We start from the raw sequence: 57,671 nt of genomic DNA, 5'->3' as shown, positions 1-57,671 counted from the left end.
AGATACAATGGAAGGCATATTTGAAACCATAAAGAATGCTGCACTTATACATAAAAGCGGTGGAGGCACCGGTTTTAGTTTTTCGCGCTTAAGACCCAAAGGCGCTTCGGTAAACTCCACAGGAGGGGTTGCCAGCGGACCTGTGAGCTTTATGAAGGTGTTTAATGCCGCTACAGAGGCTGTAAAGCAGGGAGGAACCAGAAGAGGTGCCAATATGGGCATACTTCGTGTAGATCATCCTGACATTATGGACTTTATTACATGCAAAAAGAACAATGCCGATATTACGAACTTTAATATCAGTGTGGGCATAACAGAAGAGTTTATGAATGCTGTGGAAAAAAATGAAGATTACAACCTTGTTGAGCCCAATACAGGCAATATAGTTGGTAAACATAATGCAAAAGAGATGTTTGATTTAATTGTCGATATGGCATGGAATAACGGCGAGCCCGGGATAATCTTTTTGGATAGATTAAACAGGGACAATGTGACTCCCGAAATAGGACAAATCGAAAGTACAAATCCTTGTGGAGAGCAGCCTTTGTTGCCTTATGAGGCATGCAATCTGGGGTCGATCAATTTAAGCAATATGTTGAAGGACATTGGCGGAAAAACGGAAGTTGATTTTGATAAGCTTAGAAATACGGTAAGGAAGGCAGTCCACTTCCTTGACAATGTAATAGATGTAAATAAGTATCCTTTGCCTGAAATTGATGAGATGACAAGGGGAACAAGAAAAATAGGTCTTGGTGTTATGGGATGGGCAGACATGCTTTGTAAATTGAATATTCCATATAATTCCCAAATTTCCATAGACCTTGCAGAAAAGATAATGTATTTTATACAGGATGAGTCCAAGAAGGCTTCAATCGAGCTGGCGGAAAGGAAGGGTGTATTCCCTTATTATGACAAAAGTATTTACAAGGATCTGGGGGTAAAGGTGAGAAATGCCACTACCACAACTATAGCACCTACAGGTACATTGAGTATTATTGCGGGTGTATCCAGCGGAATCGAGCCCCTATTTGCGATCTCATATATAAGAAATGTAATGGATAATGACGAGCTGATAGAGGTTAATCCGGTCTTCAAGCAGATAGCCAATACAGAGGGATTTTATTCTGACGAATTGATGCGAAGGATAGCCAAGAGAGGTACAATAAAGGGATTTGGTGAAATACCGGAGAATATTCAGAATGTGTTTGTTACATCCCATGACATTTCTCCTGACTGGCATGTAAGAATGCAGGCTGCTTTTCAGAAGTATACCGATAATGCCGTATCAAAAACTGTAAATTTGAAAAATGAAGCAACTCATAAAGATGTTTCCGATGCTTTTTGGCTTGCATATAAGACGAATTGCAAAGGGGTAACAATATACAGAGACGGTAGCAGAGACCTGCAGGTACTTAATATCGGAAAGGTAAAAGGTAAAGAAGAAAGTGCCTCCGAGAACAAAGGTCAAACTAATCAGGTATCGGGCATAGCTCCGAGACCGAGGTCTGAAATTGCAACCGGTTTTACTGAAAAGGTAAAAATAGGATGCGGTAATTTATATGTAACGGTAAATTATGACGAGCATGGCATTTGTGAGGTGTTTACAAATACCGGGCGAGCAGGGGGATGCCCTTCTCAGTCGGAAGCAACGGCTAGGCTTGTGTCTATTGCTCTTCGTTCTGGAGTTGACCACAAGTACATTGTTGAGCAGTTGAAAGGGATAAGGTGTCCGTCCACAATAAGGCAGAAAGGGTTAAAGGTTCTGTCTTGTCCCGACGCTATCGGCAGACTTATAGAAAAGGTTGCGAAAATGCAGAATGGACAAAAGGATGCCACAAGTGAAATTTGTATCACAGAGGAGCAGAAATTTCAGCGACCTACGGCAAATACCTATCATAAAGGCGAAGATACGCTAGAAGATGAGGCGGATTTTAAGGTTGCCGAGCTGGAAGATGGTGTGGAAGGCAGCGATACTGCGGTTTGCCCCGAGTGCGGTAAGAAGGTAGAGCATGAGGGTGGTTGTGTAGTGTGTAGGAATTGCGGATATTCAAAATGCGGATGATTTTTTGAGGTTCAGATATAATAAGGGGTGCTGCAAACTTAATTGGTTTTGTGGCACCCCTTTTCACGGCAGTATTTTAGGGAAAAGTAAAATGAACAAGATTTTCAGGTTGACTTCTGTGTGCCGAAAACATAACATTGTGAGTAGAGAAATATTATTTATGGGGGTTAAAATTTCTTATGAAGAATCATTACAGAAGACTTATCTGCATCTCATTGATATTAGTAACGATAGTTTGTACTTTTGCGGTCAGTGTCGCAAAGACAGAGCCTTGGAGTGCATACCAAAAGTTTATACCTGAGGATACTCCAGTTGTAAAAAGGCATCTCAGGGGAGCATGGATTAGTACAGTTGTAAATCTTGACTGGCCTTCTGCCGATACGAGAAAGATTGAAAATCCTGCGGAACGAATAAGCAAAAGCAAGGAAGAACTTGTGGATATTTTAGATAGCGCAGTAGATATGAATCTAAATGCCGTATTCTTTCAGGTAAGCCCTGAGGGAGATGCATTCTATAAATCGGATATTGTGCCTTGGTCGCGCTATCTTACAGGGACCTTTGGAAAGGATCCTGGCTTTGACCCATTGGAATTTGCGGTTGAAGAAGCTCATAAGCGTAATCTGGAGATTCACGCATGGTTTAATCCTTACAGGGTATCAATGAATACAACGGATTCAACCATTTCATCTCTAAAAATTGAAAAGAGTGTATACAAGGAGCATCCCGGATGGATTAAGACAGCTACGAACAGGTTTGTTGTTGACCCGGGAATACCAGAAGCAAGGCAATGGGTGATTAATCGTGTTATGGAAGTAGTAGAAAACTATGATGTGGATGGAGTGCATTTTGATGACTATTTCTACTACGAGCAATATGAAGGCGAATTAAAGGATCAGGATACCTATAACAAGTATAATAAAGGGCAGTTTTCCAATATAGGCGATTTTAGAAGGAATAATACGTATTTGTTGGTGAAGGAGCTTTCGCAAAAGATAAGAGGGACAAAATCATGGGTTAAATTTGGCATCAGCCCATCCGGCATATGGGGAAATAAAAGTGATGGGCATAGTGATGGTTCCAACACCAACTCAGGCTTTACAAATTACGATAAATGCTTTGCTGATACAAAAAAATGGGTTGAAGAGGAGCTTATTGATTATATTGCTCCCCAGGTTTATTTTACTTTTGCAAACATCAGAGCACCTTACGGGGAGATTGGCTCGTGGTGGGCGGATGTATGCAGGGGAAAGAATGTGCATCTTTATATAGGTCAGGCGTTTTATAAGATAAACGATGACAGTGATCAGTATTTTAAAGGTGAAAATGCTGTGCCAGAGTTGACAAGGCAATTGAAATTCAATGCTGTAAAACCTGAGATAATGGGTACTGTTATGTTCCGCTTTATGAACTTTAGAGATTCGGGCAAGCAACAGGCCGTAAAAGCTATAAAGAATGACCTCTGGTCGCAGAAAGCCCTGATTCCTGTAATGCCATGGAAGGGTGGCAGCGCTCCCAATACACCCACACTGGGGAAATTAGATACCCTTTCCAAGGGAGTGGAAATTTCATGGACGGATAATGACCCGGATACTGCGTATTATGCAATTTACCGCTTTAATACCGGAGAGAAGGCAGACACTACCTCTGATAACAGTGCATACAAGCTTATTGCGACTGTCAGGAAAAACAGCCAGGGCGAGCAAAAATTCGTAGATTATGAGGTTGAAAATGCTGACAGTGTATATTATGTTGTTACCGCCTTGGACAGGTTGCATAATGAGAGTGAAGGACTTGCCATCAGCACCAATCAGTCCAAACATTTTCCGGATGTTGGTATGAAATACTCCTGGGCCGTGGATGCAATTGACATGCTTTATAAGGAAGGTGTTGTCAAGGGCGATGAAAATGGGATGTTCAACCCGGGAGTGAACACAAAAAGAGCGGATTTTACCATCATGATTATCAGGGCGCTGAACTTAGAGGCTGATTTTGAAGACAATTTTGACGATGTTAAACAAGATGCGTATTATTATGAGGCGGTGGGCATTGCCAAGGCACTGGGGATTGTGAAGGGAGACGGAAGAAATTTTAATCCCAATTCCAATATAACCCGGGAGGACATGATGGTTATTGTGGTGAATGCTCTTAGAATAGCTGGTGCAAAGATTGACAAAGCCGATGAACAATTTCTTGAAAATTACAGCGATGCAAAAAGTATAAGCAGCTATGCAAGAGAAGGGGTAGCTATTCTTACAAAGGAAGGGGTTGTCAATGGATTTGATGGCAAGATAAATCCAAAAAACCTAGCTACAAGGGCTGAGATTGCAGTAGTAATTGCAAAGCTTTTGACAAATATTGAGTATGTATAGAGATTAGCTGACAATATAAGATTGATTTTAAAATGGAATTTTTAACATATAAGGGATTTTTGTTAGAAATCTGCCTCCACTAATTGGAAAATATAACACATATGCATCGATAATTAATATATTTCAAAATCAATACAAGAAAAACACAATAATTATTTTATGCAGTATGGTTATACTAGTTTTGAAGGAGGTGGCAAAGTGAAATTCCATAAAATGATCATTGCAACTGCTCTGATAACTGCTTTGTCTACTGTTTCTGTTTTTGCATCGCCGGCAGTTACAGAGTCACCGAAAACCAATACTACTCAGCAAAAGAACGATATTAGCCCAAAAGGCAAAAGTGAAATAAAGGAACACAGGGTCAAGGATAAGGGTTCTGAAGCTGAAATTGACCCTATAGAGAAGCTAAAGAATAAGAAGCAGAAGGTTAGAGAGCTATTAGATGCAGGAAAGATTACAAAGGAAGAAGCAGATGATCTCAATGCAAAAATAGATGCAAAGATTAAAGAAATTGAGGAATTTAATAAACTAACCGTAGAGCAAAAGCGAGAGAAACTTACAAAAAGGTTTAAAGAAAAAGTTGACAGAAAAGTAAAGGAAGGTAAACTACCCCGGAAAAAGGCTGACCAGATCATTAAGGAGTTTAATAAGAAAATTGAGGAATGGGATGGAAGCGGTTATCCTAGCTTTATGCGTAAATCCTATCTAAAAAAACACAAATGTAAATAAGTTTTTAACTTAATCGCCATAAATAATGAAGGAATTCGACCTATAGCAGGTTGAATTCCTTTATTATTTATTATATTTAGTTTTCTAAAATGCTTTTTATTTACTAATCAATAAAATTCTATATACTAAAACTTTTTTTATGATATAATATTTCTATAGTTCTAAAAAATGCATAATAAACACAAATATTCTAAGATATTGACTGCTTTATTTGTTTTGGGGGGCATGATAAAAAAAGAAGGGCATTTTTCTGTACTTTTATTCATTTTCATCAAATATATAATATATTACATATTGCGTTGTTTTTATATAACCCTTTGCAAACTATAGAGTTGAAATTAATGCCGGGTATTGAGGCTTTATGATAAATCAACTGTTGGTGAGGGGGTTGTTTTGATATTTGCCTAATTCCTATAGCGAAAGGGTGTGTTGCATATTGTCGGGATTTAATTAAACCTATGATAACAAGACCTACTAAAGTAAAACAACAATATGGGGGGTAATATATGAGGAAAAACCTTAAGGTCTTTATTTCTATTCTATTGTGTTTTATGATGCTTTTTGGGGAGATGGTACCTGCCGGGGTGTCGTCTGCGGTAGCTTTGGCAGAGAATTATGACATTCTTGAAGTTCAGAATCCACCTGACATCGAAGAAGCCGATAATTCCACACCTGAAAAGACCGTAACTGAAAATGTTTATGCCCAAGAAGAACTGTTTCAAAACCCGGATGAAGAAATGCTCGGGCTAAAAGCTGCTTCTTTAACTGTAGGCACGTCAAGTGTATTTACAATATCCGGTAGAGTTCTCTTACCGGAGGGTAAAGTGGCTCCTGCGGGAGGATTGGCGTTAAAGGTATATGCCAAAAGCAGCTCAAAAACTACTAGTGTAAGTGTTGCCATTCCAGAAGGAAAAAGCAGTGCTGATTACACTGTAATTGTTCCGCAAGAAGCAGTGTATACCTTGTATTATCAGACATCAAATGCCGATTATGTAGGCACTGGTTATTACTGTGAAGGCGACACTGTCAGAAGTTCTTCTGCAGCTGAACAGATAATCTTGACAGCAGATGAACCTTTGCAGTCGGATATAAATCTGACTCTCATAGCCAAAAGGGATATTTCAGGGGCTGTAACCCTTCCCGATGACGGGGTTGCTCCTGCTGGTGGAGTATCTGTAACCATAACAGCAGCAAGCGGATCTGATAAGGCAACAGTTGCTGTAATCATTCCTGAAGGGCACAATTCTGCAGATTATATGCTGAAGGTTCCGCCCAGTACATCGGATAAAGGATATCTTGTAAGCTATCAGACTTCAAATGGGATGTACTTACAGACTGCGTATTACAGCGTGTCTGGTTCTGTAAGATATAACACTCTTGCTACCCTTATTGATGTTAGCGCTGAAGATAAGGGAAATATTAACTTGAATCTTATTGCAAAGAAGAGAATAACTGGTACCATATCTTTGCCTGAAGGTACGGCACCTAAAGATGGTGTAAAAGTTACTGTATGGGCAACCTATGGCTCGGATAAAGATTCTCAAACCGTAGTAATCCCTGAGGGAGCTTCATCCATTGAATATGTTTTATATGTTCCCGACGGTTCGGGTTATACACTATACTATGAAACAAGCGATATAGCATACTTAAATAAAGGCTATTATAACGAAAACGGCACGGTAAAGGACAGTAAAGCGGCTACACCGATAGACACTGTTTTGGGAGATGCCGTAGATAAAAATATTATACTTATTGCCAAACGTATTGTTTCGGGAAAGGTATCCTTGCCAAAGGATGTTGCTCCAGAAGGTGGCATAAGTGTAGAAGTAATTGTAGCATTGAATAAAACCAAAGTTGAAAGCAAATCAATTACAATACCGGAGGGAAAGTCAGAAGCCACCTACTCCATGTATGTTCCCACAGGTTCAGGCTATAATGTTTCCTATAAGACATCCAATAACTTGTATGTTGAACAGGGGTATTATAAAAAGGGTTCAACAGTCAGATATCTAAGTTCTGCAACTTTGATTACCGTTGATAATGAGGACTTAAACAATATAGACCTTGAACTTATTGAAAAAAGGTTCATTAGTGGAGTTTTATCCATGCCATCCGGTACAGCTCCTTATGGAGGAATAAGCTTCGAAATTACAGCTTACAACGGCTCTGAAGAAGCAAAAGTTACCGTTACAATTCCGGAAGGCGAAAGCTCGGTGCCATATTCAATAAATGTTCCGGCGGATGAAGGATACATAATCAAAAGCAAGTTGTTGACACTTCAGTCAATATATATGAATGAACAGTATTACAGCAGTGGAGGTACTGTATACAATGTCGCTTCAGCCTCGAAGGTTAGCACTATAGCCGGTAATCAGCCGAATATAAACATAATGCTTCTTGAAAAAAGGACTGTAAGCGGTACATTATCTCTTCCTGAAGGATATTATGCACCTCCTGGTGGGATGATTTTTACCCATGAGACCGATGGAAGAACAACTTTTATTGTTATTCCAGCCGGAGAAAGGTCCGGGTCTTTTACAATTTACTACAATCCCGGAGTGTACAAACTTTTCTATCAATGTCCTGAAGATGATATATTTGTTTCACCGGGGTATTACAGCAAGGGTGGTACAGTTGTAGACAAAAACAGTGCCGACGATATTGACGTTAGAGAAGGAAATCAGGTAGGTATAAATCTGGTTCTGCTCCTTAAGAAAACCATATCGGGAAAAGTGGTTCTTTCCAATGGGGTTGCACCGAAAGGAGGCTATACGGTAAAAGTAAAGGCCTCCGGAAGCAAGGGGAGCGCAGAGCAGACCGTTATGATTGAAGAAGGAGAAAAGTCTGCGGATTATATTCTGTTTGTCAACCCGGGAGAGAAATACAAAGTATGGTATGAATCTTCGAAGGAATACACTTTTGTAAGTCCTATGTATTATAATTCGGACGGAATGGTAAGAGACAGTAGTAGAGCATCTTTATTGGATTTAAGCAAGGAAAACAAGACTGATATAGATTTAACTCTTACCGAGATGCGCGCTGTCAGCGGTAATATTGTTGTTCCTTCCGGTGTCGCACCGTCGGGAGGTATTTCAGTAGATGTTGTAGTGTCCAATGGAAAGGACAGCACAAAAGCATCTGTAACAATTCCGGCAGGAGCGGGATTTGTAAGCTATACTGCATATGTTCCTGCAGGAAAGGGCTATAAGGTTAAATATGAAGTTAATTCAAAAAGCGATTATGCTACCGACGGCTACTATGGGGTAAGCGGTACCACTCTAAATGCAAGTTCTGCTGCATCCCTCGACCTTACTTCGGAAAACAAGGCTGAAGTAAATATGACTTTAATACCCAAAAGGTCGATAAGCGGTACAGTATCTCTGCCTTCGGGAATGACACTTAGTAGTGATACAAAGGTGACTGTTTACGCAGGTGACAGCTATAATGCAACTGTTACAATACCTAAAAACGAGTCTTCGGTAGAATACACTATTAAGGTCCCACCAAATAATGCAGGATCGGGTTACAAGGTATATTACAAGCTTAGCTCCAGTAGTACGATGTTTATTACACCGGGATACTATAGCAGTAGCGGGATGACAGTTTCAGAGATTGGAGCAGAACTTGTAGATGTAAGCAGTACAGATGCCAAGGCTGATCTTGTCTTGATACCAAAAAGCAGCATCAATGGAAGTGTAAAGCTTCCGGAAGGTGTTACTGCAAAAAGCGATTTGAAAGTAACTGTTACAGCTTCAAATAATAAGAATAAAGGGTCTGTTACCGTTACAATACCAGAGGGAAAGAACTCTGCAGAATATTCCGTTTATGTTCCATCGGGAACCGGGTATCTTGTGGAGTACTCAGTGACTGCTGAAGAATACCTTAAAAAAGGTTATTACAGCACATCAGGAACGGTTAAAGATTCGAGTGCTGCGACCTTAATCAATCTGGATGGAGAGAGCAAGCAAAATGTAAATCTTCAACTGCTTAGAAATAATAAAATAACAGGTAGTGTCACTCTTCCAAAGGGAGTAGCTCCTTCTGGGGGATTGAAGGTTACAATCTGTGCTTCCAACTCGGCAGATACTGTAAAAACTACAGTAACAATACCTCAGGGCTACAATACCATAAACTATACTCTTTATGTACCGGAAGGCAAGAACTATACCGTATGGTATGAAGCTACGGACAGGAGAGTTATGCCAACAGGGTATTACAGCGACGGAGGCACAACGGTTGATAAATCTAAAGCGAAGCCTATTGATGCAACTATCAATGTTTCATCAATCAATATTAATTTGATTCCAAAGATGGAAGTAAGCGGAAATGTAAAACTTTTATCGGCACCTGCACCTGCAGGAGGAATCAGTGTAAAATTAACCATAGACAACAAGGTTTCCAACGATACGGTGGATGTGGTCATTCCTGAAGGGTTTATGTCGGCTTCTTATGTACTTTATGTTCCGGCAGGCGAGAAATATGTTCTTAAGTATACCACATCAAGTGCAGGCTTTGTAAGCCCTGGATTTTATTCGGAGTCCGGATCGAAAGAAACTGAAAAAGAAGCTTCATTGCTCAATATATTAGGTGACAGGGCAGGCATTGATATATCGCTTATCACAAAGAGAACTATTCGCGGGACAATATTGCTTCCTGAAGGATATGCTCCGGCAGGCGGTGTTAATGTAAAAGTAACTGCACAGAGTTCATCCGATAAAATAACAGCAAGCTTTATCATTCCTGAAGGAGAAAGCTCAGTGCCATACACATTGTACGTTTCCTCCGGTAAGGAATATATCGTAAAGTATGAGACTACTGATGAAAAATATATAAGTACTGGTTATTACAGTATTTCAAAAACCACAAGGCAAGAATCGGAAGCAGATAAATTAGACACAACCGAAGGAGACCAGGTGGGTATCAACCTTAAGCTTATAAGCAATAGATATATAAGCGGTAGTGTCTCTATTCCTACAGGGATAGCACCTTTTGCTGGCATAAAGGTAAGGCTCAAAGCCACAAACGGTAATGACACAAAAACGCTTGATGTTGTTATACCCGAAGTGAGCAGTTCAACAACCTACAAGCTTTATGTTCCTGAAGGAAAAGATTATGAGCTTAGTTATTCAATAATCAATCCTGACGGAAAATATTTCCCTGCGGGCTACTATAATGGGGTTACGGCAACTAGGGAAAAAGAGGAATGTGTGCTTCTTGACCTTTCGAAAGAAAGCAAGGAAGGAATAAATATGACATTGATACCAAACAGACTGGTTACAGGAAGCCTTGTTCTGCCTTCGGGAGTAGCTCCGTCGGGAGGTTTGAGGATTACGGTCACAGCTTCAAACAGCAGGGATTCGGTAGCAACAACAGTCAATATGCCTCAGGGAAGTAGCTCCATAGTATATAGAATGTATTTGCCTGAAGGTAACGATTATACTATTGGATACACTATAAGCCATGAGGATTATTTGAACGGTTACTATAACATTAATGAAACAGTTCTCACTAAGGATGAGGCAACGACTTTTAATGTTGAAAAGAATGACATCTTAGGGTTAAACATTGTTCTTATAGCAAAAAGAACTATTAGCGGTATCGTAAGTCTTCCTAATGGAAAGACTGCACCGGCAGGAGGGATTGATGTTACTATATCTGCCGGAAGCTACAGCACTAAAGTGACAATTCCTCAGAACAAGAGCAATGTGACGTACACATTGAAGCTGTCACCAAATGCAATTGGTTCTGGATATACCGTAAAATACACAATTACTTCTGCTACTGATTTCGTCCAGACCGGTTTCTATGGTAAGGATAAAACCGTACCAAGGGCTCAAACAGCGAATTTGGTTGATGTTAGCTTTGAAAACAAAGTAGGTATTAACCTGAATATATTGGAAAAACGCATCATAGGCGGTGTGTTTAGGCTCGGATCCGGGGTTGCGCCGTCAGGAGGAATGAATGTCACAATATCTGCAATAGGTAAGACAGCAGAAGGAAAAAGCATGACCTATCAGCAGGTAATTAATATACCTTTTGGTCAAAACCAGGCAGACTTTGGACTGAAGGTGGATCCAAGCTATTATGGTTCGGGTTACAAGCTTATGTATACTATGGCTTCTGAGCATGGCTATGCTGAAAACGGCTACTATAATGAAGAGCGAACGGTTCAAAATGAAAAAGAAGCAACACTAATCTATGTGGATGAAGAGGACCAATTAGGTAAAGAGATAACTGCCATCGGCAAAAATCATATAAGCGGTAATGTTTCTCTTCCTGATGGAGTCAAAGCACCAAAAGGTGGAATAAAGTTAAGTATTCACGCTGAGAACTCAAAAGACAGCGGTTCCGTAAATGTTACTATTCCGGAAGGAGAATCAAGCGCAAACTATATGCTGATCGTTCCTCCTGGAACACAATACAAGCTGTATTACAGTATGGCACCAAATGATAAGTATGTAACAAACGGATACCTAAGTTCTGAAGGGACTGTGGTAGACTCTAAAAACGCAGAGCTTTTTGATGTAAAAGAGAATATAGATAAAAAGAATATTGTCCTTATATCAAAAAGAAAAGTATCCGGTGAGGTGAGGTTGCCAATAGGGGTATTTGCACCTAAAGGCGGTCTTAAAGTGGAAGTAACTGTTCAAAACACTCAAAACAGTGATTCGGTGACGGTTACCATACCGCAAAACGGTCAGTCACAAAGCTTTGAATTGTATCTGCCGCCGCAGAACGGATATAAAATGTACTACACTTTATCTTCCGGAACCGATTATGTAAGTAAGGGATATTACGCAGGAAGCGGTACTGTTCCGGATGAGAAGCTGGCATTGGAGATAGATTTGAGAGATAAGGATCTGAATGATGCAAAGCTTTCGCTCATAGAAAACAGCATTATTAAAGGAAGTGTAGTTCTACCTTATGGTCAGGCTCCTGAAGGAGGCATTGAAGTTAGAATTACAGCTGACAACGGTAAATTCAAGAATATTGCGGATGTAACAATCCCTGAAAACGGCAATAGGATTGATTATGTGTTGCCTGTTCCTCCGGCATCGGGCTATACGGTGTCTTATCAGGTCTCAACCGGGCTTGATTTCAGACCTAAAGGCTACTATAGCAATAAGGGAACGACCACTTCTGTCAGCGAGGCATCAAAGCTTGATTTGACAGCGGGAGGAAAAGAAGGGATCAATCTTTCTCTTATTTACTACAACTCCATAAGCGGAACGATATCCTTGCCTGAAGGAATTGCACCGAAAGAAGGGGTAACGTTTAGTGTATTTGCAGCTAATTCTAAAAACAAGAGGGAGATAGCAGTTACGATTCCGAGTGGAAAAAGTTCTGCAAATTATACTATTTATATTCCTGACGGTTATGGATATAAAATATATTATGTTATGGCACCGGATAGTAAATATGTTGACAAGGGATTCTATGCAGGAACCGAGACGGTTATAGATGAAAAAGACGCAGCTAATGTAGATGTCAACGGGGATTCGGTAACTGATATAAGTTTTGCTATTATTGCAAAAAGAACAATAAGCGGAACTATATCTCTAAAAGATGGTGAAAAAGCTCCGCAGGAAGGTCTTGCTGTGAGGGTAACAGCCCTTGATGGCGATGAACAAACAGTTGTAATTCCTTATGGCAAAAGTTCGGCTACATACTCCTTGAATGTAGTTCCTAATGCAGCAGGAAAAGGCTACAAGGTAAGATTTGAAACCATGAAAAACTATGGATATGTACGTTATGGATATTATGCCCAGGACGGCTCAGTAAGAAGCGAAGCTAAGGCTGAGCTTGTGGATGTAAGCAGAGGAAACAAAGACAATGTAAACTATGAATTAACACGTCCACGTACTATAAAGGGTACACTTAGACTTCCTGAAAGCGCTACAGCAAGCAGGGATATAACTGTAAATATTGTAGCCTCCAACAGTATTGACAGCGCAGACACGGTTGTCTATATACCGAAAGGCTCAAAAGAGGCTGCTTATACCCTCGCTGTTCCGCCTAATGATGACACTGATGATTACAAGGTAAGATATGAGAATTGGTATGACAATAGTTTTGCTTCTACCGGATACTACGGTTCATCGGAAACTGTCAGAAATGCCGATTTGGCAAAGGGAGTCAATGTAAGAAAAGAAAATGCCAGCGGTATTAACATTACTCTTATTGCTAAAAAGACTGTTTCAGGAAAAGTTTCACTTCCTTTCGGAACAGCACCAAAGGGTGGACTTACTGTGACAGTTTATGCTGAGAATAATACCGATAAGATTATTTCATATGTAACTATACCTGAAGGCCAGAGCAGCATGGACTACTCATTAAGTGTTCCTGTAGGTAAAGGATACAGAATAGGCTATGAAATGTCTATAAAGAATGACTTTGTTCCATGGGGATATTACGGGATATATGGTACTGCCTATATGCCGGCAAATGCACATCTTATGAACGTAAGCAACGATATTAGTGGCATTGACTTGTCACTGATAGCCAAGAAGTCCATTAGCGGTACAGTATCTCTTCCGGAAGGAACAGCTCCTAAGGGAGGAATCAAGGTGGAAATCTATGCTGAAGATGCAGGAGATACTTGGGTTACAATCCCTGAGGGAAAAAGCTCGGCTGAGTATACAATGAAGGTTCTGCCAAATCTGCAGGGTAGCGGCTACAAAATTAAATATGTAGTTTCATCGGATTATGACCTTGTGGGATACGGCTATTACAACAAAAACGGTACGGTCAGAAACAGTAAGCTGGCTCAATCGGTTGATGCCAACAATAAAGATGTTGAGAATATAGACATTGAATTAATGAAGCCGAGAAGGATAAGCGGAAAGGTTTCTTTGCCTGAGGGAGTAGCACCTTTAGGGGGTGTTTCATTAAATATTGCGATATTTAATGAAACAGATGGAAATTCTCAGATTATCACGATACCGGAAGGAAAGTCATCGGCAAGTTATTCTATAAGTCTACCTCCGAACGATCCAGGCTATGAGTATATAGTCAGGTATGAAAACTGGTCAAATAAGGTTTATACAACATACGGATACTATAACAGCAAAGAAACGACTAATAATATGTCTCATGCAGGACCGGTGAATGTGAATGAGAAGGATGCCTCGAACATTGATATGGTGCTTCTCAGAAAGGCTATGGTCAGTGGAATCATTGAAGTACCGGAAAATGCTATCATTCCGGAAGAAGGACTCAATGTAAGGATATATGTATCCAATGATGTGGAGACCTATTCGACGAATGTAAGGATACCTTACGGAGCGGTGTCAGTACCGTATTCAGTACACGTGGAAGCGGGCTCGGGCTATAGACTCTTCTATGTATTGGACAGCAACGAGAGCTTTATGGAATATGGATATTATGATGAGAAGGGAGTTTATACGGACAAAAAGAAAGCTAAAGTATTTAGCGTATACGATGAAAACATCAGCGGCCATAAGCTGAAGCTTTTGGAAAAGAGAACAATATCAGGTAAATTGATTCTTCCGACCGGCGTCTTTGGAGATGAAAGCTATTTTGAGGTTACCATTAGTGCCACAAATGGATACGACATCGGTGAAGCCAAGATCCTTGTTCCTTATGGAAAAACACAGGTGAATTATACACTGAGTATACCTGCAGGAAGCGGATATACACTTCTGTATGAGATTCCTCAGAGGAAGGGTTATGCATCCTTGGGATACTACAGTGTGGAAGGTACTGTAAGAAATAAGGGAGAAGCAGAAGCCCTGGATTTAAGAGAAAATGATATGACAGACATAGATATTTCTCTGATTCAGGATATGACGATAAGCGGTACAATCAGGCTTCCTCAAGGAACAGCTCCGGAAGGAGGCATCCAGGTTGTTGTAACAGCAACTGATGAATCCGGAAATGAATCATCAGAAACTGTAACTATTTTGGAGGGCGAAAGCTTGGTGGACTATTACTTGAATGTGCCGCCAAACGCCCACAATTCAGGATACAAGGTAAGGTACAGTGTGTCATCTAATGAATATGCAACCCTTGGTTATTACAGTGAAAGCGGTACTAAAGTATTAGCAGATGAAGCAACCTTGGTGGATGTAAGCAGCGGAAATGCAGAAGACATAAACCTTATGCTTATTGAGAAGAAGATAGTAAGTGGTATTGTATCCATTCCGGAAGGAGTTGTCGGAGTGGGCGGGTTATCCGTAACCATAAATGCAACAAGTAAATTGTTTAGCGTGGATGATACGGTGACAGTGATAATACCGGAAGGTAGCAGCATGGTTCCGTACATCTTAAGGGTATCGCCGAATGTGGAAGGAGCGGATTATATTCTTTCCTATCAGGTGAGTGGTGATGCTTATATAAACAACGGATATTATAATGAAGCAGCTACAGTAGTAGATATTAATATGGCAACTCCTGTGGATGTCAGCAGCGGAGATTACACCAATGCTAATATTTCGCTGATAAGAAGCAGGAAGATATCAGGGAAAATATCACTTCCTGAAGGAGCAACTGCTCCTAAAGGCGGTCTGCCAGTGACAGTTTTTGCAGAAAAAACAGATTATACTGGCTATAGGATAACAAAGAGCGTAACAATACCTGAGAAGCAGAGTTCTGTAGACTATATCCTGTATGTTCCTGAAAGTACATCAAGGGTAGTAGGTCTTAAGCTTCAAGCTTCAACCGGAAACGGAACCGAAGACAAAGCGGATGATTATGTTTTGAATACGGAAGTCTTTGTACCGGTAATTGGTGGAAGCCCAAATTCCGTATACAAGGTGGGTTATTCGTATACGGTGGACGATCAGTACTATAGGAGCGGATTCTATTCTAATAAGGGAACAGTGCCTGCAATAGGTATGGCTGGTACAGTAGATGTGGCGAAAAAGGATATTCAGAATGTAGATTTTGCTCTGCTAAAAAAGAATAGAACAATAAAGGGAACAATTAAGCTTCCAGAGGGTAAGACAGCTTCCGGAAATGTTGAGGTAGAAATAACAGCTGAAAACGATGTATTGGATTTCACTCCTCAAAAAACCGTAATAATAAGCAAGGGTAAATCAGCTGTTGAATATGAGATTACAGTTCCTTCAATTGACAACTACCGCATAAAATATACGATCAAGTCAACAAGTGAAGGCTGTGTAACCAGCGGTTATTATGCAAAAACGGGAACTGTGGGCAAACCTGAACTTTCAACGCTTATCAGCACCATATCCGGAAATGTGGAAGGAATTAACTTAAATCTGATACCGGGTATAGAAATAAGAGGAAGGGTTTCTCTTCCAACAGGTCAGAAGGTAAACCGCAATGACTTTTGGATGTGGGTTTCGGCCTCAAATGAGAATTATGAATCTTCTGCGTATGTGACAATATCTAAGGGAGGTTCATCAGCAAATTATTCTCTATATGTGCCCGAAGGTTCCGAATATGTTGTGAGCTACTCAATTTTGCCTCTCTTTGGAGAGTATGTGGAAAAGGGTTATCACAATAAGAGTGTAACCACAGCCAATAAGGACAGTGCTACAAAGTACAATGTGACAAAGAACATAAGCGGTATTAACCTGACACTATTGCCTTTGGACAGAGCGATATCAGGTGTTATTTCCCTTCCTGACGGTACAGCGTCGGTGGGATACACAATTAATGTTCCTGCCAACAACAGAGACAACGGTTACCAAGTGGAGTATTCGGTTGTTTCAGGTAATAACGATGGTTCATACAATGAGAGAGGATACTTCAGCCAGTCTGGAACTTCCTCCGACAAAGCTCGGACATCAATTATTGATGTAAGTTCAAGAAACAGCACAGGTAATGACATGACATTGCTGACTAATGCTATGGTACCTATCAATGCAATTATGCTGGATAAGTATCAGGTGACCGTTCAGAGCGGCAAGACAGTAAACCTCAAGGTGAAATATTTGCCGGAGAATGCAACAAACAAAGCAATTAAGTGGACTACCAGCAACACAAATGTTGCAGAGGTTTCATCAGAGGGAGTTGTTAAGGCAAAAGCAACGGGAACTGCAGTTATAACTGCTAGAACTTACAACTCGGTAATGACCTCATTTACCGTTAAGGTTATTCCAGCTGACGGGGAGGGCTTAAGCATTGATAAGCTGTCTATCAGCATAAACCCCGGGGAAAAAGAACAGCTTGAGGCAATATTCACTCCTAGAAGCGAAGACGAAAAAGTAATATGGAAGTCTGACAACACTGAGGTGGCAGTAGTATCGGAGAAAGGTTTGGTAACAGCCAAAAAATCCGGTACAGCAGTAATTACCGCTGTAAGTTCAAAAGATCCTTCGATATATGCAACTAGCAGTGTGATCGTTATAACTCCTGTTACCAGCGTGGAAATTGACAAGAGCAAGCTGGAAATTAAAGCAGGATATACGGATAAACTTACAGCTAAGGTTCTGCCGGAAACTGCAAGTTATAAGGGAATTACTTGGACATCAAGCGATGAGAGTATTGTCAGGATATCCCAATCCGGAGAGGTGACAGCTGTGAATATCGGAACAGCGGTTGTAACTGCCAGCAGCATATATAATCCTTCTATTAAGGCTGTATGCAATGTAAAAGTAATACCGGTTCCGGTGGAGAGAATAAGCCTTGATAAGGAAACCGTTACATTGTATCCGGATGAGTACATTCTGATAAATGCAGAGGTTCTTCCTTCGAATGCTTCAGATAAGAGGGTTGCATGGAAATCAGATAACACAAGTGTTGCAACTGTGACAGCTGAAGGTCTTGTAAAGGCAGTAAATATTGGAGAAACAAAGATAGTTGCAACCAGCTTGTACGATTCGTCGAAAAAGGCAGTGTGTGTGATAAAGGTGGTTGAAAGACCAGTTACAAAAGTGACATTTAAGAATGTACCGGAGTCCATACTGGTTGGCCAAAGCAAATCGCTAGAAGTGACTGTGTCTCCGGCTAATGCCACTAACAAAACGCTGATTTGGTCATCTAGCGACAAGAATATCGCAACAGTAACTGAGGATGGTCTGGTGACAGGAAAAGGCGTCGGAACAGTTACAATAACCGCATCGTGGAAGAATGACCCGAGTGTAAAGGCAGTATGCACATTGAAAGTTGAACCGGTGAAGGTATTAGGAATCAAATTGAAACAGACCAACGTATCCCTAGGTATAGGAGACGAGATAAAGCTTGTTGCAGATGTTATACCGGAGAATGCTACCAATAAAGACATCGTATGGTCAACAAGCGACAGGAATATTGCAACGGTAACGTCCGATGGAACTGTTAGAGCTATTTCTTTAGGAAAAGCTACAATAACTGCTACCAGCAAAGAATCCTCAAGTATTAAAGCTACATGCACCATAACGGTGACAGGGCTTGCAGTAAGTCAGGTAAAACTTAATAGCAAACCGTCAACACTCACAGTAGGTAGCACCCATAAATTGACAGTAACTATAAATCCGGCAAATGCTGCGGACAAAACATTGGAATGGAGTTCCAGCGATACTTCTGTAGCAACGGTAAGTTCTTCTGGAGTTGTAACGGCAAAACGGGTCGGAACTGTAACAATTACAGTAAATAGTAAGTCAAAACCGTCCTGCAAGGATTCATGTACAATAAAAATCGTGGAGGCGGCAACACCATCACCGACACCTACAGCAGTTGTTGATGAACCTATTGTAATTCCGGGCGGAGCCGGTGGAGGCGGTGGAGCTCCTATTGTCTCCATTGATGGAACACCAACACCTTCAGCAACGCCGATAGTAACAGCAACACCAACAGCTGGGAATACTCCACCAGTGAACCCAAGCACAAAACCAACGCAGGCCCCAACCGATTCCAATAGCTTGGACTTCTTTACAGATATAAAGGGGCATTGGGCGGCAGACTTCTTTGCTGATTTGCTGAAAAAAGAAATTGTCAGCGGATATCCGGACAGAACCTTAAGGCCAAATGCTCAGATAACTAGAGCCGAGGCAACGGTAATGGTAATGAAGGCGGCAGGATTTGAGGTATCCGATAGCATAGAACTTACATGCTCCGACAAAGATTCGGTGCCGGCATGGGCAAAAGCATATATTGCGACAGCAATGCATAAGGGAGTAATAAAGGGCTATGAAGATGGATCCTTCCGACCGTCGAATCGGTTGACTCGTCAGGAGACAGTGGTCTTGGTACTGAGGGCCTTCGGAATAGAAGAAGCACAGGATAAGACCCTTACCTTCGCTGACTCGGAGAAGATACCGGCATGGTCGAGAGGCTATGTAAAGAAAGCGGTAGAATTGGGAATAATCAAAGGTTATAACGATAATACCTTTGGACCTCAAAAGGAGATTACCCGTGCTGAGGTTGCTACCATAATTTCAAAGTGTATGCAGCTTAAGGGTAAGTAGAATCATAAAAAGCTGAGAGGCCAAAATAAAAGCTCGGGGCATCGAGCCCCTTCGCTTTTGCCTCTTTCATTTGATTCCAAGAGGCCAAAATAAAAAAAACGGAGTTGGGATAAATATAATCCCACTCCGTTTTTTGTGTCATAACATAGCTGACAGAGGGCTCCCTTCTCTTATGATGTCTTGTATCTCATACACGGATATAGGGAACATAGGTAATCCAAAAGCATAAGGAGTTATCTCATATAGCTGGAAATATATTACCAATGCTTTGTCGGCTATATAGTAATCCTGATCCGGCCTAATCCCCTTGAATTCACCGAGGATTGGAATTTCACGTTCCTTTATTTGCTGTTCAATTATTTTTGACAGTACCCCAACATAATCGCTTCCCGGCTTAAAGAGTTCCTCAAGCTTATATTCTTTGCCTGTGTTTATATCAAAGGTTAGTGATTTTATTATAGTCAATCCATGGGCAGCAGGATATGCAATGGTATAGTTTCCTATCGAAAGGCTTAATACACCGCGCTCGTTTGTCTTTATTTCATACCAGCCTTGGATGGTCATATTAGGGGCTTTATATCCCTGCTCCAATAGTTTGCTTGTTTGCTCATAGATGAGCTCGTTTACTGTTTGTATTATCCTAGAGTTTACTATGTTCTGAATAGCTAGAGTTTTAAAACCTGTTATAAAGGGATAATCAATAACTAGGTCTTGGCAGGGAGATACAATCCTTCTTGTAAATATGTAAACAGGATTTTGCATGTTGCTCATTTTATACTCACTTCTTTTAGGTTTTACTGATATAATAATATTCATAAGAATTAAATTTGTTACTCGTTGAAGCAAAAAACGACCGGATGTAATTAATATTTTATAGTAGTGGTGGACCAAAGATATTTCATGGGATGTGGCAAGAGCAAATACTAATCGGTAGTATACACAAAAGAAGCAGGTTTGTACGAAGTAATATACTGAAGGGAGAATGATCTAGTTGAAGGTCCGGAAAATCAATAATGATAATAAAGAAAAAAACCTGGATGAGACAGTTTATGATGGCTTTATTTCTACCCTGAAACAGATAAAAGAAGGTAATCAGCAACTAAGAGATGAGTTCATATCCGAATATAGACCATTCATCTTGAAAGTTACGTCAAATGCGCTGGGAAAATATATTGATACCCGCAACAATGACGAGTTTAGCATTGCTATGTCTGCATTTAATGAAGCAATTGACAAGTTCGATACCAGTAAAGGTTATAACTTCTTTCTTTTTTCGGAACAGGTAATTAAAAGACGGTTGATTGATTATTCTAGAAGTAATAGGTACAATAAGGAATACCCTTTTTCTTTTTTTGATGATGAATATGTCTATCATGATGAAAAATTTATGTCCAGATCCTATATTGGATTTGAAGATATTGAGGCCCGGGAAGATATTGAAGAATTTAAAAATAAGCTGAAGGAATTTGGCATAACCTTTCTTGATTTGGTATTGAATGTTCCAAAGCATAAGGATTCGAGGCAATTATGCATAAAGTTGGCCAGTATACTGGCTGAGGATGAGCATATGTATAAGGCATTGATGAAGAATAAAAGCATACCCAGAAATGAATTAAAGAAGAAAGCAAGAGTCCATGGAAGGACCATAGGTAATAATAGGAAGTATATTATAGCTCTTTGTTTGATTTTAAAAAGCAATCTTAACCTTTCAAAGAGATATCTAGAATATACTATGGAGGGGGGAAAGTAAGATAATATGAATAAGATAGGGATAATTTATGAAATTCAGGGTAAGAAAGAAATAATCTTAACACCGGAAAGTGAATTTATAATCATTAACAGACGTAAGGATATGTGTGTTGGACAGCAGGTGAGTTTTGGGAATGACGATATATACGATGCTAAAAGAAGGAGATTTTTATATACTGCCACTGCTGTTTCAAGCGTTGCAGCAGTCCTGGTTGTAATGTTTTTATATTTTCAATCTGCCTTTTTGAGAAGCACTAATAATATTTATGGATATATAGATATTGATATAAATCCAAGCGTTGAATTGGCAATTGATGAAAATTATCGGGTTTTAGAAGTTAAACAGCTAAATAGAGATGGGGAGCAATTGACTTCGGGATTGGATTATAAGGACAAAAATATTGAGAGTGTTATTCCTGAGCTTGTTAGAAAGTGTATAGATATTGGTTTTATCAAAGATGAGGATGAAAGAAAAATTGTTCTCATAAGTGGTGCCCTTAATGACAAACAGAGTGAATACAAATTGAGTAGGGAAGAGTCGGAGAATAGACTTACTAGATTGCTTAACGATATCAAAACTGAGATAGACAGAATAGATAATATTGAGGGGTATACCATAATGGTAACTCCCAAGGAAAGAAAAAATGCATCAGAATACGGACTTTCCATGGGAAGATACTGTTTGTATCTTGAAGCGGAGGAATTGGACAGCAGCATCACTATTGAAGAAGTGAATGATATGAGCGTTACAGATATGATAGTAAAATTGGAGCGAATGAAGCTGGCATCAACAGATATGCCAAGTCCAAAACCCCAGGGTACGCCAGCACCTGCAGACGAGACTCTGCAAATGTCATCGGCACCTATACAACAGCCGAATCCATCCGGGTTGCCGGAAATATCCCAATATCCGGAGGAGACAAACACACCGAGACCGACAGAGGATCCAACTATAACTCAAGAAAAGACACCACAGCCTTCGCCACTGATTGAAAGCCCAAAAAATACTGAAGCGGGGACAAAGGGCCTTAGAATACAGCATTTTAGCAAGAAGCCCTATGATTCTCAGGGGGTTGACTTCAGTTTTAGGATGTATAACACCGGAAACGATATAATTGACCTTAAAGATGTAAAAGTAAGGTATTATTTCAAGGAAGAACTTTCGGTTGATGAAATGAACTGGGCAGTATATTTTTATAGTTTGGGAGCAGAGGAGGATGTTCAGTGCAAATTTTATGATTTGCCTGGAAAGACAGAAGCAAACAAGTACATTGAAATTACATTTGAGACAGGTACTCTTCATCCAAAGGATGTAATGTATATTACAGGAGAATTCTATCAGAATAATTGGGGTAGGTTCGAGCAACGGGACGACTATTCCTACAATTCGGCGGATTCCTATGCGGATTGGAAGAAGATGACTGCATACATTTCGGGGAAACTTGTATGGGGAATTGAACCAAAGTGATTATAATGTGAAATATATTAGTTTTTGAGGTTATATTTTGACATAATATTGTGTTATAATATGAAAGAGTTAATAGTCATAATAAGTAAAGGAGAGATATAGTACATATGAGTCTTTTTAACGAGTGGCAGGAGCTTTGTGAAAAAGAGAGGCCTCAAGAAGAGGATACTAAATTCTGGAATCAATACCTTGAAAAAGAGGCGAAAATATATGAGTCAATTCTGGAAAGCCATGAGGAAGTTATAGAGGGAAAACTCGTAGAGCTTGCAGAAAAGTTTGATATGGAGCCTGTTGTTTTTGCAGGATTTATGGATGGTATTAACACTAGTCTTGAAAAGGCTGTAAACCTTGAGGAGCTGAGTGAAGATTCGAACATCAGTCTAAAAGTTGATTTTGAAAAACTCTATTATAATATGCTGGATGCAAAAGCACATTGGCTTTATAATCTTCCCCAGTGGGATAATGTATTGACCCGGGAAAGAAGAAAGGAAATATTGAAGGAATACAACAAGGCTCATATTGCGGTAAGCAATAAGGTTGGAAGGAATGAACCTTGTATTTGTGGTAGTGGTAAAAAATACAAGAAATGCTGCGGCGCCTGAAGATGTGCCTAGGACAAGATATTTGATGAATTGATGAAATTAAGATGGAGGAAATAGTGGATGGCAGAGTGTATCTGCAGCGACTGCAGAAATTTAAAGAGATTAATTGATGACGAGGGAAAAGAAACATATGAATGCAGGTTTGGCCTTCCCTCTGATAAATGTGAGCAATGTGAAGAAGAGGGATGCGATATAGTCTGCAATAATTACGAAGAAGAAAGTGATGAAGCAGACTATATACTGGTAAGCTGCAAAGACTGCGGCAGGGAGCTCAAGAAAATGTATAATGATAACGATGACCCTGAAGGGGAGATATTCTGCGTTGATTGCTACCTAAAAAGACAGCTTTAGGACAAGCTATGAATTACAAGCCGATATCTGATATTCAAGGCTTTTGTTTACCCGCACACCGATTATACTGGCAATACACACTTTTATAACGTCTCCTGGAATAAAAGCCAGATTTGATACTGCCAGAGACCAGGAAAACAAACTTGCGGTCTTTTTAAAGCAGAGCCATGGAATGCCTATGGCATATACTACGAGGATGCCGCCAACAATACATGCAAGCCCTATTCTGAAACCATTTTTTCCATTGCCTTTAAGAAGGGAAATCACTATAGCGCCTGCTAGGAAACCTATAATGAATCCACCGGTGGGGCCGGTTAAATATGCTAATCCTGCTCCGCCTTTTTGAAATACAGGGAGACCGACGGCTCCTAAGGCAATATAGGTTGCCATGCTGAGTCCTGCCTGCCTGGGGGTAAGAATAGCACCAGCCAGCATTACACCTATGGTTTGTCCGGTGATAGGGGCAGGAAGGATGGGAAGTGTGATGCTTATCCAGCCAAGCACTGCCATTAAACCTGTAAAAATAGCGGCATACATCATGTCTCTAAGATACTTGTTTCCTGTCATAATACTCCTCCTATAATTTAACATATAATGTACATCAATGAAGATATTATTACATTATTGCATGATTGTCAACACTTTTTTTATTCAAGGTTAACAATTGGATTGAAGTAATGGTGTAAACCATTGCCTAGTATTAATAAAGGAGGCCCGTCAGGCCTCCTTAAATTAAATACTAAAACTAATTATTTCTCAAAACCGTGTTTGAAAGCATCTTTGGTTATAATGATATCCGATACACTGAGTTCATTTATGTATGAAGTAATCTTATCGCTGTATAGCTTCAGGTCCAACGGTTTTCCGTCAGTGAAATCATATATTTCTCGTAAGTCATTAAAATATATAAAATCCTTTGTTATTACCGAACCGTCTCTTAGGATGACATAACCTTTATCGTCATCATGATTTAGAAGATCTTTTCCTAGAGCATATGGCGCATCAAAATCCATCAGATTTGCAATGGTCGGAAGTATGTCGATTTGCCCCCCTATAGTGCTTATAACTTCGGACTTTGACTGATTGGGATAATGTATTATAAGGGGCACTTTTTGAAGCTTCATCCATTCTTGTTCGCTATACTCCATATCCAGAAGCTGCAAAAGCCCTTCAGCTTCAATTTTTTTCACGGCAGAGTGATCACCATAGAATACCAGAAGACTGTTATCGTATAGTCCACGTTTCTTAAGATCCGCTATGAATTCACCTATACATTTATCAAGATAATTGGCAGCCTTGAGGTAATTGCCAATGTACGTTCCTTGAAACTCACCGACATCAAAATCAAAGTCTTCAAAATAGGTGAACGGATGATGACTTGACAGGGTCACGAAAAAGCTGTAAAACGGCTTTGATGTATCTATTTTATCAAGGGACTGCCTAAAAAAGGATGAATCACTGAGCGCTTGACCTTCCCAACCGGCAAAATCGTCCAATACAAAGTCCTCTTCGTTGAAAAATCTGTCAAAGCCAAGAGTCATATGCATTTTATTTCTGTTCCAGAAGGTTTTCTCAAAGCCATGGAGTGAGTAAGTATTGTATCCTTTGCCCTTTAGAATGTTCGCCATGGAATGATAAGTATTTTCGGGGTATAGGTGATAAATTGCACCCTCTTTTGCAGGATACAATGAATTATTGGTCAGAAATTCCGCATCGGAAGTATTGCCTCCTGCCACCTGATAGAATACATTATCAAAATAAAGACTGTCTCCAATAAGTTTGTTTAAATTGGGAGTTACTTCTTTACTGTTGATCTTCAAATTTATTACAAATTGCTGAAGAGCCTCCATCTGTACTACAATCAGGTTTTTGTCCTTTGCAATTCCCGTTAATCTGCTGTCGGAGACGTTTTTCTCACTCTCTTTGCTTTCATAAAGGGCTATGATGGAGTCCTTATCCTCCTGGGTAAAGCTGTCGTCTTCCAGTAGGTTTTCTTCGATTAACAGCTTTGTGTTGTAGTAATGGGAAAAAAACACTCCAAGGCTTTTAGCTGAGTAGTTGTTGTTATATGCAAAGGAATTCAGATTTGAAGTATGGAAAACCGATAAAAAGGTAACTGCTCCAACTACTAAAAGAGCTACAGAGCGGTATGCTCTCCGGGAAATATGTATCTTCCGAACATTTTTGCTTAGGAGAAAAACTCCCATGAGCATAAAGGGCAAATCAATAAGATATATTAAATCCTTAATCATAAACTGACTTAATATACTTTCATTGACAGAACTCATAAGCTTGATATCCAGTTGGAAAAGCACGGGTATAGTAATTAAATTGTAGTAATATCTAAAAAAGTTGGTATCAGCTATCAATAAAACTGTTAAAATAAGGTTTATTATAAAAAGCGCAGCAAATCTCAACTTATTAAAAGCAAAAGCTATAATAGATGATATTATCAGTAAAATGGAAAATGACGAAAGCAACATGGTTATATTTACTGAAGATAGATAAGGGTCAGTGTTCAGCCTTGTTGTGAATTGAAAATAAAGGCACTTTAGCATAAGACATATAATAAATAGTACCCAATAAAGGGTTTCAGCAAGATTAAATCGTTGATTAATAATGTTTTTTAGACGGTCCATTACCATTTACCTCTCTTTATTACTGTTTTGAATTTGGCTAACAATTTAATATAAATCTTACAATTAAGGTGCATAAATAACTGTTTAAGAATTTACCATTATATTATACACGATTTTATTTTATTATAAAACACTAAAAATATATTAAATAAAATCTAAATAAATTATAAACAATTATCTTGTTTATGCTTGCTTTGTCAATTTTGTTATGTTTAAAATAATTATCAAGTGGTATTAATAAATATGATATCAAGTAAATAAAAAGAATTGGAGGAATAAGTAGATGAAGAAGCTTTGGAAATGTTCAGTGTGCGGGTATGTTCATGAAGGGGAAGAGGCACCGGAAAAGTGCCCTAAATGTGATGCCCCAAAGGATAAATTTGTCCAGCTTAGCGATGAAGATGCCAATAAGGTATATATGTCCGACAGAACAAATGATATTCATATGGAGATTGTTAAACTTGCAGGAAGGATAAGTGAACTCTGCGAGGAAGGTATAAATATAAATCTGGACCCTCCATGCTTAGAGGCGTTCAAAAGATCCAAGGATGAAGCATGGGTTATAAAGCAAAGGGCAAAAGCTGAAATGGAAGGTCATATGAAAAAGGGAAAATGGTAAACTACTTATTTTCCTTTATGAGCCACTCTAAGAATCTCACATAATATCCTGTTAACGGCATAAAGATAACTGCGCTAAGGATATTGAAAATTGTATGGGCATTGGCAATCAACCGGGTTTCATCCTGACCGATACCGTAGGTGATGGTCTGAACCATTGATGAAAAGGGTGTTAATAGAATAAAAGCTATTATGACACCAATAACATTATAGAGGGTATGTGCCCATGCAGTTCGTTTTGCGAAAATAGAGGTGCCGATACTGGAGATTTGTGCAGTGATGCATGTGCCGATATTATCTCCCAGGGTAAGCCCCAGGGCGGACTCAAAGCCAATAAGGCCTGCATTGAAAAGAACAATGGTAAGGCCAACGGTGGCACTGCTGCTCTGTATAAGCATGGTTGTTACCATACCAATAAGAAGGCCGATTAGGGGATTTTGTCCATAAGTCCTAAAAAGCTCGTAAACATCTTGGCTTTCTTTTATGTATGGTACTCCGGAGTTTAGTAGATTTAGTCCTGCAAACATGATGCCAAGACCGGTTAGCGCCCAACCCATGTTTGCAGGGGATTTTCTTTTTGAGAAGAAAGCAATAATAAGTCCCAGCCCAATTATGAAGTACGAAGAGTTGGTCAGGTTAAAAGACATAAGCTGGGCCGTTATTGTAGTACCGATGTTTGCTCCGTATATAATACCTACCGCTTGAGTCAGCTTCAACATTCCAGAGTTTACCAGTCCAACGGTTATAACAGTTATTGCTGTACTGCTTTGAACCAGTGCAGTAAGGACAGTGCCGGTGACAGTGGCTAGCGGCACTCTGTTTGTGAACATTGAGAGGTACTTTTTCATCCTGCGGATGTTTGCCTTTTCAAGACTTGTGCCCATCAGTTTTACACCGTATACAATGCATATTGTTCCGATTATTATATTCACAATAACTATAATGAGTTTATAATTCATTTTTCTTTTAAATACCGTTCCTTAGATATTTTTTCTGTCTTCCAAGCCATTCCTATAATTAAAGATAAGCTCAATAAAGCGAAATTAGAACAAAAACTTTGTACAAAAAATATTTGATTTTACTTTTTAAACTTCAGTATAAAGTAAAAATAAAGAACATAGTGTATAGAAGAAACACTAACAGGAAAAAGGTGGTTTTTTGTCTACTTTCGCAAGCAATATAATATATAACTTCTTAATAGCCTTTGGAGTAATTGTAGGTGCAAGCCTTTTTGCGGGACTCGGAGCGTTGATAAACGATCATCCTCCCTTAAAAAGTATGTTTCAAATAGCAAGCTCCATTAAAATCTGGGCGGTAGCTGTTGCCTTGGGAGGTACGTTTTCTACTTTCGAAATACTGGAGAAAGGCATATTCAAGGGGGAAATAAGGTCAATAATAAAACAGGCGGTTTATGTTGTAGTAGCTGTACTTGGAGCCAATGTTGGATATGGCTTTATAAGGCTTATCCAAAGATGCGGGGAGACAATGTTCAAATGAGGAGAATAGCTTATAGGTTTCTTATTTGCTTTATTACCGGGCTTATAGGAGGAATTCTGATGGGATGTACTTTAATGAGTACATTGATAAGCTACAGGATAGACAAATACCATGAGGAAATAATAAAGCTAAAAACCCATATCGATGAGAATGATGCTAAATACAACAAGCTTAAGGAATCCTTTGATAGTATGAACAAGAAAAAATTTTTGGTCTCCGATATAGAAGTATTCCTGATTTGCAAGGATAATGAAGAAGACGATTTTGATAAAATGCAGCTTGAGAAGTATATAAAAGACAGGTATCAGGATCTTTTGTGGAAGGAAGTCAAGAATATAGATATGGATCTGGTGGTTAAGCTTGTGGATGAGGATGTTTACAGGATTGAGAATAAAGATTATAAGTTGGGTGTAAATCGGGTTTTAATTTCCGATGTATTTAAAATATGGGTGACAGTTAAGCAAATTGACTAGATTTTTGTGATATAATTATAAAAATAATAATTTGCTATGAGATAGAGGCGATAATATGGAAATTGATACTCTCAAAGAAATGACCGAAAAAAGTAACAATATAGTGTTTTTTGGAGGTGCAGGAGTATCTACGGAGAGTGGTATTCCGGATTTTAGAACTGATAGTGGGATTTACAATCAAAAAAGCCAGTATTCCTATCCACCGGAGGTAATGCTCAGCCATAGCTTTTTTATGGAGCATACCGAGGAGTTTTTCAAATTTTACAAAGACAAAATGATATACAAGGATGTAAAGCCTAATGCTGCCCATACTGCTCTGGCAGAATTGGAGAGGCGGGGAAAACTGAAAGCAGTAATAACCCAGAACATTGATGGACTGCATCAGACAGCCGGGTCCGAAAATGTCATAGAGCTTCACGGAAGTGTGCATAGAAACAATTGCATGAACTGCAACGAAAGCTATAACCTGGACTATGTTTTAAATAGTCCTAAGATTGTTCCGGAATGCAGTAAATGCAATGGAATTGTAAAGCCGTGTGTGATTTTGTATGAAGAGCCGCTGGATACCGATAGTATAGACCGGGCAGTGGCCTTTCTGGAGAGGGCAGATATGTTGATTGTAGGCGGAACTTCCCTTGCAGTATATCCTGCGGCGGGACTTATACAGTATTACCGGGGGGACAGGCTCGTTCTTATCAACAAGTCGCCGACGCCGTATGACAGCAGGGCGAACCTTATTATAAGGGATAGTATAGGAGCGGTGCTACGCACTGTGATTTAGAATGCTCTAAGGCAAAATAAGAGCTCGGAACATCGAGTACCTTTGCGTTTGCCTCTTTAATTCTAAGAGGTATAATTAAAGGATTGTCTCATTTATAACACCTTGTTATAATGATGACAATCCTTTTAGAATATAAGTATTTATTTTTCAAGTACTGTTATTGTTTTAATTTTAACTTCCTCTAGAGGAAGAGAAAGTTCATCGCGCATAGATGGATTTGGAGCAACAGGGGTATCTGCGATTTTATCCAGTATATCCTCACCCTCTATAAGCTTTCCAAAGGCTGCATATTCTCCATCAAGGTGAGATGCGTCACCATGCATGATAAAGAATTGGCAGGATGCAGAGTTTGGATCAAAACCACGAGCCATGGATATTACACCTCTAGTGTGCTTAAGTTTATTTTTGTCAAAACCGTTGCTGGCAAACTCGCCTTTGATCGTCTTTCCGGAGTTGCCGGTGCCATCACCGTCTGGGTCACCGCCCTGTATCATAAAGTCTTTTATTATTCTGTGGAAAGTGAGACCATCATAGAAACCTTCTTCCGCAAGGGTTATAAAATTGTCCACTGTCTCGGGTGCATATTCCGGGTACAGTTCAAGAACCATCTTGCCGCCGTCTTCCATTTCAATTTGCACCTTTGGGTGTGCAACACTGTAGTTTGAGTTGTTGCAGCCAACAGCAAAGACTGCGGTCATTAGACCAACTAAAATAATTGCGAGTAATTTTGTGTTAATCTTCCCAAGCATATCAAAACCTCCATATCCTAAAAGTTCTAACCAAATGATACAACATTTTTTTCGGTATGTCCACATAATATAAAGCTTTTTAATGCTTTTATAAACTGTATCAAATATAACTATTGGATTTGAGACTATTAAATGGTATAATGTGAGTTGACTCTATTGTTGTGGTGATTATAGGAGGGGAAATATTGTGATAGAGAAGATAGATAGGCTTATAATTCCGCCGGATTACCATCCGGCTTTATCGGTTAGAGAGACAGAAATTGCAATAAAAAAGATAAAGGATTTTTTTGAAACGACATTGGCAGCAGAATTGAACTTAAGCAGGGTTTCAGCACCCCTTTTTGTAAGACCGGAGACAGGTATGAATGATAATTTGAACGGTGTTGAGAGACCTGTATCTTTTGACGTAAAGTCCATTGACGGAAATACTGTTGAGATTGTGCATTCTCTTGCAAAATGGAAGCGTATGGCTTTGGCAAAGTACGGATTTAATGTTGGAGAAGGTCTTTACACGGACATGAATGCCATAAGAAGAGACGAAGATTTGGACAACCTTCATTCCATATATGTTGACCAATGGGACTGGGAATTGGTAATTGGTAAAGAGGATAGGAACGAAGATACTCTTAAAAATATAGTAAAAAGAATATTTAATGTATTCAAGAAGACTGAGGACTTTATCGGTGAAAGTTATCCTCAAATACCTAGAATTCTTCCTGAAGATATATTCTTTATTACAACACAGGAACTGGAAGATATGTATCCCGAGCTTTCTCCAAAGGAGAGAGAGGATGCTATTGCAAAGGAGAAAAAAGCAGTATTCGTGATGAAAATCGGAGGCAAATTGAGATCGGGAAATAAGCATGATGGAAGAGCACCGGACTACGATGATTGGGAATTAAATGGAGACATAATTTTGTGGTATCCCGTGTTGGAAAGAGCCTTTGAGGTATCCTCTATGGGAATAAGAGTGGACGAAGAATCATTGATAAGCCAGCTTAAGGAAGCCGGTTGTGAAGATAGAAAAGAAATGAAATTCCACAAAGATTTATTGGAGGGAAGGCTTCCTTATACCGTGGGAGGAGGCATTGGCCAGTCGAGAATTTGCATGTATTTTCTGAAAAAGGCTCATATCGGAGAGGTTCAATCTTCAATATGGCCGGACTCAATGATTGAAATCTGTGAAAATGCAAATATTAATTTGTTATAGTTTATATTAATTATGGGAAAACTAAAACATCAATTAGCAAAAAGGGGTTAATGGATAATGAAAACTACATTAATAAAAAGTCTTTATAGAGAGACCAAAGATTTTTTAGACAAGGAAATTGTTGTTGCGGGATGGGTTCGCACAATAAGGGATTCAAAGACTTTTGGATTTATTGAAATCAATGACGGTTCATTTTTTAAAAACCTTCAAATTGTATTTGAAGAACAGAATATTTCAAATTTCAAAGAAATAGCCAAGCTCTCTGTGGGGTCGGCAATTATTGTACATGGAAATTTGGTTGAGACTCCCAATGCAAAGCAGCCCTTTGAAATGAAGGCGACTAAAATCGAGATAGAAGGGGCATCTAATTCCGAGTACCCTCTGCAAAAGAAGAGGCACTCTTTTGAGTATCTAAGGACAATTGCACACTTAAGGCCTAGGACAAATACCTTCTCAGCAGTGTTTAGGATAAGATCCCTTGCAGCGTTTGCTATACATAAGTTTTTTCAGGAGAGGGGTTTTGTATATGTTCATACCCCAATTATCACAGGAAGCGACGCGGAAGGGGCAGGACAGATGTTCAGGGTTACAACCCTTGATATGAATAACCCTCCAAGAAACGAAGACGGGAAGGTGGACTTTACAAAGGACTTTTTTGACAGAGAGACAAACCTTACTGTTAGCGGACAGCTTGAGGGGGAGACATATAGTATGGCCTTCAGAAATATATACACCTTTGGGCCAACCTTCAGAGCTGAGAATTCCAATACGGCGAGACATGCGGCAGAATTCTGGATGGTAGAGCCGGAGATAGCTTTTGCGGACCTTAGGGATGATATGGAGCTTGCAGAGGATATGCTCAAATATATAATTAATTACTGCTTGGAAAATGCTCCGGAGGAGATGGAGTTCTTTAACAATTTTGTTGATAATACAGTGTTTGAACGGTTAAACAATATTGTAAATTCCGAGTTTGCCCATGTTACATATACCGAGGCCGTTGATATTTTAGTCAAGGCCAACGACAAGTTTGAATATCCTGTAAAATGGGGAAATGACTTGCAAACAGAGCATGAGAGGTACCTCACTGAGCAAATATTTAAAAAGCCGGTGTTTGTTACTGACTATCCAAAGGATATAAAAGCTTTTTACATGAGAATGAATGACGATAATAAAACTGTTGCGGCAATGGACCTTCTTGTACCCGGTGTTGGAGAAATAATCGGAGGAAGCCAGAGGGAAGAGAGATTGGATCTTTTGGAAAAGAGAATGAAGGAGATGGGGCTCAACATGGAGGACTACTGGTGGTATATGGATCTTCGCAAGTATGGCAGCACAAGACATGCAGGTTTTGGGCTAGGATTTGAGAGAGCTATAATGTATATTACCGGTATGACAAATATCAGAGATGTAATATCTTTCCCGAGAACTGTACACACAGCGGAATTTTAATATAATAATAGGAAAGGACGGTTTTTATTAAGGACTTCCGAAGTTAAGGAAGGAGCTTAGTAAAAACTGTCCCTTTCTTTATTTTTATACCTGTCTCAATCACTATTCTATTTTCATGGAATTTCTTTTCTTCTTTTTAGGGCTCGTTTCCCGATACAAGTCTTCCGGATATATAGAGAGCTATGCGGTTCGAGCTTCCAAAGTCGGATGCTGATGAAGCGAAAGAGTAATCATTTGATTGGCTGTAATTGGACCAATCATCTTTTGAAAATCTTGCCTGAACCTCTACACTCATACCGGGTTCAATGCTGCCTGCTCCTCCGTTAAAGCCTATCTCCAGATAATAATCGGCATTATTTTTTGGGGAGTTAAGCTTGACAAATTGTCCGGTTACATTTGAAGTTCCGGCAGAGCTCCAGTCGCACCAGAATTGCTGAGCCTTTTCACCGTCAATTGTATAATAGTACCTTATCTTAATATCCGATAGATTAACAGCCGAATTAGAGTTGTTAATGAGCTTAAACCTCGGATTTATAGTGTTTGTAGTGTCCGAACCGTTACCGTTGGCATATTGCAGTGAGATGCTGCTAGTGCTGTTATTACCTGTAGACGGTCTTGATGGTGTATTGGTAGGACTAGCTAATGGGTTGGACGAATTATGTGGCGTGTTGGATGGTATTGACGAATTCTGCGGTGAAGGATTTTCATTTGGATCATTGGTGTTTGCCGGGCTTTCAGTTATTGTTGTATCAGGAGACGACAAAACATCCGGGGTTGATTCCGGTGTTTCTGATTTTTTGGGCCCGGACGTAGAAACATTTTCGTCAGAGTTTACGCCTGGTACTATTCCGTTTTCCTTTTGCTCAAAGTAAATGTGGTACATAGCGTTTGCCATTGCCACTTCTGCCTGCGCCCAATAACGGTGATAGGTCATTACCGGGTCTTTGCCGTTGTTTATAGCTTCTTCCACCATTTTATAGTCTTTGTCATTTTTATATTTCGGGCGCAGATCTATAAAGGTCGCTCCGTTCTTTATCTCTGCATTTTGGGCATTGATACCGGAAAAACCGTTAGGAATATAGACTTCATCAAAGAAACGCTTGTAATCTGCTCTTGCTTCCTTTGCGACTACACCCTTTTTACCCCTGTAGTTGTGCCACATCCTGTCGAGAAGCTGTTTGGCTGTTTCGCGGGCCTTGTCATCAATTTTCTTTTCGTGTTTTTCGGTGGCGGCAGCATAGTAGATAAGCGCTTTTGCATATGAAGCAGTTACCCCTACGTCAACAGTCCAGTCTTTGACAGTGCAGTGGAGGTTTTCATTTGCGGAAGGCTTTCCTGTCCATGGGTCTGGTTGACCGGACCACTCTAAAGTAGACGGAATCTCATAGGTTCCATTGCTCTTTAGACGAGTATTTTCTATCGCCCATGATGCCCATTTCTTGCAAAGGTCTTTAATTTCATGGTCTCCAGTCAAATAATAGTACTCCATAATTCTTTCCATTGACCATGCCTGAAATCCAAACCAGTTGTTGCTAGGCGGATCATGGTAAACAGGTTGCCAGTCATAGGCCATGTCATAGAATGTACTTGTGCCTTCGGGATATTTACCGTACGCTCCCTCCCAACTGTTGGTCACGCCGCCTGCTATGGCGCCTTCGGCACTTTGAAGATATTGAAACAGCTCCAACTGGCGTTTAAGGCTTTGCTGCCAGTCTTTCTTTGCATTCTTTGATTTTGGCGTTAATACGGATTCATTTGCCAGTGCGTAGGCAGCCACTGGATTTTGATAGCCCTGATGGGAATGGGAACTTCCGATTCTCCAGCTCCAGGTTCCGTTGATATCGCCTCCCCACGAGGTGTACCAAGATAGAAGATAATGGCAACTGTCGTACCCCGTGCCGGCCTTTGAGGTATCCTGGACTCCTATTGGCCTGAAATATTTGTCAAAGAGAGTATACCTCAGATAGTCACCCATTTTTGATGCTTTTTCAAAGTAGGGTTCAAGCTCCTTTTCACTGCCCTGTTCTTTGGACCAGAGGTATGCCCAATAGGTCGCCTGAACATGCCTTGCATCGGCATCGGAGGCTGAGGTGTAGCGCCATTGTTTTGCAGGCTCGCTAAAGTTTCCAAACAAGCCGAGAAAGCCGCCATTATTGACCTGTCCCCATTTAAAGTCCTCCCAAGAAGGGTGAGGTATGGTTTCCCATACGGATTCTCCTGCTCCCCTCTGATAGGTGTTTATATAGGAACAGCGGCTTGTACCGTCCCCATGATTGCCGTACCCGTACCAGTTATCAATATCCAGAAGCCAGTGCATCTGATATATGGCTTTTGAACCATATGCAGAGGCTAGCTCATCTGCAATAGGATCAATACCTGTGGGGGCATTGCTGTCGCCGAGGGCAGGATATTTCTCGGGAGAATTGGCCTCCGGTGCATACTGGGCAGGCTGAGAGGGAATATATGCATTAGTACCGGGCTGGTCCCTTTCGGGAGCGGGTATTATGTACTGTTCCGTTTTATCCCAGGCATCCTTAAAGTATGACCAGTCACCTGTCAGTCTGCCATAGGTTGCTCCGAGCCAAACCATATAGCTCATGGCTTCACTGGTGGTGAGATGTCCGTAATCCGGAGCTTCTACCAAAAGTGTCTCGATGGAGTGATACGGAATCCCCTCTTCACTAAGGTAGCCTTCTTTCTGGATATCTTCAAAAAGTGATATAAATCTGTCGGAATATACTGAGGGGGCATAATCCTTGGAGTATGTCCCGCTTGGCCCGGATATTAACCGGGAAGGTCTAACGCTGTTTTTGATTCCGATTATCAGTGTTGAAACAGCGACAACGGCAGCAATTATGCTACAAGATGCAATAATCTTTCTTCTTCGTCTTATATTATATCTTAATTTCATGATCCTCCTACACAAACCTCCTTCTAAAAATGTGTCCTTTTGTAATTATTATACTAAGGAAATGAAGCTATTACAAATATTTATCTCGTATATATGGACAATATCAAAAACCAATGTAAAATAATTATTGCAGAATATTTAGAAGTGCCAATAGAAATATTTTTTATTATTGTTTTTTAAGACTTTTTTTAGTGATGTCCGTATTATATGATATGAAGCAAAAAGCACAATTGCTTACACTGTCGGAAAACTGCCATGGAGCATAGAGGAGGAGAATTATATGAGAACAGGTCTGGTTCGTTCAAATCAGAACAAAGTTATATCGGGGGTGTGTGGAGGAATAGGGGAGTACTTTAATGTCGATCCTACCATTATCAGACTTGGTTTTGTGATAGCGACTGTAATATCCGGAGGAGCTGGGATATTTGCATATATTGTAGCTTTTTTTATAATACCTGAAGGTGGCGGCAACAGCGAGCATAACTTCACCGATCACGCCCAAAGCGGATTTAATAATGATTATAACCCAGATATGGATTTTAGCAGCGTATTGGGAGATGATGATGAATATATAAAAAAAGACTATCAGGGCAACAAAACCTTTATTGGCATTTGTCTCATTGTACTTGGACTTATTTTCTTACTAAAGCAATATATTAAAATTGATTTTAAATTCTTTGGCCCTCTACTGCTGATAGGTATTGGCGCACTGATTGTTCTTAGAGGCAGGAGGCGTTTGCCATGAAAAAGAATAATAGCGGTATTGGTTTTGGACTTTTTATAATTTTCATAGGCGTAATGGTGATATTGGTTCAGTTTGGCATGCTGAACCCGGATATAATATTAGACTATGTTTTTAATCATATACCAATGATAATCTCTTTGCTGCTTATTGTGGCGGGAATTAACCTTATTTTCGAAAGACATTATTTAATTAGGATTTTTACGTGGACTGCATTTTTTGCGGTGCTATTGATATCAGGCTGTTTCTATAGCGGCACAATGAGAAATGCATCAGAGAGGAACACCGAGAAGAACTATAGCAGGACGTTTGCAGAGGAGAAAATGCCCAAAACCGAGGAAGGGCAATTAAAGATGAATCTAAGTGGCTTGAATCTAAAGATTGGATCTACCGACTCCAATCTTATTGAGGGAATTATAACGGGAACTGATGTCAAGTATGAAGTGGATTATAAAAAAAATAATAAAGTTGCTGCTATTAAATTTGATTTGGAATCCGGTGTTTCATTTGATGATATTAAGAACCTGTTTTCCACGAAGGATTTTACTACAAGAAGTTTCTCAAAGGATAAGCCAATGGAGATTTTACTGAATTCAGATGTGGTGTGGGATATTGACTTAAATGTCGGGGGCATTGACGGTGAGTTGGATTTATCGTCCCTAAAAATAGAGGAATTTGAATTGGATGGAGGTGCGGGAAATATTAAGTTGGTTTTGGGAGAAAGACATCCCAACACAAAGGTTGATATTGACGCCGGTGCAGCCAAATTTAAAATATTTGTACCCAAAAACTCAGGTATCAAAATTGATGTTGATGGCTTGATGAGCTCTATCGATTTTAACGGTCTAACCCTTGAAAGAAAAAATGATTCTTATATTTCACCGGGATATGAAAAGGCGGAAAACAAGATAGAAATTGATATAGATATTGGAGCGGGTGATCTTGAGATTAATGCAATCTAGTATTTCTTAAGTTTTTTTGGCTATAATTAGCGCCAAAGAAGGTTTTTAGACCGGACTTTGGCGTTTTTATTTTGGCCTCTTGGAGTGAAATGAAATTTATTGAACCAATTAAAGTAACCGAGCGTCATTATTATATAAATAAGAAAATGGAGGTGTGGGGGTGGAAATCGATATGCTTGTTGAATCTGCAAAAAATGGAGACAAAAAAGCTTTTGATAAGATCGTTCAAAGGTATCATAATGAGCTGTACTATACCGCATTAGGGATAGTAAAATCAGGCTGGGATGCTCTTGATATATGTCAGGAAACCTTTCTAAAGGCGTTTTCGTCTTTGGATACGCTTAAAGATGTATCGAAGTTTAGAGCCTGGATAAACCGAATACTTATAAACAAATGCAACGATAATTTCAGGAGGAATAAAAGAGTTACCGTTGTGGATTTTATTGAGAATGAAGGGTTTTTTGAAGATTCTAAGGAAGAAAATATTGATCTTCTAAAAGCCTTGTCTTTACTGAAAGAAGAGAGCAGAGTTATACTCACATTAAGGTATTTTCAGGACCTCTCCATAAAGGAGATTGCTTCTATAGTGGAGGTTCCTGAAGGCACTGTCAAGTCACGACTAAGCAATGGACTTAAAGAATTAAGAAAGCTGATGAAAGTCGGGAGGATAGGAGATGAGAATATATGAATTGTGAAAGATTCTTAGAGCTTATGGAAGAGTATATAATGGAGGAGATTGACGGAGAACTAAGCAAAATGATGGAGAGGCATCTTTCAGAGTGTGAAAACTGCCAACTAGAGTATAGGGAAACAAAGGAGATTATTAAGGGTTTGCAAGATATTAAGGAATCATCAATAATTAGAGAGGATGTTTTGAATATGAATAAAAAAAATATTGTTAAAAAAGCGGGCAAAAGAGAGGGGAAAAGGCCAATGGTAAGCTTCGTTTCCGGAGTTGCCGCGGCTATATTCTTTGGTATGTTTCTTATAACAGGTTCAATTGTAGTATTTCCAACCTTTGCTTCAACATATTTGCCGGAGGTTCCGGTTGTAAAGCAGCTAAAAGATGCCCAAAATGAGTATAATGTCGTTAAACAGCAGAATGAAGAAATGGCAAAACTGAACGAGAGCTTGAAGAGAGAAAACGAAGAACTTAAGATGAAAATAAAGGAAATTGGAGGGGTCTCTATTCCGGAATATGAGACCAGTAAAGGTATAAATGAAGAAGATAATCAAAAGATTCAGGAGATGGTAATAGAGTTTATCCGAGCCATGTATAGAGGGGATATTGAGGCAGCTCAGAAGATTTCTACTGAAAAATTTAAGCAAGAATTAGCACAAAATGCCAAGCATTATCTTATGATAAATAAGGGGGAAGTATTATTTACCCAGATAACAAATGTTGCAAAAGAAGGGGATTTATACATGGTGTTTGTAAGGCTTAATGACAGTATTGAGGCAGAATATGGTGATTATCAGTGGAATTTCGAGCTTGTAAAGCAGGGAAATGAGTTTCTTATTTCCTTTGCGGGAAAGGATGCATAAAATATTGACATTGTTTGAAATAATCCTCAGACAGGTTCAGATTTCTTAGAAGCACCTTGATACAAGGTCAATTGAAGCAATAAAGAGTGCATAAATGGTAAAATGTTACTAGTTTTTTCCTCTAAAGTATAGTATAATATTATTTGTGGATACGATTTCAAATAAAATCATTATAGTCTAGGAGGTGCTTTTACATGAGATTGAAGGATTATCTTAACAAGAAAAAAGTCGAAAAGAAAAGAGCTGCAAGAAAAAAGGCTGCAAAGAATGCTGCAATAGGAGCAGGAGTAGGAGCTGCTGTAGGTATAACAGCAGGAGTATTATTAGCACCTAAATCAGGAAAGGAAACAAGAGAAGATATTGCTAAAAACGCCAGAAAGGCTGCTGAAGTAGTATCCGAAAATACCAAGAAAGCTGTCGACAAGGTGTCTGAGACTTCAAAGAAGGCTGTAGGCACAATTAGAGAGACCATAAACGATGCTAAAGTAAAAATAGCTGAAATAAGAGCTAACAAAGCTCAGGACGAAGTGGCAGTGTCTGAGGAAGTCAGCGAGGACGCGAGTGATAAAGAAGAAGGCTAAAATAGAAATTTAAGCTTTAATAATGCAAGGAAAAAACAAATTGTACAATTTGTTTTTTCTTTGTTTAGCCTCTTGGAATGAAATGAAAGAGGCAAAAGCGAAGGGGCTCGATGTCCCAAGCTTTTAATTTGACAAATCGATTTACGAAGGAAAAACCATATAAGTCAGGAAGGTCAATGCCTCTGGCTTATCAAGAGGGGGGATGTACGTGTCGATAACAATTTCTTACGAAGTGGCTAATTTTATTATGTATACTCTTGGTGCTGCCTTAATAGTAGTTATTATTATTACTTTCATTAATCTGAATAAATTCATAAAGAGAATGGATAGGCTTGTGGAGAAAAATGAAAATAACATCAATAAGACGGCAGACACTATTCCCGACATCGTTAAAAATGTAAATGATGTAACGTTGGGAGTCAAGCAGAGCGTAGACAAAGTTGGGGATGCAATTGAAGCAGTGGAGACATCTGTCTGTGATACTATACTGGCTGTGAGTGAAGGAACAGAAGGCTTGTTTGATTTTGTTGGTATTGCCGGAGAAGTAATTAACACATTATTGAAAATGTTTCCTTTTGGGAAGAGAAAGTAAAGAGGCAAATAATAAAGGAGAGCTTTAGTGCTCTCCTTTAAATTTCTACATTAATTCAGAAAAATCTTACCATCTATCGCTGAAGTTTCTTCCAAATCCTCTGTTTCCCCCGCCAAAACCGTTGTTTCTTCTCTGTTGTTTTCTAGCCTGTCTGCAAGTAGGACACCTTTGAGGTTCATTTTGGAATCCTTTTTCTTCGTAAAAAGCCTGTTCTCCTTCAGAAAAGATAAATTCAGCGTTGCAATCTTTGCAAATTAAAGTTTTATCTGGCATTATGCAGCCCTCCTTAATAATTTGGATTTAACTTATTCGAGACAAGACATATTCATCCAAACTAATAAAGGAGAACATGGGTCAGGGAATTAATTAAATCTCTTAACAATAACCATTGTAACACAAAATTTTCCCAAAATCAATATATAATTATCCAAAGGATAAAAAAGGTAAGAATATTAAATATAAAACATTAATAATTACGGCAGAATCATCATAACAATGTTGTAGGCAATGGTTGGTATCAGAAGTAAAGGATAATAATAAATGATTGATGGCACAAGATTAGTTCGGCCTTATAATAGGTCTAGGGCAGTGGAGTATGCACATAAGTGGGCTTTTGGACGTAATCCCAAATATTTTAGTTTTGATAAACTTGGCGGCGATTGTACAAATTTTGCATCTCAGGTTTTATTTGCAGGCAGTAATGTAATGAATTATACTCCGACATATGGCTGGTATTATATAGATTCAAATAGAAGGACTGCTTCGTGGACTGGAGTAAATTTTTTATACAACTTTTTGGTAAACAATAAGGGGTCAGGACCCTATGCACAGGAGTCAGATGTCAGAGACATAGAGCCCGGAGATATAATCCAGCTGTCGTTTGGAGGAGCTCCGAATTTTGATCATTCTCCGGTTGTGGTGCAAGTAGGGTCCCCGGTAAGTCTTCAAAACATACTTATAGCGGCTCATACATACGATAGGGATTATTACCCCATTACAAAGTATAACTGGGTCGACATTAGATTTATACATATACTGGGAGTAAGAACTTAATAATAGTGCTTATTAGAGTATGGAATCAAAAACCTATTTGTGGGATTCATTTAATATGGGTTCAAAGTCGATAAGAAGTATGGAGCGGTCCTGAACCTTGGCTGAACCTTTGAGATACTTTTTATAATTGCTTGAAACAGACTCAGCGGCAGGTTCTATATTTTCATCCTCAATGGATACAATTTCATCAACAACATCAACCATGAAGGCAAGAGTTTTGGAATTTATCATAATTATAAGCATTTTTGCTTCTTCATCAATTGTTTTTGTATCCGGAAGATTGAATTTCTTCTTTAAATTGAGCAGTGCGAAAACCTTGCCTCGAACATTTATAATTCCATCTACATGAGCTGGGGTATCCGGTACCTTATAAACCTCCTGCGGCCAAATAATTTCCATTACATGAGCTATGTTGACGCCAAAGTATTCATCGTTTAGCTTAAAAATAACGTATTGCTGCGACATAGTTATATCATTCCCTTCGCAATGGTTTTATTTACTATGGAATTTCACGGATCGAACAAAAATAAATTGGATGTGAATTGCTTGACTCTTAATAATATTATATCAACTTTTCGAAGGATAATCAAATATAAGCTTAAGAGATTTTGACGGAATACACCAAAAAACCATGTCGCAAGTTTAAAGGACATGGTTTTTTAGTTGGCCTCTTGGAATGAAATAAAAGAGGCAAAAGTGAGGGGACTCGATGTCCCGAGCTTTTATTAGGGTATACTAGGATCTATAACTTCCGTTTATTTTTACATAATCATATGAGAAATCACAGGTCCAGATTCTATCGGAGGCAGTTCCCCTCTTAAGATTAATCTTAATTTTAACTTCGTTTTCCTTAAGTATTTCTTTTGCCTTTTCTTCATCGAATTTTAATCCGGTACCGTTTCGGCATACCATAAGATCTCCTATAAAGATGTCAACGAGGTTTGGATCAAAGTCCGCACCGGAATAACCTGCAGCTGTTATAATTCTTCCCCAGTTTGCATCCTCTCCGAAGATGGCTGTTTTTACAAGAGGAGACTTGGCAATTGCAGACACAACCTTATATGCATCTTCAGCATGCAGGGCACCTTCGGCAACAACTTCAATAAGCTTGGTTGCACCCTCACCGTCTTTTGCAATCATTTTGGAAAGGTATGTGCACACATATTCAAGGGCTGACTTGAAAGTTGAATACTCAATATTCTCTTTTACAATACCCTCATTATCTGCTTCCCCGTTGGCAAGAATGACAACCATATCGCAAACACTGGTATCTCCGTCAACAGATACTCGGTTGAAAGTATGGGTTATTACTTCTTTGAGTACTCTATCTAAAAGTCCTTTAGAGATATTTACATCTGTGGTTATTACTCCTATCATTGTTGCCATATTGGGGTGAATCATGCCTGAGCCTTTCGCCATGGCTCCAATTCTGACTTTTTCTCCCTGAATTTCAAACTCTACAGCTATCTCTTTTGAGACAAGGTCTGTAGTCATAATAGCCTCAGCAGCATCGTGTCCGCCTTCTTCCGAGAGACCTGAAACCGCGGTCCTTATACCGGAACGTACCTTTGGAAGATTAAGTGGCATCCCGATTACTCCTGTAGAACCGACAAGAACGTTTTCGGTATCACAGTTCAAAAGCTGGGCGGTGAGAGAGGCCATTTCTTTTGCATCTTTATAGCCCTGCTCTCCAAGACAAGCATTGGCATTACCGCTGTTTATAACCAATGCCTGAGCATATCCGCTTTTTATATGATCCATAGTAACCTGAAGAGAATGTCCTTTTACAACGTTTTTTGTAAAAACTCCTGCCGCAACTGCTATATCATTGGAACATACAACGGCAAGATCCTTTTTTTGATTGTTTTTAAGTCCACAGGGAACTCCTGATGCTTTAAATCCCTTTGGAGCTGTAACTCCCCCATCTATTATATTTATCATCTTTTTCACTCCATTTTTATATTAGATTTGTACTTAAATTGCTTGTAACTAATTTGGCATACTTGGCAACTATATATTTTGCAATAAATATTTTACATTGATTTCGGATATTGCAACATATATAACAGAAAAATTATATAATTTTATTTAATAGTATTCAATAGAACTAATGTTTTTATTTGAGTTTTTTTTCAAAATTTTATGAAGTAAAAAAAGGGTATTTAGACCTATTTTAGCAGACGTAAAAGAGTAGTATAATTAATTGTAGACAAGTAATTTTTTCTACAACGGGTAAATTTTCTTTGAATCGATGTGTAATAACCCATAGATTAGGGTATCTGTTTTGCAATATCTAATAATAATGAAGCTGTTCCCTTGAATTCCAGATAAAAATAATTGAAATAAAATTAAGTAAAGGTTATAATAATGAAGATTCACAACTATATAATGCATATGTCCGTTGCCTTTACTTTCTAGCTGTTTTTATACGCTGTTAAAGACATATAAAAAAGGGTATAAAAATATTAGTAGCAGATCAAGATACAATTAACTTACGTATTCAGATTTTATAGAACTTGTTATTATGAAAAACATACAAATTAAGTATTTAATGCAACTGGTTTTACAATGCCAAACATATTTTGCGGCTTATGGACTTAAAAAGAGGTTTGGTATTGGGTTTTAAAGGTTTCGCTAAAAACCTCAAATAATAGTAAGGGGATGGTCAAATGTCCGAAGTAAAGAAGGTTATTAAAAAACAGGTTTTACCTTTATTGCCCCTTAGAGGGTTAACAGTATTTCCTTATATGATTTTGCATTTTGATGTTGGAAGAGTAAAGTCAATTAAAGCTTTAGAAGAAGCAATGATAAATAATCAATTGATTTTTTTGGTTACTCAAAAGGATGCGAAAAACGATTCGCCCGATACAGATGATATTTATACTATAGGTACGATATCAAAAGTAAAACAGCTTTTGAAGCTTCCGGGCGATACAATAAGGGTTTTGGTAGAAGGAATAAGCAGGGCGGAAATATGCGAGTTTACACAGATAGAACCTTTTTTTATGGCGGAAGTTGTAGAAAAGATATATCTTGAGGAAGAGGATAGCAGTCAGACAGAAATAGAAGCCCTAAAGAGAAGGGTATTATCCACCTTTGAGGAATACTCAAAGCTAAATAATAAAGTTTCTCCTGAAACTGTTTTGTCCATCATGAACATTGAAGATGCTGACCAGTTGGCGGATATCATAACTTCCAACTTAATGCTGAAGGTGGAGCAAAAGCAGGAAATATTAAACGAGTTTCAAACCCAAATAAGACTTCGAAAGCTCTTGGAAACTCTCATTAAAGAAATTGACATAATGCAGATTGAAAGAGATATTAATATAAAGGTTAGAAAGCAAATTGACAAGAGTCAAAAAGAATATTATCTTAGAGAGCAGTTAAAGGCCATACAGAATGAATTGGGAGATAAAGACGGTATTACCGGCGAAGTTGAAGAGTATAAGAGAAAGCTTGAGGAAGGTAAATTTGGTGAGGAAATTGAGAAAAAGGTATTAAAGGAGCTGGATCGTCTTCTTAAAATGCCTTCGGGATCTGCAGAAGGATCGGTTATCAGAACATACCTTGACTGGATATTTGATTTGCCGTGGAATAAGCAAACGGAAGAAATCATAGATTTGGATCGGGCGCAGGAGATTCTTGATGAAGATCACTACGGATTGGAAAAGGTTAAGGAGAGAATAATTGAGTATCTTGCTATAAGAAAGCTGAAAAATGATCTCAAAGGACCTATTCTCTGTCTCGCAGGACCTCCGGGGGTTGGTAAGACCTCAATTGCAAAGTCAATTGCCCGTGCCTTAAACAGAAACTATGTGAGAATGTCCTTAGGAGGAGTTCGGGATGAGGCAGAGATAAGAGGTCACCGTAGAACTTATGTGGGAGCTATGCCCGGAAGAATTATTTCTGCTTTGAAGCAGGCAGGCTCTAAGAACCCTCTCATTTTGCTTGATGAGATTGATAAAATGAGCAGTGATTTTAGAGGAGACCCTGCATCGGCGATGCTTGAGGTGCTTGACGGCGAGCAGAATTATGCTTTCAGAGACCACTATTTGGAGCTTCCCTTTGATTTGTCGGATGTGTTATTTATTACTACGGCAAACAACCTTGATACAGTGCCAAGGCCTCTTTTGGACAGAATGGAAGTAATATCCTTGTCTAGCTACACTGAGGAGGAAAAAGTCCAGATAGCAACAAAGTATCTTTTCCCAAAACAGATTGAGGCCCATGGGTTTAAGAAAAGCAACTTGAAAATAGATGAATCGGCTGTAAGAGAGATAATAAACTGCTATACAAGAGAATCCGGAGTAAGGGGACTTGAAAGGCAAATAGCCAGTGTTTGCAGGAAGGTAGCCAAAAAGCTGGTTTCCTCAAATCAAAAGACAGTTAAAATTACTGCAGGTACTGTAGAAAAGTATCTGGGAACAAAAAGATATAGATATGATATGGCAAATGAAAAGGATGAGGTGGGTGTTGCTACAGGTCTTGCATGGACTCCTGTCGGCGGAGATACCTTATCGATTGAAGTAACACTTATGGAAGGCAAAGGCAGCCTAGAGCTTACAGGACAGTTGGGAGACGTCATGAAGGAATCTGCCAGGGCCGCAATGAGCTATATACGTTCAAAAGCAGAACTTTATGGAATAGATAAGGACTTTTACAGCAAGTATGATATTCACATACATGTACCGGAGGGAGCTATTCCAAAGGACGGGCCTTCAGCGGGTATAACCCTTGCGACTGCTATGGTATCTGCATTAACCGGAAAGCCGATAAGAAAAAATGTAGCTATGACTGGAGAAATAACCCTAAGAGGAAGAGTTCTTCCTATAGGGGGTGTTAAGGAAAAGGTGCTTGCTGCTCATAGAGCAGGAATAGACACAATTATAATTCCTTCAGACAATAAAAAAGATCTTGATGAGATACCTGAAAATGTAAGGAAGACAATAAAATTTGTTATTGCAGAAGATATGGAGACAGTGCTTAGTACAGCTCTGGCTAAATCCAAGCCGAAGAACAAGCAGAAGATCGTTTCCGGTGAGGAAAAGAGTGCTGTGCCTGAAGTACCTCCGCAACTGGAAGATTTGGATCATGAAACTACTGCGATTGAACAGTAAATGCAAACTGATTAGTATAAAAAATTAATATGGAAGTATAAAAAAACAGCCGTTTTGAATGTAAAGCGGCTGTTCTTTATATGGATAATCCTTAAAAAGTGAGTCTTAAGAAGACTATTCATATAGATTTAATATAATTAATAATTAAGCAATTGCATATTAAAATATCTAATGATAGAATTAGAAATGTAGTAAAAAATGAAACAAGCTATTAACAATAATGAGGGCAAGCGATGAGAAAGTTTGTAGACACCTTTTTAAAGTATAAGGAATATGCACTGCTTGTAATAATAGCTGTTTTTTCCAATTTGATATTTGGAATCGCCTATCTGTTTAAGGACCAATTCAGTGCGATAATGAGTGTTGAGAGTTTTTTAGCATGGCACAATGTGCTTGAATTTACAAGTGTGTTGATTTCCTTTACCGTTTTTGTAGTATCATATTATACCTATAATCAGACCGGGAATCTGCGTTCTGTTTTTCTGGGCAGCGTTTTCCTTGCGATTGGCATGCTAGACGCTTTTCATACATTAAGCTTTAAGGGTATGCCTGCATTTTTGATTGAAAATAACTGTGCAAACAGAGCCACAACCCTCTGGATTATTGCAAGAATGATCACAGCTCTTGGTTTTTTAGCCGCAAGCCTCATACCTATTAACGTTAAGTTTAGAACAAACCGCATAGTATTTGTTGCGGTTCCCTTTGCTATAAGTATTCTGGTGCTGTATTTGGTTACTTATTATCCTACATTATTACCTCCGATGTATATTGAGGGGATAGGTCTTACACCTTATAAGATTAGTCTTGAGTACCTGATTATAATATTGGTAGCTATATCTATTTTAATGTTTATCCGTGAGTATAAAGCTACAAAAAACAAAATGGTGCTTCTTCTGTGTATTTCTCTTGAGATAGGTATTTTTAGCGAAGCTGCTTTTGTTTTATATTTTAGTGTTTATGACATATACAATTACCTAGGTCACGTATACAAATTTGTAGCATTCTTCATTATTTTCAGGGCAATTTTTATTAACGAGATACAGGAGCCTTATCGTAAGCTTTCTAAAGCCAAACAGAAGTTGAGAGACCATGCCGATAGCCTGGATATGATAGTCAAGGAAAGAACCAAGGAGCTGGAAAAGCTGAATCAGAAGCTGATGGAGGATTTGAGATACGCTCAGGATATACAGAAGTCTGTTTTCACGTTGCGTAATCAGGATTGGGAAAAGGTACGGTTTGAAGTGAAAAACTATTCATCTGAAATGGTAAGTGGTGATTTTTGTAATATTTTCAAAATTGACAATGACAATATAGGGTTCTATATTGGGGATGTATCTGGGCATGGTGTGCCTGCAGCGATGCTGACAATATTTTTGAATCAGACAATAAAGACGCTGATAGAGATGGAAATAAACGAATTTAACATATTCAGCCCATCGGAGGTTCTGGAGAATATATACCGCTCCTTCAACAATACAAATTTCGACGAAAATGTATACATTGTCATGATTTATGCGGTATACAACAAGAACACAAAGATACTGACCTATTCCTCGGCCGGTCTTAATGTTGCACCTATTCTTATTAAACCGTCAGGAGAAATATCTGAGATAGAGATAAAGGGCTTTCCGATATGCAAGTTTATTGAGTTCTATGATGGGGAATATCAAAATCATATATTAAAGATGAATAACAATGAGAAAATCTTATTTTATACCGATGGCCTTATTGAAGCGCAGAATACAGATAATAGTTTTTTTGGAGATATGAGATTGAAAAAAATTCTGCAAGAAAACCACAGCAAGCCTGTGGGGGAGTTGTCACAGTTGATTTCGAACAGTGTTTTTGGATTTGCCGGCAACAAAAAGATTAAAGATGATATAACATTCCTTCTCATGGAAGTTGTGGAGTGAGAAGGAATGTTATGCTAATATTTTTGATTTATATAGCTGTCTACTAAAGAATTTCTTACTTCATTGATAAAAACCTTTTCACTTATAAGCATATTTAAAATAGCTTCGCTTTTGGAGTGAAGAATAACGTTGTCATAGTCCAAAAGAACAATCTCAAACAGCTTTCTTTTGAGGTTTTTAGACATTACCTTTACAAAGTACGCTTCGATTCCTCTAAAGTCCAGAAGCTTAAGAAGCTTCGATGTAACGTCATCCTTTCTTGAATAGAAATAGTTGGACTGTTCAAGAAAATCACTTCGCGCCTCGTTTTTATGATTCAGGTCATGGGCCTTCTTTTGATAGTATTTAGCAAGAACATTATAGTATTGATAATTGTATATCGCCTTTTTTACGTTATCAATTTTTTGAAAGGGCTTTATATCTAGAGAATTAATGCATCTGTAGTTTGCTTCGATAAACTCCTCCTTTGTCAGGTCACCTTTTGCGTACTGCTCGATAAGACTTTCCCTGTTTTTAAGGAATTGTTCAAATTTATTCGGTACAATTTTCTTTGATGGCATCTTTATCCAACCCGTCTATGTTATAATGTAATAAACATATTGCGTTGTCTATATATTAAAATATATAAGTCAAAAAGTAAAGGACTACTGTTTTTAAGTCTCAAACATAAAGCCAGCAAGAAAAAGCCTGAGGCTAAATAAAAGCTCGGGACATCAAGGCCTTCCGCTTTTGCCTCATTATTTCATTCCAAGTGCCCAAATAAAAAATCTCCGGCCCAAAAGTATCCGGAGATTTCCAGTTAAAAGTAGTCGTTTATTGTTTCGACTGCATTATACTCAATTATTTTCTCACCATACTCATTTAGATAGCCCTCGTAAAAGCTGATATTATTAACCTTGCTTCCGAACTCATTTAGAATAAACTCAAATGAGTTTAAATTCTCCACAGACCATGAGTTCTTGGTAAGAATTAGGTAATAAATCCCTTTAAGCCTATACAGAGTGCTTTCCCCTGAATATATATGTCTTAATTTCTGACTTAATTGGCATAAATCATTAAAATCATTAAAGAAATATATAACTAAAGAAGAAGAAACCCTAGAAGTCTTCTTTCTTACTCGAAGATCGGATCTTCTAAATCTATTTTTTATATATTTCTGAATTGACTCGAATTCCCCGTCCTCATCAAGCTTCGTGATTATAATAACAAAGCCTTCATCAGAATCAGGGACAGCCTCAACACATATCTGGGAATCAGAAGCGTCGAAACCAAACTGCATCTCTGCCTGTTCCATCATATCCCAGAATAATTCCTGTGCTGCTGGAGTATTATAATTTAGTGTATCCAAGTCAATGTTTCTTTCTACTAAATCGTCAATCGAAATAGTTACTTTAATTTTGTTTTCGTTTATTTTCTCAATTTTCATAAGTATCACCATTGATTCTTGACATAATTATATACCCTTATATATATTATACTTCTTATGAATGAAAAAGAGAAGTATAAAAAAATTAACAACACACAAAAACTTTCATTAAAAACCTATATAAGCTGTATCAATTAAAAAAATAAATATATAAATACATTTTGTTGTTCTTAGATAAAAAATGCAAAGGGAAGAAATACTTCTTGTGGATGAAAAAATAAGCTGTTTTGCAAGCGGTATTTATTCAAATAATAAATATGATTTTTACTTAAGAATTGAATGATATCCTTAAACAAAAAAAGGTAATCAAAAAGTAAAAAGTTAGAGATGCAATTAAGGAGATGAAAACATGGGAAATATCATGGATAAGAGTCGAACCAAGGAAATTGACGGCATGTTGCCGGAAATTATATATAATCAAGAAAAAGACTTTTATAAGGCTATTGGCGGCGAATTGAGGATGAAAGCCGAAGGTCTCTTTAAGAAAGCAAAGGAAAAGGGAATATCGATTGAAGATGTTTCAATCAACACTTTAAAAGAAAACAGAGCGGAGTTTCCCGGACTTGGAGAGGTGGAACTACCATCATTTATTGTTAAAATCAGGGGCAGAGATATGACTAGCGGACAAATTATAGTTGATGGAAAGCAAATTGATTATTACAACAGGTATCAGAAATATGTCGCCCAAAGGATAGAAGATAAGAATACCGTGAGGGATGAAAATGGAAAAATTGCAAAAGGAGGCAAAAAGGCTATTGTAAAGGAAAATCCGGAGTTTTCCCTTACCGATTGGGAAAAATTCCGAATTGCAAAAGATATCATAGAGGACAAAGAATTCGGGCTGGAAAAGACTATAACTGGGGCATGTGACAGGATAATCAGAAAGTTGATGGGGGAAAATGATTGGCTGGCTCCTGAAGAGGCAAGGCTTCTTGATGAGGAGTTTAACTCTGTTCAAAGCAGTATATATAAAGGGCAGGAGAAAAAACAGGCAGGATTAGTCCATACAATAAAAAGGAAAGCGACAGAGAGACAAATCAATTATTTTAAGCAGAGAATAAAGAATATGGGCATGAATCCCGATGACTCCGAAGTGTTGGCAAGGATTTTTGATGCGGTCGGGGTCGAACAGACAGATATACGTGAATTAAGTATTGGGGATATGAGCAAGATAATAGAAAGCCTAAACAGTATTGCTCTTAAAATCAAGGACGAAAAAGAGAATATGTCCGAAATTACGGAGCAGTAAAAATTACTATTTTAATCCTTTGGTTAGTATAGTATAATTAGCTAAAAACAAATATATAAAAGTATATAAGGCTTATGGATTTGTAACGAGAAATTAATCAAAAAAATTCATATTTTGTTGAAATAGGACAGTATGTATGATTATAATATAATATATGCTTAAGTTTATATTACAGTCAAATTGGGATGTTCTGTTTAATATCAAATTTGATTTCACTGTATAATTTTAAAAAATGGTTTGTTTATATGAGGTGGATATGATAGGAATTGTTCTGGCGTCTGCATCACCTAGGAGGTCGGAGCTTTTGAGACAGGTAGGCCTTGACTTTGAGGTTGTTCTGTCCGATATAGATGAAAGCAATAAAGAGAATCTTAAAGCTGATGAACTGGTGCAGCATCTTGCATACCATAAGGCTCTTGATGTTGCCAGAAAAGTAGCCAATAGAGATAATGGAAAAAATAGATACTTGGTTATTGGTGCAGATACTGTAGTTGTTAAGGATGGAATATTGGGAAAGCCTAAAGACAGGAATGATGCCATTCGAATGCTGAAGCATCTTAGCGCAAGCTGGCATGAAGTGATGACGGGTATATCAATAATTGATACAGCAGACTTTGAAAGTGTGAAAAGTTTGGAGGTTACCCGAGTTAAGATGAAAGAACTGTCGGACGATACTATTTTGGCATATGTTGATTCAAAAGAGCCCATGGATAAGGCAGGAGCTTATGGTATTCAGGAAAAGGGAGCTCTGCTTGTGGAACGAATTGAAGGCTGTTATTTCAATGTGGTGGGTTTGCCGTTGGCAAGACTGTCGGATTTGCTGAAAGATTTTGGAGTTCCTGTGCTTTAGAAAAGTTTAGGCTGTAACCGTGTTGATGTATTACAAAAGACAAATTGTGAAAACGAATTGTTCGGGAGGAGAGAAGTAATGAGTTTTTTTTCAAGAGATATAGGAATTGATTTAGGCACAGCAAATACATTAGTTCATGTGAAAGGCAAAGGAATTATAGTAAGAGAACCCTCAGTGGTAGCAATAAATAAAAAGAACAGCGAAATACTTGCGGTGGGTGATGCCGCAAAGGATATGATAGGAAGGACACCGGGGAACATAGTGGCAATAAGACCTATGAAGGATGGAGTTATTGCAGATTTTGAAGTTACCCAAAGTATGCTAAAGTATTTTATAAGAAAAGCCATGTCAAAAGGCGTATTTGGAAAGCCCAGAGTTATTATCTGCGTTCCGTCGGGCGTTACAGAGGTTGAAAAAAGGGCAGTTGAAGAGGCAACCATTCAGGCGGGAGCAAAGGAGGCTTACCTCATTGAAGAACCTATGGCAGCTGCTATAGGAGCAAATCTTCCTGTTGAAGAGCCATCGGGAAGTATGGTTGTTGATATCGGAGGAGGTACCAGCGAGGTTGCGGTTATATCTCTTGGTGGGATTGTTACAAGCAAATCTCTTAGAGTTGCTGGAGATGAGCTGGATGATTCTATTGTACACTACATTAAAAAGGAATATAATTTAATGATAGGAGAAAGGACTGCCGAGGAAATTAAGGTAAATATAGGCTCTGCCTATATTAGAGCAAAGGAAGAATCTATGGAAATAAGAGGAAGAGATCTTATTACCGGGTTGCCAAAGAATATACTCATTACGTCGTCAGAGGTTATGGAGGCCATAAAGGAGCCTATAAACTCTATAGTGGAAGCCATTAAATTTACTTTGGAGAAGACACCTCCGGAGCTTGCGGCGGATATAATGGATCGGGGCATAATGCTCACCGGCGGAGGGGCTTTGTTGAGTGGATTGGATAGACTTATCCGGGAGGAGACGGGAATGCCCGTATCCATAGCCGACAATCCTTTGGACTGTGTGGCTATGGGCTCTGGAAAGGTACTTGATGAAATTGAAACATTAAAGAAAGTGCTAATTTCTCCTAGAAAACCTAGATAGAAGGGAGATAATCTCTTTGCGTTTTTTAAAAAATAAGCTGTTTATATTGCTGGCAGTTACAGTAGCAATTTTGATTATAATGGGGTTGTCTGTTAGAAAAAATAGTAAGGTCAATTCTGTCAGCAATGTTCTTACTGTTGTGTTAAGTCCTTTTCAAGAGTTTATAAACTATATTGGGGACAGAGTAGAGGGGGCTGCTGATTACTTACAGAATGTAGAGGCCTTAAATCAAGAAAATGAAGCACTGAAGCTTAGGATTAGCGAGCTGGAAAAAGAAGTGAAGGAGCTCTCCGATTATAGGGAAAAGAATAAAGAGCTTAAAGAGGCATTAAATATAAAAGATCAATTCAGTGATGTAGAATTCCTTGGGGCAAATATTATTGCCAAGGATATAGGCAACTGGTTTAATATTTTTACCATAGACCGGGGAATAACTGACGGTATCACTGTTGATTCAGCTGTAATAACAAAGGACGGTCTTGTGGGAAGAGTAATAAGCAGCGACCTTGTTTCATCAAAGGTAATTACAATTATTGACGAAGACAGTACCGTAAGTGCAAGACTGTCTAAAACGAGGGATCTGGTCTTTGTCAAAGGTGATTTGCAGCTCAAGAATGAAGGATTGTGTAGGCTAGACAATATTTTCCCCGATGTGGACATATCTGTTGGAGATACGATAGAGACTTCAGGATTGGGAGGCATATATCCAAAGGGTATTATTATAGGCAAGGTTAAAGAAGTCAGACGTAAATCCAGTGATCTTAACAGGTATGCAATTATTGAACCTGCTGTTGACTTCAAACGGCTTGAAGAGGTATTTGTACTTGAAAGCAAGGATAATTTTGATAAAGTAGGCGAAGACAACCGATGAGAGTTAAAATAGTTTCATATGCTGTCCTTATATTTATTATAGCGTTGATTCAGTCAACTGTTTTAGGAAGCATCAGTGTATTTAATGTCAAGCCGAATCTATTATTGATATTGATTGTATCAGTAGCACTTCTTGGAAGTAATGTCGAAGGTGCTGTAATTGGGTTTTTTTGTGGGTTGACTCAGGATATGCTTTCCGGAAGGGTTATTGGTTTTTATGCCCTATTGGGCCTCTATCTCGGCCTTGGGGTCGCTTTCATAAATAAAAGATTATACAGAGAAAATGTTTTGGTAGCTATTTTTACGACTTTTATTTCTACAATAGTATATGAATTTGCTGTCTATTTTTTCAGTATGTTTTTTAAAGGTTCTTTAGACCTGGTTTTTCCGTTTAAATATGTAATTTTGCCCGAAGCGGTTTATAATAGTATAGTATCGATTGTTATTTTTTTGATAGTATTAAAGATAAACCACTGGTCTGAAGAATTGGACCGGCTTTCGAGACGTTATTAGTGCATTGGGCATAAATTATTGCTGTGTATTTGGGATATATAAGGTCAATGAAGTGTATGGGGGTCCCCGGACGTCGGAGAATTGAACGGAGGGTGAAAGTATGGGTGAGAAGAAGCCTGTAGATAAAATAGGCGAGAGATACAAGGTCATGGTAATCGGTTTTACTCTAATTTTTGCCATAATCGTAACTCAGTTGGTAAACCTTCAGATTATAAATGGACAATACTATGATGAAAAATCCCAGACCAAACTTTTAGCAGAGAGGGATATTATTGCTCCTAGAGGAAAAATTGTCGATAGGAACGGGATACCTATTGCTGTTAACAGGATGGGATATGCCGTAAAAATCGCAAAGACCAGCATGTCAGAAAACGAAAAAAGTGAAATGATACTTAAACTAATAAGTATATTTGAAAAAAATGGTGACTCCTATGAAAAGAATTTAAGTTATTACCTTACGTTCAACCCTATAGCCTTTGGTTCAAGAAATCAGTCCGAAGAGTCACTTCAAAGATGGAAAGCGGACATGGTTCCTAAAGCGGAAGATATCAAACTTTTAGGAACTCCAGAGGATGTTTTCAAATATTTTCGAAAAAAATTCTATATTGATGACCAATATACCGATGAAGAAGCATATAAGATAATGACTATAAAGTATGATATGCTGATAAAGGGATATTCAGCGACAAATCCCTTGCTTGTTGCCAAGGATGTTAAAGCTGAAACCGTTGCGCAGATTGAGGAAAGAAGTCATGAGTTTCCGGGAGTTCTTATTGATATAATTCCCCAGAGAAAGTATGTGGATGCCAGTTCGGTAGCTCATGTACTAGGACACATAGGTATTATCAGTGAGGATGAGTATAAGAATTATAAGGACAATGGTTACAGCATGAATGATATGATTGGAAAGGATGGCATCGAGAAGACTCAGGAAAGTCAGTTGAGGGGTATAAACGGGAAGAAGAGGGTTGAGGTTGATACCAATGGCAGGCTCACAGCAGAGCTTAGCAGCGAACCTGCAATACCCGGCAATGATGTTGTTCTTACGATTGATTTGAGGCTTCAGAAAGCAGCAGTGAAATCTTTGGAGAATAATATCGAGAGAATTAAATCCAAGGCTGATTATAAGAAGAACTTTGGGGATGCTTTCGCTGGAGCGGCTGTTGCCATTGATGTAGACAGCGGAGAAGTGCTGGCTATGGCAAGCTATCCTACTTATGATCCATCTGTATTTTTGGCAGGAGTGCAGGATAAGGAGGCTCAGAAGACCATAAGTACTCTTTTGACCGATGATAAGAATCAGCCGTTATTCAACCGGGCGATACAGGGAAGGTACACTCCCGGATCTACGTTCAAACCGGTGACCAGCATTGCAGGACTTGAAACAGGGGCAATAACTCCGCAGAATAGCTATATCACCGATAAGGGAACCCATGTAATAGGAGGATGGACGTTTAAGTGCATGGAGTATCCAACTTACGGTCATGGAAGAATAGACGTTGTAAGGGCTTTGGCTACTTCTTGCAATATCTATTTTCACGAGCTTGGAGTAAAGACGGGGATAGACAATATAGATATATGGGCAAAAAACTTTGGACTTGGTGAGTATACAGGTATTGAGCTGCCCGGGGAACGAAAAGGGACTAGGGCAAACAAGCAGAGCAAAAAGGAGATCAGGAACGATGACTGGAGACCTGCCGATACAGCTCAAAGTGCAATTGGGCAGTTTGACAATGCATTTACTCCGATTCAGTTGGCAAATTACGTTAGTACCTTGGCAAACGGAGGCACAAAATACAAGCCTCATATAGTAAAGGAAATACGTAAATATGACGGTTCAACGGTGCTAAAAAGCGAGCCTGAGTACGAGAAACTGCCTATAAAAGTGGAAACAATGAAAATTGTTCATGAAGGTATGTTGGCTGTTGCAAATGCCGAAGATGGAACAGTTAATCAACTTTTTTCCGATTTTCCTTTTAAGGTAGCGGGAAAAACCGGTACTCCTGAGACAGGGCTTGAGCATCTGGGACAATCGTCAAATGGGGTTTTTATTGCATATGCTCCGGCCGACAATCCGAAAATTGCTGTGGCGGTGGTAATAGAGCATGGTGTTTGGGGATCCGAGGTGGCACCTGTCGCCAAAGATATACTAAAAGAATATTTTGGTATGAACAATAACAGCTTGCCTCAAGACAAGGTTGTTATAGATAAGGCAAGTTTCACCCGTTAGTTTGTATATACAGAGTATTGGAGCGTTATAAAAGAGATAAATTGACATATAATGGAGGTTTCATAAATGCATGAGGGCAGTGTTATTTTTAAGGGGTCATTGAACTGGCTTACCATTATAATGAAGGAAGACGAGGATTATAGTACAATATTCAATCAAATCGAGGAGAAGATTGCCTCGTCAGGAAGGTTTTTTAAAGGGGCAACTCTTTCTGTAAAGTACAGAGGGAAAAAACTATCAAAAGAAGAGGAAAGAAAGATCTTTGAACTGTTGAGGGATAAAAGCGGAGCAAAAATAAACAGCTTTGAAGAGGACACGGAGGATCCCGTTAAGGTTCAACCTGAACAACAGCAGCCTAAGCTCCACTCCAAAATAAGAATGAGTAATTTCTATTTCAAGGGACTGGAGGAAGGTATTACAAAATTCCATAGAGGTACTGTACGTTCAGGCCAATTGGTGAGCTTTGATGGAAATCTTGTGGTAATCGGGGATGTAAATCCCGGAGGTGAGGTATGTGCAACCGGCCATGTTGTTGTTATGGGTTCGCTTCGCGGCATAGTTCATGCAGGCGCAAACGGAAACAAGGAAGCGCTGGTTGTTGCTCTGAATTTGCAGCCTACCCAACTGAGGATAGCTGATGTAATTACCCGGCCCCCGGACGAGAAGGAAATGGGTGGGCAATTTTTCCCCGAATTGGCATATATTAAGGGTGATACGGTATATATTGAGAGATATTTGCCTGCAAGATAAGCAAAAAGCATAATATCTTAAATTGCAATATTAAATGCAACACTTTTTAAAGAAACCTGATGATATTTATCATTCCAACCTTAACCATTCTTCAACAGGCGGGTGAAATGGTGTCAAGGGCGGTTTTCCCCTTGATACCATT

Annotated in this window: 41 protein-coding genes (1 of these 41 running past the window's edge); 30 read left to right on the top strand and 11 right to left on the bottom strand. The window is 38.9% G+C overall.

Features of this window, described 5'->3' with window-relative positions; translation table 11 throughout:
- From EFD62_RS08910 to EFD62_RS08895, 4 genes are all read left to right on the top strand, one after another.
- A protein-coding gene (locus EFD62_RS08910; protein ID WP_069194422.1) for a vitamin B12-dependent ribonucleotide reductase crosses the window boundary here: on the top strand, positions 1–2,062 show its 3' portion. 281 nt of this gene lie to the left of the window's left edge; the window shows 2,062 of its 2,343 coding nt (coding positions 282–2,343); its start codon lies off the left edge, out of view; the stop codon is at positions 2,060–2,062.
- A 179-nt stretch (positions 2,063–2,241) separates the two neighbouring features.
- The gene (locus tag EFD62_RS08905; protein WP_128705991.1) at positions 2,242–4,431 is read left to right on the top strand and encodes a family 10 glycosylhydrolase; all 2,190 of its coding nucleotides are present in this window, start codon (positions 2,242–2,244) and stop codon (positions 4,429–4,431) included.
- Between the two features lie 198 nt (positions 4,432–4,629).
- Positions 4,630–5,160 (top strand): hypothetical protein, encoded by a 531-nt coding sequence (locus EFD62_RS08900; RefSeq protein WP_128705990.1) that lies wholly within the window; start codon positions 4,630–4,632, stop codon positions 5,158–5,160.
- 506 nt (positions 5,161–5,666) lie between these two features.
- Positions 5,667–19,535 carry an Ig-like domain-containing protein gene (locus tag EFD62_RS08895; protein WP_128705989.1) on the top strand — a complete coding sequence of 4,623 codons (13,869 nt, stop codon included), beginning with the start codon at positions 5,667–5,669 and terminating at the stop codon, positions 19,533–19,535.
- Positions 19,536–19,673: 138 nt separating this feature from the next.
- On the opposite strand, the gene EFD62_RS08890 is transcribed toward EFD62_RS08895, so the two are convergent.
- Entirely contained in the window at positions 19,674–20,306 is a 633-nt protein-coding gene (locus EFD62_RS08890) for a DUF3298 and DUF4163 domain-containing protein (RefSeq protein ID WP_069194418.1), read from the bottom strand.
- Between the two features lie 220 nt (positions 20,307–20,526).
- On the opposite strand from EFD62_RS08890, the gene sigI reads away from it, so the two are divergent.
- The 4 genes from sigI (at position 20,527) to EFD62_RS08870 (ending at position 23,705) form a co-directional block, all read left to right on the top strand.
- A complete protein-coding gene (gene sigI / locus EFD62_RS08885) occupies positions 20,527–21,285 on the top strand; it encodes an RNA polymerase sigma-I factor (RefSeq protein WP_069194417.1) in 759 nt (252 codons plus the stop codon).
- Between the two features lie 6 nt (positions 21,286–21,291).
- Entirely contained in the window at positions 21,292–22,752 is a 1,461-nt protein-coding gene (locus EFD62_RS08880; RefSeq protein WP_128705988.1) for an anti-sigma-I factor RsgI family protein, read from the top strand.
- Positions 22,753–22,859: 107 nt separating this feature from the next.
- Positions 22,860–23,354 carry an SEC-C metal-binding domain-containing protein gene (locus EFD62_RS08875; protein ID WP_069194415.1) on the top strand — a complete coding sequence of 165 codons (495 nt, stop codon included), beginning with the start codon at positions 22,860–22,862 and terminating at the stop codon, positions 23,352–23,354.
- Between the two features lie 60 nt (positions 23,355–23,414).
- Positions 23,415–23,705 (top strand): hypothetical protein, encoded by a 291-nt coding sequence (locus EFD62_RS08870; RefSeq protein WP_069194414.1) that lies wholly within the window; start codon positions 23,415–23,417, stop codon positions 23,703–23,705.
- Positions 23,706–23,711: 6 nt separating this feature from the next.
- Here the strand turns inward: EFD62_RS08870 and EFD62_RS08865 are convergent, their stop codons facing one another.
- Both EFD62_RS08865 and EFD62_RS08860 read right to left on the bottom strand, forming a co-directional pair.
- On the bottom strand, positions 23,712–24,272 hold the full coding sequence (locus tag EFD62_RS08865; protein ID WP_069194413.1) for a biotin transporter BioY: 561 nt from the start codon (positions 24,270–24,272) through the stop codon (positions 23,712–23,714).
- Between the two features lie 182 nt (positions 24,273–24,454).
- Positions 24,455–26,344, bottom strand: a complete 1,890-nt coding sequence (locus tag EFD62_RS08860) for an LTA synthase family protein (RefSeq protein ID WP_069194412.1) — start codon at positions 26,342–26,344, stop codon at positions 24,455–24,457.
- Between the two features lie 283 nt (positions 26,345–26,627).
- Here EFD62_RS08860 and EFD62_RS08855 point away from each other — a divergent pair, with 283 nt between their 5' ends.
- Positions 26,628–26,963 carry a rubredoxin-like domain-containing protein gene (locus EFD62_RS08855; RefSeq protein WP_069194411.1) on the top strand — a complete coding sequence of 112 codons (336 nt, stop codon included), beginning with the start codon at positions 26,628–26,630 and terminating at the stop codon, positions 26,961–26,963.
- Position 26,964: 1 nt separating this feature from the next.
- On the opposite strand, the gene EFD62_RS08850 is transcribed toward EFD62_RS08855, so the two are convergent.
- Positions 26,965–27,921 (bottom strand): Na/Pi cotransporter family protein, encoded by a 957-nt coding sequence (locus tag EFD62_RS08850; RefSeq protein ID WP_069194410.1) that lies wholly within the window; start codon positions 27,919–27,921, stop codon positions 26,965–26,967.
- Positions 27,922–28,120: 199 nt separating this feature from the next.
- Between EFD62_RS08850 and EFD62_RS08845 the strand changes: the two genes are divergently transcribed.
- Genes EFD62_RS08845 through EFD62_RS08835 form a run of 3 tightly spaced genes read left to right on the top strand, consistent with a single transcriptional unit; the run spans position 28,121 to position 29,713 of the window.
- Entirely contained in the window at positions 28,121–28,459 is a 339-nt protein-coding gene (locus EFD62_RS08845; RefSeq protein WP_069194409.1) for a YtrH family sporulation protein, read from the top strand.
- A complete protein-coding gene (locus tag EFD62_RS08840; protein WP_069194408.1) occupies positions 28,456–28,932 on the top strand; it encodes a hypothetical protein in 477 nt (158 codons plus the stop codon). The genes EFD62_RS08845 and EFD62_RS08840 overlap by 4 nt, the downstream gene beginning before the upstream one ends.
- A 55-nt stretch (positions 28,933–28,987) precedes the next feature.
- The gene (locus EFD62_RS08835; protein WP_069194407.1) at positions 28,988–29,713 is read left to right on the top strand and encodes an NAD-dependent protein deacylase; all 726 of its coding nucleotides are present in this window, start codon (positions 28,988–28,990) and stop codon (positions 29,711–29,713) included.
- A 140-nt stretch (positions 29,714–29,853) separates the two neighbouring features.
- On the opposite strand, the gene EFD62_RS08830 is transcribed toward EFD62_RS08835, so the two are convergent.
- Positions 29,854–30,462: a peptidylprolyl isomerase gene (locus tag EFD62_RS08830; RefSeq protein ID WP_069194406.1), complete on the bottom strand. Its 609-nt coding sequence runs from the start codon at positions 30,460–30,462 to the stop codon at positions 29,854–29,856.
- A 187-nt stretch (positions 30,463–30,649) separates the two neighbouring features.
- Between EFD62_RS08830 and asnA the strand changes: the two genes are divergently transcribed.
- Positions 30,650–31,672, top strand: coding sequence for an aspartate--ammonia ligase (gene asnA, locus EFD62_RS08825; RefSeq protein WP_069194405.1), 1,023 nt, complete (start codon positions 30,650–30,652; stop codon positions 31,670–31,672).
- A 57-nt stretch (positions 31,673–31,729) separates the two neighbouring features.
- Positions 31,730–33,124 (top strand): asparagine--tRNA ligase, encoded by a 1,395-nt coding sequence (gene asnS, locus EFD62_RS08820; protein ID WP_128705987.1) that lies wholly within the window; start codon positions 31,730–31,732, stop codon positions 33,122–33,124.
- Positions 33,125–33,260: 136 nt separating this feature from the next.
- On the opposite strand, the gene EFD62_RS08815 is transcribed toward asnS, so the two are convergent.
- Positions 33,261–36,035 (bottom strand): glycoside hydrolase family 48 protein, encoded by a 2,775-nt coding sequence (locus EFD62_RS08815; RefSeq protein WP_069194403.1) that lies wholly within the window; start codon positions 36,033–36,035, stop codon positions 33,261–33,263.
- Positions 36,036–36,315: 280 nt separating this feature from the next.
- On the opposite strand from EFD62_RS08815, the gene EFD62_RS08810 reads away from it, so the two are divergent.
- The 6 genes from EFD62_RS08810 (at position 36,316) to EFD62_RS08780 (ending at position 40,457) form a co-directional block, all read left to right on the top strand.
- Positions 36,316–36,780 carry a PspC domain-containing protein gene (locus EFD62_RS08810; RefSeq protein ID WP_069194402.1) on the top strand — a complete coding sequence of 155 codons (465 nt, stop codon included), beginning with the start codon at positions 36,316–36,318 and terminating at the stop codon, positions 36,778–36,780.
- Complete coding sequence (locus tag EFD62_RS08805) at positions 36,777–37,739, top strand: LiaF domain-containing protein (protein ID WP_069194401.1); 963 nt, start codon at positions 36,777–36,779, stop codon at positions 37,737–37,739. The genes EFD62_RS08810 and EFD62_RS08805 overlap by 4 nt, the downstream gene beginning before the upstream one ends.
- A 160-nt stretch (positions 37,740–37,899) precedes the next feature.
- Positions 37,900–38,427 (top strand): RNA polymerase sigma factor, encoded by a 528-nt coding sequence (locus EFD62_RS08800; protein WP_069194400.1) that lies wholly within the window; start codon positions 37,900–37,902, stop codon positions 38,425–38,427.
- Positions 38,424–39,284, top strand: a complete 861-nt coding sequence (locus EFD62_RS08790; RefSeq protein ID WP_235832605.1) for a zf-HC2 domain-containing protein — start codon at positions 38,424–38,426, stop codon at positions 39,282–39,284. The genes EFD62_RS08800 and EFD62_RS08790 overlap by 4 nt, the downstream gene beginning before the upstream one ends.
- A gap of 194 nt (positions 39,285–39,478) precedes the next feature.
- Positions 39,479–39,865 carry a YtxH domain-containing protein gene (locus EFD62_RS08785; RefSeq protein ID WP_069194399.1) on the top strand — a complete coding sequence of 129 codons (387 nt, stop codon included), beginning with the start codon at positions 39,479–39,481 and terminating at the stop codon, positions 39,863–39,865.
- Positions 39,866–40,073: 208 nt separating this feature from the next.
- The gene (locus EFD62_RS08780; protein WP_069194398.1) at positions 40,074–40,457 is read left to right on the top strand and encodes a DUF948 domain-containing protein; all 384 of its coding nucleotides are present in this window, start codon (positions 40,074–40,076) and stop codon (positions 40,455–40,457) included.
- A 66-nt stretch (positions 40,458–40,523) separates the two neighbouring features.
- On the opposite strand, the gene EFD62_RS08775 is transcribed toward EFD62_RS08780, so the two are convergent.
- Positions 40,524–40,730 carry a zinc-ribbon domain-containing protein gene (locus EFD62_RS08775; RefSeq protein WP_069194397.1) on the bottom strand — a complete coding sequence of 69 codons (207 nt, stop codon included), beginning with the start codon at positions 40,728–40,730 and terminating at the stop codon, positions 40,524–40,526.
- Positions 40,731–40,997: 267 nt separating this feature from the next.
- Here EFD62_RS08775 and EFD62_RS08770 point away from each other — a divergent pair, with 267 nt between their 5' ends.
- On the top strand, positions 40,998–41,510 hold the full coding sequence (locus EFD62_RS08770) for an amidase domain-containing protein (protein ID WP_069194396.1): 513 nt from the start codon (positions 40,998–41,000) through the stop codon (positions 41,508–41,510).
- Between the two features lie 33 nt (positions 41,511–41,543).
- Here the strand turns inward: EFD62_RS08770 and EFD62_RS08765 are convergent, their stop codons facing one another.
- Complete coding sequence (locus tag EFD62_RS08765) at positions 41,544–41,975, bottom strand: chemotaxis protein CheW (RefSeq protein ID WP_069194395.1); 432 nt, start codon at positions 41,973–41,975, stop codon at positions 41,544–41,546.
- A 270-nt stretch (positions 41,976–42,245) separates the two neighbouring features.
- Positions 42,246–43,451, bottom strand: coding sequence for a bifunctional glutamate N-acetyltransferase/amino-acid acetyltransferase ArgJ (argJ, locus tag EFD62_RS08760; protein WP_069194394.1), 1,206 nt, complete (start codon positions 43,449–43,451; stop codon positions 42,246–42,248).
- Positions 43,452–44,179: 728 nt separating this feature from the next.
- Between argJ and lon the strand changes: the two genes are divergently transcribed.
- Together lon and EFD62_RS08750 are read left to right on the top strand one after the other, a co-directional pair.
- Positions 44,180–46,627, top strand: a complete 2,448-nt coding sequence (lon, locus tag EFD62_RS08755) for an endopeptidase La (protein WP_069194393.1) — start codon at positions 44,180–44,182, stop codon at positions 46,625–46,627.
- Positions 46,628–46,860: 233 nt separating this feature from the next.
- Positions 46,861–48,540, top strand: a complete 1,680-nt coding sequence (locus EFD62_RS08750) for an MASE3 domain-containing protein (protein ID WP_128705986.1) — start codon at positions 46,861–46,863, stop codon at positions 48,538–48,540.
- Between the two features lie 14 nt (positions 48,541–48,554).
- On the opposite strand, the gene EFD62_RS08745 is transcribed toward EFD62_RS08750, so the two are convergent.
- A complete protein-coding gene (locus EFD62_RS08745) occupies positions 48,555–49,100 on the bottom strand; it encodes a DUF6648 family protein (protein WP_069194391.1) in 546 nt (181 codons plus the stop codon).
- A 239-nt stretch (positions 49,101–49,339) separates the two neighbouring features.
- Positions 49,340–49,966, bottom strand: coding sequence for an adaptor protein MecA (locus tag EFD62_RS08740; protein WP_069194390.1), 627 nt, complete (start codon positions 49,964–49,966; stop codon positions 49,340–49,342).
- Between the two features lie 349 nt (positions 49,967–50,315).
- Between EFD62_RS08740 and EFD62_RS08735 the strand changes: the two genes are divergently transcribed.
- The 7 genes from EFD62_RS08735 to minC all read left to right on the top strand — a co-directional run bounded on the left by EFD62_RS08735 (position 50,316) and on the right by minC (position 57,529).
- Positions 50,316–51,215 (top strand): hypothetical protein, encoded by a 900-nt coding sequence (locus EFD62_RS08735; protein ID WP_069194389.1) that lies wholly within the window; start codon positions 50,316–50,318, stop codon positions 51,213–51,215.
- Between the two features lie 256 nt (positions 51,216–51,471).
- Complete coding sequence (locus EFD62_RS08730; protein ID WP_069194388.1) at positions 51,472–52,065, top strand: Maf family protein; 594 nt, start codon at positions 51,472–51,474, stop codon at positions 52,063–52,065.
- A gap of 78 nt (positions 52,066–52,143) precedes the next feature.
- Entirely contained in the window at positions 52,144–53,166 is a 1,023-nt protein-coding gene (locus EFD62_RS08725) for a rod shape-determining protein (RefSeq protein ID WP_069194387.1), read from the top strand.
- A gap of 16 nt (positions 53,167–53,182) precedes the next feature.
- On the top strand, positions 53,183–54,037 hold the full coding sequence (mreC, locus tag EFD62_RS08720; protein ID WP_069194386.1) for a rod shape-determining protein MreC: 855 nt from the start codon (positions 53,183–53,185) through the stop codon (positions 54,035–54,037).
- Entirely contained in the window at positions 54,034–54,549 is a 516-nt protein-coding gene (gene mreD, locus EFD62_RS08715; protein WP_069194385.1) for a rod shape-determining protein MreD, read from the top strand. The genes mreC and mreD overlap by 4 nt, the downstream gene beginning before the upstream one ends.
- 100 nt (positions 54,550–54,649) lie before the next feature.
- Entirely contained in the window at positions 54,650–56,779 is a 2,130-nt protein-coding gene (mrdA, locus tag EFD62_RS08710; RefSeq protein ID WP_069194384.1) for a penicillin-binding protein 2, read from the top strand.
- Between the two features lie 66 nt (positions 56,780–56,845).
- Positions 56,846–57,529: a septum site-determining protein MinC gene (minC, locus tag EFD62_RS08705; protein ID WP_069194383.1), complete on the top strand. Its 684-nt coding sequence runs from the start codon at positions 56,846–56,848 to the stop codon at positions 57,527–57,529.
- Positions 57,530–57,671: the final 142 nt, after the last annotated feature.

This window comes from Acetivibrio mesophilus, assembly GCF_004102745.1.
GTDB classification, from domain to species: Bacteria; Bacillota; Clostridia; order Acetivibrionales; family Acetivibrionaceae; genus Hungateiclostridium; species Hungateiclostridium mesophilum.
Note: the sequence above shows the minus strand (reverse complement) of the source record. Positions and strands in the feature narration are given on the sequence as shown.

Coding starts and splice junctions, on each gene's coding strand:
- mrdA (WP_069194384.1), top strand. CDS start 54,650: ATGGGTGAGAAGAAGCCTGTAGATAAAATAGGCGAGAGATACAAGGTC.
- EFD62_RS08770 (WP_069194396.1), top strand. CDS start 40,998: ATGATTGATGGCACAAGATTAGTTCGGCCTTATAATAGGTCTAGGGCA.
- EFD62_RS08730 (WP_069194388.1), top strand. CDS start 51,472: ATGATAGGAATTGTTCTGGCGTCTGCATCACCTAGGAGGTCGGAGCTT.
- argJ (WP_069194394.1), bottom strand. CDS start 43,451: ATGATAAATATAATAGATGGGGGAGTTACAGCTCCAAAGGGATTTAAA.
- EFD62_RS08790 (WP_235832605.1), top strand. CDS start 38,424: ATGAATTGTGAAAGATTCTTAGAGCTTATGGAAGAGTATATAATGGAG.
- EFD62_RS08840 (WP_069194408.1), top strand. CDS start 28,456: ATGAGGAGAATAGCTTATAGGTTTCTTATTTGCTTTATTACCGGGCTT.
- EFD62_RS08815 (WP_069194403.1), bottom strand. CDS start 36,035: ATGAAATTAAGATATAATATAAGACGAAGAAGAAAGATTATTGCATCT.
- EFD62_RS08750 (WP_128705986.1), top strand. CDS start 46,861: ATGAGAAAGTTTGTAGACACCTTTTTAAAGTATAAGGAATATGCACTG.
- EFD62_RS08745 (WP_069194391.1), bottom strand. CDS start 49,100: ATGCCATCAAAGAAAATTGTACCGAATAAATTTGAACAATTCCTTAAA.
- EFD62_RS08830 (WP_069194406.1), bottom strand. CDS start 30,462: ATGCTTGGGAAGATTAACACAAAATTACTCGCAATTATTTTAGTTGGT.
- minC (WP_069194383.1), top strand. CDS start 56,846: ATGCATGAGGGCAGTGTTATTTTTAAGGGGTCATTGAACTGGCTTACC.
- EFD62_RS08835 (WP_069194407.1), top strand. CDS start 28,988: ATGGAAATTGATACTCTCAAAGAAATGACCGAAAAAAGTAACAATATA.
- EFD62_RS08895 (WP_128705989.1), top strand. CDS start 5,667: ATGAGGAAAAACCTTAAGGTCTTTATTTCTATTCTATTGTGTTTTATG.
- EFD62_RS08775 (WP_069194397.1), bottom strand. CDS start 40,730: ATGCCAGATAAAACTTTAATTTGCAAAGATTGCAACGCTGAATTTATC.
- EFD62_RS08890 (WP_069194418.1), bottom strand. CDS start 20,306: ATGAGCAACATGCAAAATCCTGTTTACATATTTACAAGAAGGATTGTA.
- EFD62_RS08810 (WP_069194402.1), top strand. CDS start 36,316: ATGAGAACAGGTCTGGTTCGTTCAAATCAGAACAAAGTTATATCGGGG.
- EFD62_RS08880 (WP_128705988.1), top strand. CDS start 21,292: ATGAATAAGATAGGGATAATTTATGAAATTCAGGGTAAGAAAGAAATA.
- EFD62_RS08785 (WP_069194399.1), top strand. CDS start 39,479: ATGAGATTGAAGGATTATCTTAACAAGAAAAAAGTCGAAAAGAAAAGA.
- EFD62_RS08765 (WP_069194395.1), bottom strand. CDS start 41,975: ATGTCGCAGCAATACGTTATTTTTAAGCTAAACGATGAATACTTTGGC.
- EFD62_RS08855 (WP_069194411.1), top strand. CDS start 26,628: ATGAAGAAGCTTTGGAAATGTTCAGTGTGCGGGTATGTTCATGAAGGG.
- EFD62_RS08870 (WP_069194414.1), top strand. CDS start 23,415: ATGGCAGAGTGTATCTGCAGCGACTGCAGAAATTTAAAGAGATTAATT.
- asnS (WP_128705987.1), top strand. CDS start 31,730: ATGAAAACTACATTAATAAAAAGTCTTTATAGAGAGACCAAAGATTTT.
- EFD62_RS08735 (WP_069194389.1), top strand. CDS start 50,316: ATGGGAAATATCATGGATAAGAGTCGAACCAAGGAAATTGACGGCATG.
- EFD62_RS08725 (WP_069194387.1), top strand. CDS start 52,144: ATGAGTTTTTTTTCAAGAGATATAGGAATTGATTTAGGCACAGCAAAT.
- EFD62_RS08805 (WP_069194401.1), top strand. CDS start 36,777: ATGAAAAAGAATAATAGCGGTATTGGTTTTGGACTTTTTATAATTTTC.
- lon (WP_069194393.1), top strand. CDS start 44,180: ATGTCCGAAGTAAAGAAGGTTATTAAAAAACAGGTTTTACCTTTATTG.
- EFD62_RS08740 (WP_069194390.1), bottom strand. CDS start 49,966: ATGAAAATTGAGAAAATAAACGAAAACAAAATTAAAGTAACTATTTCG.
- EFD62_RS08850 (WP_069194410.1), bottom strand. CDS start 27,921: ATGAATTATAAACTCATTATAGTTATTGTGAATATAATAATCGGAACA.
- EFD62_RS08865 (WP_069194413.1), bottom strand. CDS start 24,272: ATGACAGGAAACAAGTATCTTAGAGACATGATGTATGCCGCTATTTTT.
- EFD62_RS08860 (WP_069194412.1), bottom strand. CDS start 26,344: ATGGACCGTCTAAAAAACATTATTAATCAACGATTTAATCTTGCTGAA.
- EFD62_RS08875 (WP_069194415.1), top strand. CDS start 22,860: ATGAGTCTTTTTAACGAGTGGCAGGAGCTTTGTGAAAAAGAGAGGCCT.
- mreD (WP_069194385.1), top strand. CDS start 54,034: ATGAGAGTTAAAATAGTTTCATATGCTGTCCTTATATTTATTATAGCG.
- EFD62_RS08905 (WP_128705991.1), top strand. CDS start 2,242: ATGAAGAATCATTACAGAAGACTTATCTGCATCTCATTGATATTAGTA.